At 40.8% G+C, this 57,671-nt stretch carries 53 protein-coding genes (1 of these 53 running past the window's edge); 8 read left to right on the forward strand and 45 right to left on the reverse strand.

Annotation, left to right across the window (positions count from 1 at the left end; genetic code table 11):
• Window positions 1-200 precede the first annotated feature (200 nt).
• The 5 genes from ptsP to acnA all read right to left on the reverse strand — a co-directional run bounded on the left by ptsP (window position 201) and on the right by acnA (window position 7,326).
• Complete coding sequence (ptsP, locus tag ODU37_RS00940; RefSeq protein ID WP_014637790.1) at window positions 201-1,934, reverse strand: phosphoenolpyruvate--protein phosphotransferase; 1,734 nt, start codon at window positions 1,932-1,934, stop codon at window positions 201-203.
• 4 nt (window positions 1,935-1,938) lie between these two features.
• Window positions 1,939-2,202 carry a phosphocarrier protein HPr gene (locus tag ODU37_RS00945; RefSeq protein WP_002936050.1) on the reverse strand — a complete coding sequence of 88 codons (264 nt, stop codon included), beginning with the start codon at window positions 2,200-2,202 and terminating at the stop codon, window positions 1,939-1,941.
• A gap of 155 nt (window positions 2,203-2,357) precedes the next feature.
• Window positions 2,358-3,539, reverse strand: a complete 1,182-nt coding sequence (gene icd / locus ODU37_RS00950) for an NADP-dependent isocitrate dehydrogenase (protein ID WP_105156217.1) — start codon at window positions 3,537-3,539, stop codon at window positions 2,358-2,360.
• 2 nt (window positions 3,540-3,541) lie between these two features.
• Window positions 3,542-4,660 (reverse strand): citrate synthase, encoded by a 1,119-nt coding sequence (locus ODU37_RS00955; protein WP_044669855.1) that lies wholly within the window; start codon window positions 4,658-4,660, stop codon window positions 3,542-3,544.
• On the reverse strand, window positions 4,657-7,326 hold the full coding sequence (gene acnA, locus ODU37_RS00960; protein WP_249562220.1) for an aconitate hydratase AcnA: 2,670 nt from the start codon (window positions 7,324-7,326) through the stop codon (window positions 4,657-4,659). The genes ODU37_RS00955 and acnA overlap by 4 nt, the downstream gene beginning before the upstream one ends.
• A 386-nt stretch (window positions 7,327-7,712) precedes the next feature.
• On the opposite strand from acnA, the gene nrdH reads away from it, so the two are divergent.
• From nrdH to nrdF, 3 genes are all read left to right on the forward strand, one after another.
• Window positions 7,713-7,931, forward strand: a complete 219-nt coding sequence (gene nrdH, locus ODU37_RS00965) for a glutaredoxin-like protein NrdH (protein WP_004299071.1) — start codon at window positions 7,713-7,715, stop codon at window positions 7,929-7,931.
• Between the two features lie 32 nt (window positions 7,932-7,963).
• Window positions 7,964-10,123, forward strand: coding sequence for a class 1b ribonucleoside-diphosphate reductase subunit alpha (nrdE, locus tag ODU37_RS00970; RefSeq protein WP_105159098.1), 2,160 nt, complete (start codon window positions 7,964-7,966; stop codon window positions 10,121-10,123).
• A gap of 824 nt (window positions 10,124-10,947) precedes the next feature.
• Window positions 10,948-11,907 (forward strand): class 1b ribonucleoside-diphosphate reductase subunit beta, encoded by a 960-nt coding sequence (gene nrdF, locus ODU37_RS00975; RefSeq protein ID WP_002936057.1) that lies wholly within the window; start codon window positions 10,948-10,950, stop codon window positions 11,905-11,907.
• Window positions 11,908-12,344: 437 nt separating this feature from the next.
• On the opposite strand, the gene ODU37_RS00980 is transcribed toward nrdF, so the two are convergent.
• The 32 genes from ODU37_RS00980 to metG form a co-directional block, all read right to left on the reverse strand.
• On the reverse strand, window positions 12,345-13,346 hold the full coding sequence (locus ODU37_RS00980) for a LacI family DNA-binding transcriptional regulator (RefSeq protein ID WP_029188556.1): 1,002 nt from the start codon (window positions 13,344-13,346) through the stop codon (window positions 12,345-12,347).
• A 94-nt stretch (window positions 13,347-13,440) separates the two neighbouring features.
• Window positions 13,441-15,417, reverse strand: a complete 1,977-nt coding sequence (locus ODU37_RS00985; RefSeq protein ID WP_347269328.1) for a heparinase II/III family protein — start codon at window positions 15,415-15,417, stop codon at window positions 13,441-13,443.
• A 256-nt stretch (window positions 15,418-15,673) separates the two neighbouring features.
• The gene (gene hylA, locus ODU37_RS00990) at window positions 15,674-19,189 is read right to left on the reverse strand and encodes a hyaluronate lyase (RefSeq protein WP_249562222.1); all 3,516 of its coding nucleotides are present in this window, start codon (window positions 19,187-19,189) and stop codon (window positions 15,674-15,676) included.
• 92 nt (window positions 19,190-19,281) lie between these two features.
• A complete protein-coding gene (gene yajC / locus ODU37_RS00995; RefSeq protein ID WP_024399466.1) occupies window positions 19,282-19,590 on the reverse strand; it encodes a preprotein translocase subunit YajC in 309 nt (102 codons plus the stop codon).
• 6 nt (window positions 19,591-19,596) lie between these two features.
• Window positions 19,597-20,412 (reverse strand): PTS system mannose/fructose/sorbose family transporter subunit IID, encoded by an 816-nt coding sequence (locus ODU37_RS01000; protein WP_002936073.1) that lies wholly within the window; start codon window positions 20,410-20,412, stop codon window positions 19,597-19,599.
• Window positions 20,399-21,175 carry a PTS mannose/fructose/sorbose/N-acetylgalactosamine transporter subunit IIC gene (locus tag ODU37_RS01005; RefSeq protein WP_002936077.1) on the reverse strand — a complete coding sequence of 259 codons (777 nt, stop codon included), beginning with the start codon at window positions 21,173-21,175 and terminating at the stop codon, window positions 20,399-20,401. Before ODU37_RS01005 ends, ODU37_RS01000 begins: the two co-directional genes overlap by 14 nt.
• A gap of 18 nt (window positions 21,176-21,193) precedes the next feature.
• Complete coding sequence (locus ODU37_RS01010; RefSeq protein WP_172060105.1) at window positions 21,194-21,685, reverse strand: PTS system mannose/fructose/N-acetylgalactosamine-transporter subunit IIB; 492 nt, start codon at window positions 21,683-21,685, stop codon at window positions 21,194-21,196.
• Window positions 21,686-21,694: 9 nt separating this feature from the next.
• Window positions 21,695-22,885, reverse strand: a complete 1,191-nt coding sequence (locus tag ODU37_RS01015) for a glycoside hydrolase family 88 protein (protein ID WP_172060103.1) — start codon at window positions 22,883-22,885, stop codon at window positions 21,695-21,697.
• An 11-nt stretch (window positions 22,886-22,896) separates the two neighbouring features.
• Window positions 22,897-23,331 carry a PTS sugar transporter subunit IIA gene (locus ODU37_RS01020; protein WP_014735720.1) on the reverse strand — a complete coding sequence of 145 codons (435 nt, stop codon included), beginning with the start codon at window positions 23,329-23,331 and terminating at the stop codon, window positions 22,897-22,899.
• Between the two features lie 286 nt (window positions 23,332-23,617).
• Window positions 23,618-24,259 carry a bifunctional 4-hydroxy-2-oxoglutarate aldolase/2-dehydro-3-deoxy-phosphogluconate aldolase gene (locus ODU37_RS01025; RefSeq protein WP_105242749.1) on the reverse strand — a complete coding sequence of 214 codons (642 nt, stop codon included), beginning with the start codon at window positions 24,257-24,259 and terminating at the stop codon, window positions 23,618-23,620.
• 10 nt (window positions 24,260-24,269) lie between these two features.
• Window positions 24,270-25,271, reverse strand: coding sequence for a sugar kinase (locus ODU37_RS01030; RefSeq protein ID WP_024403201.1), 1,002 nt, complete (start codon window positions 25,269-25,271; stop codon window positions 24,270-24,272).
• Between the two features lie 15 nt (window positions 25,272-25,286).
• Window positions 25,287-25,928 (reverse strand): RpiB/LacA/LacB family sugar-phosphate isomerase, encoded by a 642-nt coding sequence (locus ODU37_RS01035; protein WP_002936092.1) that lies wholly within the window; start codon window positions 25,926-25,928, stop codon window positions 25,287-25,289.
• A 51-nt stretch (window positions 25,929-25,979) separates the two neighbouring features.
• Window positions 25,980-26,795: a gluconate 5-dehydrogenase gene (locus tag ODU37_RS01040; RefSeq protein WP_024413064.1), complete on the reverse strand. Its 816-nt coding sequence runs from the start codon at window positions 26,793-26,795 to the stop codon at window positions 25,980-25,982.
• 878 nt (window positions 26,796-27,673) lie between these two features.
• Window positions 27,674-28,795: an IS110 family transposase gene (locus ODU37_RS01045; protein WP_174853682.1), complete on the reverse strand. Its 1,122-nt coding sequence runs from the start codon at window positions 28,793-28,795 to the stop codon at window positions 27,674-27,676.
• A gap of 108 nt (window positions 28,796-28,903) precedes the next feature.
• Entirely contained in the window at window positions 28,904-29,578 is a 675-nt protein-coding gene (locus tag ODU37_RS01050) for a lysostaphin resistance A-like protein (protein WP_398580400.1), read from the reverse strand.
• A 9-nt stretch (window positions 29,579-29,587) separates the two neighbouring features.
• Window positions 29,588-29,905, reverse strand: a complete 318-nt coding sequence (locus tag ODU37_RS01055) for a hypothetical protein (protein ID WP_024395885.1) — start codon at window positions 29,903-29,905, stop codon at window positions 29,588-29,590.
• 23 nt (window positions 29,906-29,928) lie between these two features.
• A complete protein-coding gene (locus tag ODU37_RS01060; RefSeq protein ID WP_398580401.1) occupies window positions 29,929-30,618 on the reverse strand; it encodes a lysostaphin resistance A-like protein in 690 nt (229 codons plus the stop codon).
• 25 nt (window positions 30,619-30,643) lie between these two features.
• Entirely contained in the window at window positions 30,644-30,850 is a 207-nt protein-coding gene (locus tag ODU37_RS01065) for a hypothetical protein (protein ID WP_161944946.1), read from the reverse strand.
• A gap of 21 nt (window positions 30,851-30,871) precedes the next feature.
• A complete protein-coding gene (locus ODU37_RS01070) occupies window positions 30,872-31,630 on the reverse strand; it encodes a DUF3169 family protein (protein WP_105141368.1) in 759 nt (252 codons plus the stop codon).
• Window positions 31,627-31,842 (reverse strand): helix-turn-helix transcriptional regulator, encoded by a 216-nt coding sequence (locus ODU37_RS01075; protein WP_004299042.1) that lies wholly within the window; start codon window positions 31,840-31,842, stop codon window positions 31,627-31,629. Before ODU37_RS01075 ends, ODU37_RS01070 begins: the two co-directional genes overlap by 4 nt.
• A gap of 12 nt (window positions 31,843-31,854) precedes the next feature.
• Window positions 31,855-32,421, reverse strand: coding sequence for a DUF3267 domain-containing protein (locus ODU37_RS01080; RefSeq protein ID WP_105141367.1), 567 nt, complete (start codon window positions 32,419-32,421; stop codon window positions 31,855-31,857).
• A 185-nt stretch (window positions 32,422-32,606) separates the two neighbouring features.
• The gene (locus ODU37_RS01085) at window positions 32,607-32,831 is read right to left on the reverse strand and encodes a hypothetical protein (RefSeq protein WP_012775188.1); all 225 of its coding nucleotides are present in this window, start codon (window positions 32,829-32,831) and stop codon (window positions 32,607-32,609) included.
• 33 nt (window positions 32,832-32,864) lie between these two features.
• Window positions 32,865-33,065 carry a hypothetical protein gene (locus tag ODU37_RS01090; protein ID WP_024403196.1) on the reverse strand — a complete coding sequence of 67 codons (201 nt, stop codon included), beginning with the start codon at window positions 33,063-33,065 and terminating at the stop codon, window positions 32,865-32,867.
• Between the two features lie 208 nt (window positions 33,066-33,273).
• Window positions 33,274-35,892, reverse strand: coding sequence for an alanine--tRNA ligase (alaS, locus tag ODU37_RS01095; RefSeq protein ID WP_024403195.1), 2,619 nt, complete (start codon window positions 35,890-35,892; stop codon window positions 33,274-33,276).
• Between the two features lie 279 nt (window positions 35,893-36,171).
• Window positions 36,172-36,657 carry an LURP-one-related/scramblase family protein gene (locus tag ODU37_RS01100; protein WP_024403194.1) on the reverse strand — a complete coding sequence of 162 codons (486 nt, stop codon included), beginning with the start codon at window positions 36,655-36,657 and terminating at the stop codon, window positions 36,172-36,174.
• Window positions 36,658-36,924: 267 nt separating this feature from the next.
• Entirely contained in the window at window positions 36,925-37,926 is a 1,002-nt protein-coding gene (prsA, locus tag ODU37_RS01105; RefSeq protein WP_002938100.1) for a peptidylprolyl isomerase PrsA, read from the reverse strand.
• A 60-nt stretch (window positions 37,927-37,986) separates the two neighbouring features.
• Window positions 37,987-38,706 carry an O-methyltransferase gene (locus ODU37_RS01110; RefSeq protein WP_050571607.1) on the reverse strand — a complete coding sequence of 240 codons (720 nt, stop codon included), beginning with the start codon at window positions 38,704-38,706 and terminating at the stop codon, window positions 37,987-37,989.
• A gap of 74 nt (window positions 38,707-38,780) precedes the next feature.
• A complete protein-coding gene (locus tag ODU37_RS01115) occupies window positions 38,781-39,329 on the reverse strand; it encodes a DUF6630 family protein (protein ID WP_002938103.1) in 549 nt (182 codons plus the stop codon).
• A 15-nt stretch (window positions 39,330-39,344) separates the two neighbouring features.
• Window positions 39,345-39,785 (reverse strand): hypothetical protein, encoded by a 441-nt coding sequence (locus tag ODU37_RS01120; protein WP_044758942.1) that lies wholly within the window; start codon window positions 39,783-39,785, stop codon window positions 39,345-39,347.
• Window position 39,786: 1 nt separating this feature from the next.
• The gene (gene pepF / locus ODU37_RS01125) at window positions 39,787-41,589 is read right to left on the reverse strand and encodes an oligoendopeptidase F (RefSeq protein WP_249562224.1); all 1,803 of its coding nucleotides are present in this window, start codon (window positions 41,587-41,589) and stop codon (window positions 39,787-39,789) included.
• A gap of 230 nt (window positions 41,590-41,819) precedes the next feature.
• A complete protein-coding gene (locus tag ODU37_RS01130; protein ID WP_249562225.1) occupies window positions 41,820-42,761 on the reverse strand; it encodes a competence protein CoiA in 942 nt (313 codons plus the stop codon).
• 63 nt (window positions 42,762-42,824) lie between these two features.
• The gene (gene metG, locus ODU37_RS01135; RefSeq protein WP_249562226.1) at window positions 42,825-44,828 is read right to left on the reverse strand and encodes a methionine--tRNA ligase; all 2,004 of its coding nucleotides are present in this window, start codon (window positions 44,826-44,828) and stop codon (window positions 42,825-42,827) included.
• A 155-nt stretch (window positions 44,829-44,983) separates the two neighbouring features.
• Here metG and ODU37_RS01140 point away from each other — a divergent pair, with 155 nt between their 5' ends.
• From ODU37_RS01140 to aroB, 5 genes are all read left to right on the forward strand, one after another.
• The gene (locus ODU37_RS01140; protein ID WP_105153183.1) at window positions 44,984-45,577 is read left to right on the forward strand and encodes a DUF1361 domain-containing protein; all 594 of its coding nucleotides are present in this window, start codon (window positions 44,984-44,986) and stop codon (window positions 45,575-45,577) included.
• Window positions 45,578-45,876: 299 nt separating this feature from the next.
• Entirely contained in the window at window positions 45,877-46,914 is a 1,038-nt protein-coding gene (locus ODU37_RS01145) for a 3-deoxy-7-phosphoheptulonate synthase (protein WP_105153184.1), read from the forward strand.
• A 9-nt stretch (window positions 46,915-46,923) separates the two neighbouring features.
• Window positions 46,924-47,949 (forward strand): 3-deoxy-7-phosphoheptulonate synthase, encoded by a 1,026-nt coding sequence (locus ODU37_RS01150; protein ID WP_249562227.1) that lies wholly within the window; start codon window positions 46,924-46,926, stop codon window positions 47,947-47,949.
• A gap of 45 nt (window positions 47,950-47,994) precedes the next feature.
• Complete coding sequence (locus ODU37_RS01155) at window positions 47,995-48,864, forward strand: shikimate dehydrogenase (protein WP_249562228.1); 870 nt, start codon at window positions 47,995-47,997, stop codon at window positions 48,862-48,864.
• Window positions 48,865-48,876: 12 nt separating this feature from the next.
• Window positions 48,877-49,944 carry a 3-dehydroquinate synthase gene (gene aroB, locus ODU37_RS01160; RefSeq protein WP_053867111.1) on the forward strand — a complete coding sequence of 356 codons (1,068 nt, stop codon included), beginning with the start codon at window positions 48,877-48,879 and terminating at the stop codon, window positions 49,942-49,944.
• Window positions 49,945-50,471: 527 nt separating this feature from the next.
• Here aroB and ODU37_RS01165 read toward each other — a convergent pair.
• From ODU37_RS01165 to ODU37_RS01200, 8 genes are all read right to left on the reverse strand, one after another.
• Window positions 50,472-51,272 carry an ABC transporter ATP-binding protein gene (locus ODU37_RS01165; RefSeq protein ID WP_044763604.1) on the reverse strand — a complete coding sequence of 267 codons (801 nt, stop codon included), beginning with the start codon at window positions 51,270-51,272 and terminating at the stop codon, window positions 50,472-50,474.
• A gap of 9 nt (window positions 51,273-51,281) precedes the next feature.
• Window positions 51,282-52,175: an ABC transporter permease gene (locus ODU37_RS01170; RefSeq protein WP_002940642.1), complete on the reverse strand. Its 894-nt coding sequence runs from the start codon at window positions 52,173-52,175 to the stop codon at window positions 51,282-51,284.
• A gap of 54 nt (window positions 52,176-52,229) precedes the next feature.
• A complete protein-coding gene (locus ODU37_RS01175) occupies window positions 52,230-53,204 on the reverse strand; it encodes an ABC transporter substrate-binding protein (RefSeq protein WP_249562229.1) in 975 nt (324 codons plus the stop codon).
• A 23-nt stretch (window positions 53,205-53,227) separates the two neighbouring features.
• Window positions 53,228-54,187, reverse strand: coding sequence for an ABC transporter substrate-binding protein (locus tag ODU37_RS01180; RefSeq protein ID WP_172041509.1), 960 nt, complete (start codon window positions 54,185-54,187; stop codon window positions 53,228-53,230).
• A 700-nt stretch (window positions 54,188-54,887) separates the two neighbouring features.
• A complete protein-coding gene (lacD, locus tag ODU37_RS01185) occupies window positions 54,888-55,889 on the reverse strand; it encodes a tagatose-bisphosphate aldolase (protein ID WP_172041508.1) in 1,002 nt (333 codons plus the stop codon).
• A gap of 23 nt (window positions 55,890-55,912) precedes the next feature.
• Window positions 55,913-57,058 carry an N-acetylglucosamine-6-phosphate deacetylase gene (nagA, locus tag ODU37_RS01190; RefSeq protein ID WP_249562230.1) on the reverse strand — a complete coding sequence of 382 codons (1,146 nt, stop codon included), beginning with the start codon at window positions 57,056-57,058 and terminating at the stop codon, window positions 55,913-55,915.
• Between the two features lie 261 nt (window positions 57,059-57,319).
• Window positions 57,320-57,658: a YlbF/YmcA family competence regulator gene (locus tag ODU37_RS01195; protein ID WP_002938966.1), complete on the reverse strand. Its 339-nt coding sequence runs from the start codon at window positions 57,656-57,658 to the stop codon at window positions 57,320-57,322.
• A gap of 9 nt (window positions 57,659-57,667) precedes the next feature.
• Window positions 57,668-57,671 carry the 3' portion of a prephenate dehydrogenase gene (locus ODU37_RS01200; protein ID WP_249562231.1) on the reverse strand. Its footprint extends 1,100 nt past the window's final position, so the window shows 4 of its 1,104 coding nt (coding positions 1,101-1,104); its start codon lies beyond the right edge, outside the window — the gene reads right to left on this strand; it ends in the stop codon at window positions 57,668-57,670.

Genomic DNA, 57,671 nt, shown 5'->3' on the forward strand with positions numbered 1-57,671 from the left:
AATCTTTTTCAGGATGAAGCACAAACTGGTTTGCGGTGGAAACGATGTCGTTAATACTATCAAGTAAATGAGCTTTAATCTGATCTAGCATGACTTTTCCCCTTTTATTTTTAGTGTAACATAAAAAATAACCCACCACAAAATGTGATAGGTTAGTTAACTTAATGACATTGGATTCAATTCCCTGCTTTTTTCAATGATTAATCGAAATCAACATACTCTTTTTGAAGTTCAAGAACTTCTTCTGCCGTTGCACATTCTGTCAAGGCACGGTGAGCATATTCTTCCATCTTAGCTGTATCAAGTTTCTTCATAAGGCTACGTGTACGAAGTACAGATGTTGCACTCATAGAGAACTCATCCAAGCCCATACCTACAAGAAGTGGAACAGCTTGTTGGTCACCAGCCATCTCACCACACATACCAGCCCATTTACCTTCTGCATGCGCAGCCTTGATAACGTTGTTGATCAAGCGAAGGATTGATGGGTTGTATGGTTGGTAGAGGTATGAAACTTGCTCGTTCATACGGTCTGCAGCCATTGTATATTGGATCAAGTCGTTCGTACCGATTGAGAAGAAGTCAACTTCTTTGGCAAATTGGTCTGCAAGCATTGCTGCTGCAGGGATTTCAATCATGATACCTACTTGGATATCATCTGCAACTGCTACACCTTCAGCCAACAAGTTTGCTTTTTCTTCATCAAGGATTGCTTTTGCTGCACGGAATTCAGTCAACAAGGCAACCATCGGGAACATGATACGAAGTTTACCATGTACAGATGAACGAAGAAGGGCACGCAACTGAGTACGGAACATTTGGTTACCAGTCTCAGAAATAGAGATACGAAGGGCACGGAAACCAAGGAATGGGTTCATTTCGTGTGGAAGGTCGAAGTAAGGAAGCTCCTTATCACCACCAATATCCATTGTACGAACCACAACAGGCTTGCCGTTCATACCTTCAAGAACAGCCTTGTAAGCTTCGTATTGCTCGTCTTCTGTTGGGAAGTCTTGTGAGTCCATGTACAAGAATTCTGTACGGTAAAGACCAACAGCTTCTGCACCGTTATCATTTACACCTTCAACGTCTTTTGGTGTACCGATGTTTGCTGCCAATTCAAAGTGTTTGCCGTCAGCTGTAACTGTTTGAGCATCTTTCAAAAGAGCCCATTCAGCTTTTTGTTTAGCATAGGCTTCACCAGCTGCTTTAAATTCTGCAATCACTTCTTCAGAAGGGTTAATCACTACATCACCTGTGATACCGTTAACAGCCAATACATCGCCGTCTTTAACGATTTCAGTAATGTTATTTGTCCCCAAAACAGCAGCAATTTCAAGTGTACGAGCCATGATAGCTGAGTGACTTGTACGACCACCAATGTTCGTTACGAAAGCTTTTACAAACTGTTTGTTTAATTGCGCTGTATCTGAAGGTGTCAAGTCATGTGCGATAACGATTGACTCTTCGTCGATAGTTGCTGGGTTTGGCAAGCGAACACCAAGCAAGTGTGCCAATACACGTTTGGCTACGTCACGAATATCTGCGGCACGCTCTTGCATGTATGGGTTATCTTCCATACCTTCAAAGATAGCGATAAACATATCCGTAACTTCTTTCAAACCAGTCTCAGCATTTGTTTTCTTCGCACGAATTGTTTCCTTAATCTGACCAATCATTTCTGGGTCAGCAAGAACCATCAAGTGTGCATCAAATACGGCTGCGGCCTCTTCACCTAGGCTAGCTACTGCGTTCTCACGAATAACAGAAAGCTCGTTTTGAGATGCTTCTAGAGCAGCATCCAAACGAGCTTCCTCTGCATTTGTATCTTCAACTGTAACAGTTTCGAAGGACAAATCTGGCTGAACGAGTAGATATGCCTTAGCAACAGCAACACCATCTGATGCTGCGATTCCTTTAAGCATTTCTGTCATATTCTTATGCCAATCCTTCTTTTTCCATTGTTTCAGTGATAGCTGCGATTGCGTCGTCAGCATCAGCACCTTCAGCAGAGATTGTTACGTCAGCGCCTTGACCAACACCAAGACTCATAACACCCATGATAGATTTAAGGTTAACAGACTTTTCTTTGTAGTTCAAAGTGATGTCTGAAGCAAATTTACTAGCTGTTTGCACAAGCAAAGTTGCTGGACGTGCGTGGATACCTGTTTCTGCCACAATGTGGAAGTCTTTTGAAGCCATATTTGGATTCTCCTTTATTTTTACAAAATTGCGAGTTATTTGTGATAACCCTTACAAAGGACATTATACCACTTTTTGAAATCATTTTCAAGATTTTTTTACCTTTCTTTCATGTTTCCGTCATAAAAAGATAGGTTCATTTTACTTTTTCTTCATTAAATAGAATCTATTAGAACTTCTGAAAATTGACTAGTAGATTGATGAGCAACGTCCAAAATTTTAGCAAAATCAAGCGTAACATTTTTATTTATAAAAGCGTCCTCCAAGGCCTGAATAATTAAAACAGTCGCTTCTTTCCAGCCAATATATTCCAACATCATACAAGCCGAAAGCAAGAGGGAACATGGATTAGCCAAATCCTTTCCTGCAATATCAGGAGCAGTTCCATGTGTCGCTTCAAAGATGGCATGACCTGTCTGATAATTAATGTTAGCACCCGGTGAGATGCCTATTCCTCCGACCTGAGCCGCAAGAGCATCTGATGCATAATCTCCATTGAGATTTGTAAGAGCAACCACCTGGAAGTTTTCCGGCGCCAATAAAATCTGCTGCAGAAAGTTATCCGCAATAATGTCATTTACTACCAAAGTCCCCTCTGCAAGTTCTGTAGCAAATTCTTCTTTCGCCAATTCATAACCCCACTTGCGGAAGCCGCCTTCTGTAAACTTTTGAATATTTCCCTTATGAACTAAGGTCACCATCTTCAATTGATGTTCTAGGGCATATTCTATTGCAGAGCGAATGAGGCGTTTACTCCCTTCTTCCGAAATCGGTTTGATACCAATACTTGAAGATTCTGAAAAACGGATATTTACCACTCCCATTTCGTCTTGCAAAAAGGAAATGACTTTGGCAACTTCATCTGAACCAGCCTCCCATTCAATACCTGCATAAATATCTTCTGTATTTTCACGAAAAATAGTAATATCCGTCTTTTCAGGCTCTTTCAGCGGACTTGGCACTCCCTTAAAATAGCGAATCGGACGCACACAGGCATACAAATCTAATTCTTGACGAAGTGCAACATTAAGAGAACGATGACCTTTCCCAATCGGCGTCCCCAAGGGACCTTTGATTGCAACTAAATACTCACGGATTATTGACAATGTCTCATTCGGCAAAGAAGTTCCTGTTAATTCATAAGCCTTTTCTCCTGCAAAAACCTCCCTCCACTGAATAGAACGTTGACCTGTATAGGCTTTTTTCACTGCAGCATCAATAACTTTTTGACTGACTGACCAAATATCCCTGCCAATACCATCTCCTTCAATATAAGGAATAACGGGACAATCTGGGACAATTAACCGTCCCTCTCTCATCAGGATTTTTTCTGCCATATTTACCTCTTTCCAATCGGGATGTAAACCAAATTCCTACCACCTAAGTAGGAAGAGCGCGGACGAATCAATTTATTATTTTTCCGTTGTTCCTGGACATGTGCAATCCACCCTGCCATACGGCTCATTGCAAAAATCAATGTAAAAATATCACTATCAATACCTAGCACATGGTAAACTGTTGCCGAATAAAAATCTACGTTTGGAATTAAACCTTTTTTGTTTTTAATAAAGCTCTCTACTTCCTCTGACAATCTATAAAACGCTTCATCTTCTGTTCCGAATGTCAAATCACGCGCCATCTCCTTCAAATACTCTTGACGAGGATCAACCGTTTTATAGACTCGATGGCCAAATCCCATAATTTTTTCCTTCGAATCCAGCTTCTTCTGCAAATATCTCTCGGTATCACCACTCTCACGAATAGCCAGCAACATGTCAAACACTCGTTCATTTGCACCACCATGCAATGAGCCTTTCAGAGTCCCAATTGCCGTGGTGACACAAGAATATAAATCCGTTAACGTTGATGCCGTGACACGCGCAGCAAAAGTAGACGCATTCAACTCATGATCAGCATGAAGCACCAAAGCTTTATTAAACGCTTTGATTTGCAAATCACTCGGCTCCTCACCATTCAGCATATAAAGAAAATTCGCCGCAAAACCCAGATCAGACCGCGGTTCGATTGGAACCAATCCACGTCTCAAACGAGCAAATGTTGCAATAATCGTCGGAACCTTGGCCATAATCTGAATAGATTGTTCATACAAAGCTTCCAACGAATTCTCTTCAGCGTGTACATTATATACTCCAAGGAGAGATACTGTCGAACGCAACACGCTCATAGGATGCAAATGTCGCCGTGATTGAATCAGAATACATTGCTCTACCGCATCTGAAATCGCATATTCTTTTCGCAGACTTTTCTCAAAATAATTTAATTCAATCTGAGTTGGCAAATGCAGGTTCCACAGAAGATAGATGACTTCCTCAAAAGAAGCGTTATTCTCCATCAATTCAGCAATGTCATATCCTGCATAGGACAAGCGGTCATTTTCAATTGCACTGATTCGCGTATCACAGGCAATCGCATCTTTTAACCCATTCGTTTCTGTCATACCTTTCCTCCTAGTTTCTTTCTTACTACCATAGGTAAAATACCTCCGTGGCGATAATAACGAATATCCGCCTCCGCATCAAACCGCACCAGAGCTTGAAACTCCTTTGTAACATCGTCTGTTTGCGCATGGACTGTTACAATTTGACCAACACCGACATCTTCTGGCAAGTCGATTGTATAGCTTTCGTGTCCAGTCAAGCCAAGACTTTCTGCCGACTGACCTTCTAAAAATTGTAAAGGAAGAACACCCATCATCACTAAGTTTGAACGGTGAATCCGCTCAAATGACTCAGCAAGAACAGCCTTCACACCAAGTAAACTTGAACCTTTGGCTGCCCAATCACGGCTTGACCCCATCCCATAGTCTTTACCAGCAATAACAATACTACCGACACCAGCTTCCTTATAACTCATAGCCGCATCATAGATAGGAAGAATCTCATCACCAACTCTTGTCCAACCACCAATTTTTCCATCTGCCAGCTCATTCTTTATACGAATATTTGCAAAAGTCCCACGCATCATGACTTCGTGATTTCCACGACGACTTCCATAAGAATTAAAATCCTTATAAGCAATGCCATTCTCTTCGAGATAACGAGCGGCTGGACTCAATCGTGCAATATTCCCTGCCGGGGAAATATGATCTGTCGTTACAGAATCGCCAAATTTAGCCAAGACAGATAAATTTTCCAGTGGTTTTATGGATAAATCTGCCTGCATATTGTCAAAATAGGGCGGATTTTGAATATAGGTAGAAGAGGAATTCCAATTGTAATTCTTATCTGTCTTTGTTTCAATCGCATTCCAAGCCTGACTATCTGTAAATACCTGTTGGTATTCTTCCTTATAAAGGTCACGAGTCACATAACGCTCAATGTAGTCATCTACCTCCTCATGACTTGGCATAATGTCTGCGAGGTAGACAGCTTGTTGCTTCTCATCATACCCCAGCGGTTCCCTTGTTAAATCTACATTTATATTTCCCGCAATAGCATAGGCAACAACAAGCGGTGGGCTCGCTAAGAAATTAGCTTTTACCAATGGATTAATCCGTCCTTCAAAGTTACGATTTCCAGATAATACCGCAGAGACCAATAAATCTTCTTCCTTAATCGCCTCCGCTACTTCAGGACGCAGATCACCTGAGTTACCGATACAAGTTGTACAACCATAACCAACCAAATTGAACCCTAAGGCATCTAGATAGGTCTGCAAACCTGATTTTTTCAAATAGCCAGTCACTACTTTTGAGCCTGGTGCCAATGACGTCTTGACCGTCTTAGAAACTGCCAAACCTTTTTCTACCGCATTTTTTGCCAGTAATCCTGCCGCCAAAAGGACATACGGATTGGAGGTATTTGTACACGAGGTAATCGCCGCAATAGCAACATGACCCGTTTGAATTTGCTCATCTCCTTCAACATACTTAACCGTGGCTATTTTATCTAACTCTGCTTCCTCCAAACCAAATCCACGCACACCTACTTCACGTATTAAACTAGCCTGAAACTCTGCTTTTGCATCTGTTAATTCTATCAAATCCTGTGGTCTTTTAGGACCAGAAATAGATGGAACTACTGTCGATAAATCCAATTCTAAAACCTTGCTATAAGACGGAAAACGTTCAGCATCATAGAATAAATAATTAGCCTTAGCATAGGCTTCTGTCAACTCCACATGCTCCTCCGAACGGTTGGTCAATCTCATGTAATGTAAAGTTTCTCCATCGATCGGGAAATAGCCACAAGTCGCACCGTATTCTGGAGCCATATTGGAAACAGTTGCTCGATCCGCTAATGTGAGAGAAGATAAACCTGGTCCAAAGAATTCGACAAGCTTCCCAACTACATTTTCCTGACGTAGAAGTTGAGTGACCTTAAGAGCCAAATCCGTTGCAGTAGCAACCTTAGGCAATTGCCCTGCTAGGCGAACACCAATCACCTCAGGGATAGGAAAATAAGATGCTTCACCCAACATTGCAGCTTCCGCCTCAATACCACCCACACCCCAACCAAGTACACCAATACCATTAATCATGGTCGTATGACTGTCTGTACCAAACATAGAATCTGGATAAAGCAAACCATCCTTGTTGATAATAACATCGCTTAGAAATTCAATGTTTACCTGATGGATAATTCCTGTCGCTGGAGGCACTGCACGATAATTTTCAAAGGAATTCTCTGCCCACTTTAGAAATTCATAGCGTTCATTATTTCTTTCGAACTCTAAGGCAATATTTTTCTCCAGAGCATCTTCAGTCCCAAAAAAATCAACTTGAACAGAGTGGTCGATGACTAAATCCACTGGAATTTCTGGGTTAATCAATTCAGGGTTTCCACCTGCTTTCACCACCGCATCACGCATGGAGGCTAAATCTACCACAACAGGAACACCTGTAAAATCTTGCAAAATAACACGACTAGGTTTAAAGGGGATTTCTCCTTTAGGAGATGCAGCCTGATAATGAAGCAACTCCATTATGTGATTTTTTGTAACATCCACATCATCTTCTTTTCTTAAAAGACTTTCTAATAAAATACGAATAGTATAGGGAAGCGAATGAATATCCACTTTTTCTTTCGTTGAAATCGAATCCAATGCATAATATGAATATTCTTTCCCTTTATGAAATAAGCTTTTTCTATGTAATTTTTCCATATTTTATAACCTCTTTCAGCATTATTGAATAGTATAGTACAAAAGGTAATATATATTCAATACATGTATAACTATAAATGTCATATTTTGTAACACTACATGTTTCCTTCAAAATATTATGACATTTGCAGAAAAGCTAATCTATATTTTACCGAGAGATTGTTAGGGTTCTCAAACTAAATAGAAACAGCTATGTAAACGCTATTTTTCGACTTAGCGGCAATGAGCGGAGGTACAATATATGGTGTTTTATAAAAATATTGTGCACTATATTTTGTGATTTTAAATAAACTTCCTTCTTGACTTTAACCTTAAAATCTTGTATCCTAGATTGGTAACAAAATTGGGATTTTTTATTAATCCCTCATGGACAAAGGAGAAATTGAATGGTAACGATCTATTCAAAAAATGATTGTGTACAGTGTAAAATGACCAAGAAATTCTTGGACCAACATAGTGTAGATTATAAAGAAATCAATCTAGATGAACAGCCTGAATTTATCGATCACGTAAAAGGTCTCGGTTTCTCAGCTGCACCTGTTATCGAAACTGAAAATGATGTTTTCTCAGGTTTTCAACCAGGAAAACTAAAAGCCTTGGTTTAACTCCCTACTGTTTATAGAAAGAGATTGCGACTATGAGTTTAAAAGAGCTAGGCGATGTGTCCTACTTCCGTTTAAATAACGAAATCAACCGTCCTGTTAATGGGCAAATCCCACTCCACAAGGACCAAGAAGCGGTTAAGGCCTTCTTTAAAGAAAACGTCCTCCCAAATACCAAGCAATTTGATAGTATTTTAGACAAAATTGCTTATCTATTAGAAGAAAATTACCTTGAAAAAAAGTTTTTGGACCAATACAGTCCAGAATTTATCATCAAAATCGATCAATTCTTGAAAGACCAAAATTTCCGCTTCAAGTCTTTCATGGCAGCTTACAAGTTCTACAATCAGTATGCCCTCAAAACAAATGATGGCGCCTATTACTTGGAAAGTATGGAAGATCGTGTTCTCTTCAACGCCTTGTATTTTGCAGAAGGAAATGAAGAGTTGGCCTTGAACTTGGCTAACGAAATGATTCACCTTCGTTACCAGCCAGCAACACCTTCTTTCCTCAACGCAGGTCGTGCCCGCCGTGGTGAGTTGGTATCGTGTTTCCTCATTCAAGTCACTGACGATATGAACTCGATCGGGCGTTCTATCAACTCTGCTCTGCAATTGTCCCGTATCGGTGGTGGTGTTGGTATTTCCCTCAGCAACTTGCGTGAGGCAGGCGCTCCAATCAAGGGCTATGAGGGGGCGGCTTCTGGGGTTGTTCCTGTTATGAAACTCTTCGAAGACAGCTTCTCCTATTCTAACCAGCTTGGGCAACGCCAAGGGGCTGGGGTAGTGTATCTGGATGTTTTCCACCCAGATATTATTTCCTTCCTTTCGACTAAGAAAGAAAATGCCGATGAGAAAGTTCGTGTGAAGACCTTATCACTCGGTATCACCGTTCCTGATAAATTCTACGAATTGGCACGTAAAAACGAAGATATGTACCTCTTCAGCCCATACTCAGTTGAGTTGGAATACGGTGTCCCTTATAGCTACCTTAACATCACAGAAAAATACGATGAATTGGTGGCAAACCCTCGCATTCGTAAGACAAAAATCAAGGCACGTGACTTAGAAACAGAAATTTCCAAACTACAACAAGAGTCTGGCTATCCATACGTTATCAACATCGATACTGCCAACCGTAGCAACCCTGTTGACGGCAAGATTATCATGTCAAACCTCTGTTCGGAAATCCTTCAAGTTCAAACACCAAGCATTCTTAACGATTCGCAAGAATACTTGACCATGGGTACTGACGTTTCATGTAACCTCGGTTCAACTAATATCGTCAACCTGATGAAGTCACCTAATTTTGGACGTTCTGTTCGTACAATGACACGCGCTTTGACTTATGTCACAGATCATTCACACATTTCAGCTGTACCATCTATTGAAGCAGGAAACAGTCAGGCGCATTCAATTGGCCTTGGTGCTATGGGACTTCATTCTTACTTGGCTCAGAACTTGATTGATTACGGTTCAAAAACTGCCGTAGAATTTACCAACATCTACTTCATGCTCCTCAACTATTGGACCTTGGTAGAATCAAATAATATCGCCCGGGAACGCAAGGCAACCTTCCATAATTTTGACAAATCAAAATACGCAGACGGCACTTATTTCGACAAGTATGTGACTGGGGATTACCAACCACAATCTGAGCGTGTCAAAGAACTCTTTGAAGGGATTTTCATTCCAAGCGGACAAGATTGGGCTGACCTACGTGAGAAAGTCACGACAGATGGTCTTTACCACCAAAACCGACTAGCTGTTGCTCCAAACGGTTCTATCAGCTACATCAACGACGTTTCTGCTTCTATCCACCCAATCACACAACGGATTGAAGAACGCCAAGAGAAGAAAATCGGTAAAATCTACTATCCAGCAGCTGGCTTGGCAACAGAAACTATTCCATTCTACAAGTCTGCCTACGATATGGATATGCGCAAAGTCATCGATGTCTACGCTGCTGCAACAGAACACGTCGACCAAGGTTTGTCACTCACTCTTTTCCTTCGCAGCGAACTTCCAAAAGAACTCTATGAATGGAAAAAAGAGAACAAACAAACTACACGTGACCTCTCTATCCTTCGTAACTACGCCTTCAACAAAGGTATCAAGTCTATCTACTACATCCGTACCTTTACCGATGACGGCGAAGAAGTCGGCGCAAATCAATGTGAAAGTTGTGTGATCTAAGATGTGAGGGCGTCAAAAGGGCACAGCAAAAATAGGAAATACCATAGAGATGTCTTACATCTCGTAGGGATTTATCTTTTTTGCCAAGTCCTTAGCCCGAACTCGATTTTGACGTAGCAAGATTAGCTGTTGATAAATCAACTAGCTAATCTACGCTAACCGCTATCGGCGGATTAGCTAGCTACCTTACTAACTCCGAAACTGAAGAAATATCGTCTTCAGTTTCTACGTGTCGTAATATGTGAGGGCGTTTCAACAGTCTGATAGACTGTTGAAAGTGGGAAATGAGAAAATAGGAAATAGCATAGGGAGTGGGAAAGAACTCGACCAGTCTAAAAAGAGTTCGTCTTCCCACCCCCGCACAGTTGATTAGGTCAGATTTGGAGTGTGAAACACGAACAAATCTGCCAATCAACCACTGCGCTGAGATGTTGACACGAACTCTGAGAAGCGAGGCTGGACTTTCTGCCCAGCCTCGTAGGGATTTATCTTTTTTGCCAAGTCCTTAGCCCAAACTCGATTTCAAGCCACTTAGGTACTGACCATATAGTCAGTACCTAAGTGGCTTACTACCTCGAAAAGTCGTTAAGTTCGAACGACTTTTCTCAGGTCGTAACTTGCAAGGGATTAGCTGTTGGCAAGCCAACTACCGTATCTACGCTAACTGCTATTGGTAGCTTAGCTTACTACCTTACGACACTGTCGTTCATGATGTAAAGCAACTAATGAGCGCTCGATTAAAAATCCCTTTTAGGGGATTTTTTACAGGCTACTATCTATTTGTGATATAATATTTGAAGTATAAGAAAAAGAAAGAGAATATGATGGAAACCTACTACAAAGCCATAAACTGGAACGCCATTGAGGATGTTATTGACAAGTCAACTTGGGAAAAGTTGACCGAGCAATTCTGGCTCGATACACGTATCCCATTATCAAACGACTTGGATGACTGGCGTAAACTTACTGCTGAAGAAAAAGACCTGGTTGGCAAGGTCTTTGGTGGATTAACCCTCTTGGATACCCTTCAATCTGAAACAGGTGTCCAAGCTCTTCGCAACGATATTCGTACACCGCACGAAGAAGCTGTTTACAACAATATCCAATTCATGGAATCTGTTCACGCCAAATCCTATTCTTCTATCTTCTCAACCTTGAACACCAAGTCTGAGATTGAAGACATCTTTGAATGGACCAACAGCAACGAATACTTGCAACGCAAGGCAAAGATTATCAACGAAATCTACGAAACAGGTACACCGCTTGAAAAGAAAGTAGCCAGCGTTTTCCTAGAAACCTTCCTCTTCTACTCTGGTTTCTTCACGCCACTCTACTACCTTGGTAACAACAAGCTGGCCAATGTTGCGGAAATTATCAAGCTAATCATCCGTGACGAGTCTGTGCACGGTACCTACATCGGTTACAAGTTCCAACTTGGTTTCAATGAATTGTCCGAGGAAGAACAGGACAAACTCCGTGACTGGATGTACGACCTGCTCTACCAACTTTATGAAAATGAAGAAGGCTACACACGCTCCCTCTATGATGCAGTTGGATGGACTGAGGAAGTCTTGACCTTCCTTCGTTACAATGCCAACAAGGCCCTCATGAACTTGGGTCAGGATCCACTCTTCCCAGATTCAGCAGATGATGTCAACCCAATCATCATGAACGGTATCTCAACCGGTACATCTAACCACGACTTCTTCTCCCAAGTTGGTAACGGCTATCTTCTTGGTGAAGTGGAAGCTATGACAGATGATGATTATTTATATGGGTTGTAGATCTGGAAAAATATCATTTCTATTTTTCCGTTTTATAGTCATTTTGTTTCTCTTTAATTACTTCGACGAGCGTGGATTTCCAACTTCAAACACTCCACCGGAGGGTTTGAACTCGCTTTGCCGTACTCTGCAGGGGTGACTTGCTCCGCAAGTGCTATCTCCAACCTTGCACAGTCACTCGACTGTACAAGCTGTCTGCAGCTCGTTGCCTAGTACTAAAAGACTATAGAAATCTGTTGAGTTTAAAATCATATATATAATATTAATATGCAATCTTGATAAGATTGGCATAAAAATAGGAATTCTCCCACCAGTTAAGGGAAAATTCCTATTTTTTTGTATATATTAGGCGAGTCAAGGAGGATTTCAGTGAGCTCTCAATCCGAATATCCTACTTCGTTCTGCTCCTCTTCCTAAGAAGTAAAATTTAACTTAACTTAGAATGTAGATTCTTTCCAATGAACTGTGCAATCTAAAACCTGTTGTCGTTCCACTTGGTTTCCACCCTCAATCTGATTGATCAGCATCCTTGTTGCTTGACACCCTTCTTCAAAGGCGGGTTGAACAATGGTAGAGATAGTAGGGGATGAAAAATTTGTCCATTCAGTATTGTCAAACCCCAAAAGACCAACCTGAGGAAAGTCATATTTAAGTTCTTTCATAGCATTAAAAACTAAAGGTAACGCCCAGCAATTCGGAACGAACACTAGGGTCTTTTCCTGAGGATTTACCACCCCTTGAAGAAAACGTTTAATTTCCTCTATGTCCGTATTTTCATCTGCAATTGTTAAATCTTGATAACTTTGTTTACAATCTAACAAAGCATCCATAAACCCTGTAGCTCGTTCAATCCGTGTACTTAAGCGACTAATGTCAGCTGTAATAAGAATAAATTTTTGATAGCCATTTTCTACACATAGTTGAGTTGCATCATAGACAGCATCGTAATTATTTGTCTTAATCCAACTGGTACGATGTTCGTAAAGTTGACTGTCAAAGAAAACCATATGCTTTTTCTTATCCTCAATAATGCGCGAATATTTTCTAAAATGCGATGTCGGCTGAATAATAAAACCATCTACACCCAACATCAGCATGCTCTCAATATACTTATCTTCGCTTTCTTGATTGTAATTGCTGTTTCCGATGATAACTTGATAGCCACTCTTATGCGCTTCTTCTTCTATACCTTTGACAATTTGATTGGAAAATGTATTTGTAATATCTCCAATCAATACTCCAATCAACTTAGTATTTTTTGAATTTAGGCTCCGCGCAACAACGCTGGGTTTATAGTCTGTTTCGCGAATGACTCTCTCAATTCTTTCGCGTGTCTCTTTGGACATCTTTTCATATTTACCATTTAAGTAAAAGGAAACTGTTGTTTTTGAAGTCTGAGCCAGTTCTGCAATATCTTTGATGGTAAACTTCTCTGACACCTTACCGATACCTCCTTTTATTACTTTATTCTATCATACTATCCGTACTTTATCAGTTATTTTGCACAGAAATGACTGTATTTTTCTGTCCCTTCTAATTTTTGAGTCGGACAACTTGTCTCTTATCCCTATCCACTACTAAGCACTTACCTCTCAACTTATAACCAGCCACTTGAAGTAATTTCTCTCCCTTATATATATCATTATCAGAAACCACTAACAGAATATTCATTCCCTTTCCTTGACAGCTAAAAGCCAAACCACTTTCTATCAAATGATAGTCTGTTTGGTAAACTGGCAATTGCTTGACACGAATCGCTTCATCTGCTAACAAAGTAAATGTAACTAATCGATCTCGAAAACTCTCTTTTTTGACCAGTTTATTGGTCTCTACTAGTTGGTTGTATCGGGGAGAACGCACGGTTTTCTGGATTTCAAAATCCTTTTGGCTATATAGCCGAAGATCATTTAACCGCTCTTCTCCAATCTTGACCCTTTCATCTAAAATCAATTGACTGGTCAACTCATGCTGACCTGAGCAATCAACGCTATCCACTATCAGCAATAAATCGCCTCCAACCATAAGGAGCTGTCGTTTATGCCAGTAAGGCAAGCCTTGGCTGGTCTGAGCCTGATAAATGCCCTGCATCCAATGACAGCGTTCAAAACCCTTATAACTGTGACTAATAAACTGAGGATATGTGTCATATTCCCATGAACCCTTTATCTGCTCTGGAGCATTGTCATCAAGGATACAAGTGCTGTGAGCACAAGCACTTTTAAGCAAATAGCGCTCCTCACATTCACGGTAGCTGAAACGACCGCTGTCTATTACGATTGGTTGTCCTTTATGGTAAAAGCACAAGCTATTTTGGTCAGAGTGGCTGTGGGCACTTCCCATGGGACCGGCCTTGAAACATAAATAGCTGTCCACTTCTTTGACAATACTGTGACCTGATTCAGAAAAATGTTGTCCCCCTGACGAGCTGGGTTGAGCGGTCAAGTGTTCAAATATGCGCAAGCCATTTTCTCCGACCAAGAAGAGAACGCCTAAATCTAGCTTGGAATTATCTACTAGGTAGGTGCCATCTTCAAAGAAAATCGCAGTCATCTGTAAGATGTCAGAAGTACAATGAACATCGCTATCGCCAAGAGCCACACTTTTACCATCTGGTCCCGTCATCTGTAAGACATAGTCTGCCATATTTTTCAAAATAGGTGTCCACTGTTTTCGATAATCTGGCAAGCTGAAAGCTAGTCTTAGCAAGAGTTTATAAACTTCCACATGGTAGAGAAAAGACTGCTCAAACTGAGTTCCATCTTCCAATATCTGAGTTTGAATTTGCTCTTCGATTTCCTGACGAGCAAAATGGTGAAGCTCTACTAAATCCACCTGATCGCCGATATAAGCATGGGCCAAGAGCATTGCGCCAGTCTGGAAAATTCCCCAATTACTCAACGTATCTTTGGCACGGTAATGACTGTGAAGATAAAATAATTGTTTTTGAATGGATACTAACAGTTGGCTACGCTCAGCTTCACTTAGTCCGCCCCAATCAATTAAAAATGGGAGAATATTGAGCCAGCTTAGACAGCGGATAGCCGTATCTAAGGTGCGACTGCTCGTTCTTTTAGGATGCCAATCTGTCACTTGTTCTATCCAACTAAAGATAAACCGTTTAACCTGCTCCATGTAGTGCGAATCTTTTTCAACCAGATAGGCCAAAACTAATTTCCACAAGTATTCCTGCCGATTGAGCATAAAGGTCCATTCCTCATCCCCATGGCAGTCGGCTGTCCAGTCAAGAGGAGCAAGATGATACCCGACTGAACAAGGTTCCATATCCCAATTGTCTTCAAAGATAAAAATATCATTTAATAAATTTTGACAGGAAAGGAGAAGCTCTTTATAAGCTGCATCTTGTTGATTGAGAATATAGGTTTTGACCGACTCTGCTGACTGATTAGCTACTATTTTTTCGAATATTGTTTGCATAACAAGTCCTTTCTCTATCGCTTCTCCAAAAGAAGAGAGGCTGGGCAAAGCCCAGATCCACTCCTCAAAGTTCATATCAATATCTCAGCGCAGTGATTGATCGGCTTTAACAGTTCAGTAGACTGTTAAAGGTTGGAGATAGGAGTTCCAAAACAAATCTCAGCAATTCGTATTTCACACTCCAAATCTGATCTAATCAACTATGCGGGGGTAGGAGTGAAACAGTCTGGGGATAGACTGTTTCAGCTCAACAACTAGAAATAAAGACTTGTTGACGAACTTTTTTATCCGTCGAGTTCTTTCACGCTCCCCCTCCACCCACGAATTTCATTTAGGAGTGCGATCTGCGACACTTGAAATCCACCACTGCCCCCAAGGTTAGCAAACCTAAGAAACCAAGACCTAGACTTGCTTCTTCTCCTGTCTGGGGCAGACGGGGCTTACTCAGCTTTGTTTTTTCAGCGGCATGATGAACCACTTGTTTCACCTCTGGACTTGGTTGGTTTTCCTTGAGTTGTTTTTCTTCTTTTTCTGTTTTTTCGACACTTCCAGTTTGTTTATCAGAACCTTCTGGCATAGTAATCTTCCAGACAGTGGATGGATAAGCCGCCGTTGGCTCCATCTCAACAGTCAGACTGGAACCTGCCTTTGTCAACTCAATGCCATTCTTTACGGTTCGGGTAGACGGATTGTAAAAGGCGATGCGATAGCCACCTTCGACTTTCTGAATGGTATACAAACCGGCATCTGTTAAGGTAATATCATCTGTCAGCTTGTAGGCTGTATCCGTGTATTTCACAACGCCCCAGACATTCTGTTCTTGGTCGTATACCACTTGCAAATCCTTGTCTTGATGAAGCAATTTCACACTAGCAGCTGCCTGATTTACTTTTTCCATAGATTGGTTTGGAACAAGGACATAAGCATAGTTACTTGATGTTTGTGCATGTTCATGCCATAGGCTAACAAAGGAATTGCTCACTTCTTCTTTGGACTGGTTGTGGTTGATGTCGCTCCATTTGCCGGTTCGCTGATCTAATTTGGCATGAGTCGGCAGTTGGTTCAAGAAGACATAGCCGATGGACTGATTGTCCTTGCCATTGGTCATGTAAAAGGATTGAGTCTTATCTGTCACTACTTCTTTGGACAAATCAACTGGCTGGCCATTTATGTAATAGCTATATTTTTCTCCGGTCAAGAGTTTACGATTTTCAATCGTTGTCACGGCGCCTTGAGCAGATTGATGCTGTATATCAGTACCTAGGAAAACAATCTTATTTCCCAGAACAATCCAAGCCTTACGAGCAGTCAGACTATTATTCCAGTTATTGAAATCCATTGCAATCGTCGCCAAGCGGTTGCCTAACTGGCTTGCTCCAACAAAGTCACTTGCAAGAGTTACCTCGCCACTGCCGTCTTCTCGTTTGTCCTTGGTCGTTGTCGTTCCCGGTAAGCGATACGGGTCAACTGTTGCCCAGTAGTGGTTACTGTAATGACTCAAATCATCATTGTAGAGGTAAACCATACCATCTGCTGTATACCAACCCTTGCGGTTTTCATTGTTCATGTCTTCATAGTTTTGAGTTCTAGAAGAGTACATAGACAAGGCAAAGGTAAAGCCTTCTTGAGCACTTCGATAAACAAACTTATCCATATTGTTGAAGGCTGCAATATAATCTTTATCCACTTCAGCAGGGATTTGATTATCAGCTAAAAGCTTGTTGACCAAATCAATATCCTTATAGGATTTGAGGCTGCGGTAGCTGTCATAGAAGGTATCAGAGGTCAGCTGCGCCTTAACAAAGGAGAGAAGTTTGGTTTTTTGCTCAGGCTGAGCCGATTCTGCAATGCGGACCAAAGACCTTAAAATCTCCATGGCCTGAACATGTGATTCACCAGTTGCCCGACTGATGGAACGACCGCGGGTCATATCCATCAATTCACCGCGAACCAATATTGGCATAAAGGCTTTTTCAATCCATTCATAAAGAATGTTGGTCTGTTCTTCCTTGAGGGCAAACTCCGTTGGCTGAATAACCGGTAGTAACTGTGAAAAACCTTCAATAAGGACATTCCCGTACGCCCCTGTGTAGGCAACATTGGTGTGGTCGATAAAGGAGCCATCCTTGTAGAAGCCCTCTCCCTTATCTACAAATTTCATAATCGTTGTCAAACCTTGCGCACCAGCCCTCACACGGTCAGCATCTTCGCGAAGAGCTCCTTCCAAGATGGCCACCTTGCTCAAATCCGTCTGATTACCGCCCACTGCTGGAACAGGATTGGACAAGGTTTTACGAATAGTGGTTGGATCTGGTACAAATTTCGAAATCGGTTTGGTATAGGTTAGAATCTCCTCTTGACTAAAGTAGGGATACATGTAGATTAGTGTATTGACAACTGCACGCGGAGTCCCAATTTCATAATCCCACCAATTCCCATCAATTGACTTATTTTCATTATAAACATTGGTGTAAAGCCAGTTCATTCCTTTTCTGACCAAATCGATAAGTGAGCGGTCGTGGTAATAGGCTGAGTCTGGATTCTCAACTACTTGAGCCATCTGCTCCAAGCGGCGATAGACCGTTGTCAGGTGGCTGGATTTACTAAAGTCAATATCGTTGAAAATCGTTTTGCCCTGCTCTGTTGGTTCAACCCATTTTTTAAGAGAAGAAGCTACGCCGGCATCTAAACGCCCTAGAAAGGCTTTCATCTGAGTATCATTAGATTGGTAGCGTTTATTGGCTAAAGAAATATCTTCCCAGTTGTTCCTTAAGGTATCAAAGACTGTTGCTTGATGCTCCGTAACTGTTAGCTCGAAACTAGATAGTTTAGTGTCTTTATCATAAACATCTACCTGAGTCTTTCCAGCCACAAGCGGACGAATCATATTTTTCTCCACAGTGGCCACAGTCGCATCCGCAATACGATAGGTCAGGTCTGGGCGAACAGGCAGGTAAACCTTATTGCTAGCAAGGGTAATTTTCCCTGTTTCAGGTTGGACAAGTTCTGGGCTTGACTCTGGTGTTTCTGGTGTTTTTTCAGCATATTCTACCAGCGAGATGTTATCCAGCCAGGCTTGGCCTATACCATTCTCAAAAAACAGCTCTACCTTCAATTTACGAGTTTCGGGAGAAACTGTTAACTCCTTCTCCACCTTTCTTTGTTGTGTACCAGCCACAAAATTTGTGAAAGTAAATTCTTGCGGACTCAAATCCTTGCCTTCTGCAGTCAAACTCCGCAAGCGAACACGAACACCGCTCCCCTTCAGGTCCTTGGTTTCTACATCATAGCTAAAGAGATAGCGCTTGCTAGGATCTACATCCACTGTTTGGTGCACTGCCACTCGGTAAGTATTTGTTGAAGAAATATGAAGTTTCCCATCATCAATAGAAACAGCTCCATTTTCTTTTTTAATATCATTCGGAATCCACGTTTCCCAGTCTGTAGCAGCCGATTCTTTCCAGTTTCCTGATGGTGCCGTTGTACTGATGAACTCCCCATTGGCTACTAGGTTCTTCTCTTCTTTTGTCGCCTGAACAGCTTGCGGACTGGCAAGAGTTTCTGCAGCGGTGCTTGAAGGCTGGCTTTCTGTTGACATAACAGGACTAGCTTCAGAGCTGACCTCACTTGTCGTTACTGGTTCTGTCGTATGATTAGCTACTTCTGTCGCTTCTGAAGTGGTTTCCACTAACTGACTAGTTTGTGGACTAGCTGTTTCTGTACTTGGCAACTGATTGGCTGCAACCCTTGTTCCCAATATAGACAGCGCAATAAGAGCTGAACAAACTCCAATTTTGTATTTACGAATGCTATAATATCGCTTCGTTTGACTGGTAAAAATCCCCATTGGTATTTCCTTTCCTTTTTATACAGTGTAAAACAATGTTACTACAACATTTTTTATTTCGCAATCGCTTTTCTCTCTTAAAGAAAGAAGAACTACTTCGTAAAAAGTAGTTCTTTGGCTTTTCCCATAATCGACTCTTTTTCAACGTAAACAATAATGCCTTTTGCAATCTGTAGTTCTACCAAGCTATCTGTTAGTTTGATAATTTTACCATGCAGTCCAGAGAAGAGGATAACCTCATCTCCAGCCTGTAAGGTTGATAAGTAGCGTTGGCGTTTTTCCAGTTGCTCCTCAAGAGCTTTTTGTTGTCGTTTACGATTGACATAAGACGTAAGTACAGGAAGTATGGTCGATAGAGCTACTAAAATAATTAGTGCATAGTAGAGTGTTTGTTGATCCATAATTGCTTATGCAAGGATGCCTAGCCAGCTACCCAAAATACCGATGATAACTGTCAAGATAACCAATTTATAGGTAGTCCATTTCTTGTTCTTGATGAGATAATAAACCAAAATTGTAAACAAGGCAGGAAGCAATGCAGGGGCAATCTTGTCTAACATTCCCTGGATGGTTACAATTTTCTGATCTGCTCCTTCTGTTAATTCACCCGCCGCAAAGGTAATTGGCACCGAAATTTTTACAAAGGTTACTGCTAAACCAGAGATAACTGTCACACCGATGATATTGGCTACCTTAGAAATTGTTGCCATTTGGTCACTCAACTTATCAATCACGCTGGTACCAAATTTATAGCCATACAAACCAGTCAACAACTTGATAGAGGTCAAGATAATGTTCATTCCAAGGAAGAAAAGAATCGGTCCCATAACCAGTCCTTGACCTGCTAGAGAGGCAGCAATCGTAGATAAAAGTGGGGCTAATACAAATTGTGAAAGTGAGTCACCAATTCCTGCCAACGGCCCCATCAGAGCCATCTTAATCCCACGAGTCTCTTCTTCTGGGAGATCATTTTCTAACATGACCAAATGAAGACTAGTAATGAATGGAAGAAAATGTGGATTGGTATTGTAAAACTCACAGTTTTCTTCTAAAGCTTTAGTTAATCCTTCTTTGTCGTCACCAAAATGCTTCTTAAAAGCTGGATACATGACATTTGCATAGCCAATCCCTTGATAATTACTGTAATTGAAACCATTCTGCAAGAAGAAGGCCCGTAAAGAAGTGTTGAGATAATCTTTTTTAGTTAGTTTAGATCCAGTCATCGTGTGCTTCCTCCTGTTTCACTGCCACTTGTTCTGGTTTATTAAAGAATTCTTTAAGTGCAAAGATACTACCGACAATTGCGATACCAATTACAGGCAGTTGTAGATAAGCTGCACAAACATAGCCAAGCAATACAAACGGAATCAATTCTTTCTTAGCCATTACAGACAAAATCATTGCAAAACCGATAGCTGGAAGCATCTTACCTGCTACACTCAATCCGGTTAATAATACTGGTGGAATCATTTCAACCAATTTCAAAAGAGTATCCATTGAATAGGCACCCAAGAAACCAAGAGCAAATCCTAAAAAGGCGAAAGTAATCACTGTACCATTTGCAACACGTTTAAATTTAGAAAGGTTTCCTGCACGAAGATGTTTGATAGCTGATTCTGGAGCACCCGCATGTAAAGTATATGCTGAAGTTTGTAAGAATTGAATACCTACCGCAATAGGTGTTGAAAGTGCTAAAGCTGCTTCTGGTGTTACTTTTCCAGCACTTGTAATAGCCATCAAAGTACCAAAAATACCAGGTCCGATTGGATTTGGAGGAACGGTCCCCCCAGCACCAACACCAAATCCCATGTATGCCAGCTCACTGATAGCACCCATAGCTAAAGCCGTTGGTAGATCTCCTAAAATGATTCCGACCCCAAAAGAAAGCACGATACATCGGTTTGTGTAAAGCCCCAATAATAGACCGCTAAAACAGAAAGCTGTCCACAGACCAATAAGAGCTGCTTGAATTAGACTGATCGTCATGATAATTCTCCTTATTTTTTAAATATAATCCAATATATTAACTTCAACTGCCCCATCATTACCAGAAGGCGTTGTCTTTGTGTTGAAGCGAATCTTATAAACATCGTTCAACTCTCTCACTATAGCCTTATCTTCTGAATCCAAAAAGATAGACCGTGTTACTTGCGTTTTTCCAGGCGCATTATGAATATTTCCAATATTTAATTCTGTGATTGGTACTCCCCCTTTAACCAAAGTTAGTGCATCTTGCAAATCTTTAATAACTAAGAAAATAGTTTGAGCAGGATTAGCCTTATGAATCACATCAATCACTTTCTGCAAAGAGAAGAAACGCATAGCTACTGAATCTGGAATAACCGTTTTCATTAATGTCTGCTGAATCTTATCTTCACTAACCTTATCATTTGCCACGATGACAGTATTACAACCTAAGGATTTAACCCATAGTTGTCCCTGTCCATGAATTAGTCGCTCATCAATACGAGCCATTACAATATTTGGTGTTGCCATTTTAACCTCCTACCAATATAATTCCCAATCTTTATAAAAACGAAGCAAAGCTTCTAAGTAATAATAATCGCCCCAAGTATTTCCTTCATTGACACCTTTTCCTGAATGCCAAGAGTAGACCCCATGTAAAAGCAATGGGCGACCGGGAGCTAACTCACGATTAGCATAGTTATCAATCAAGGACCGTAGCATCGTGTGCATAGCATATTTATAAGTTTCCTTGTCCTCATCAACTTCTGGCAAATATTTAAGCATCTCGTGAATACCACAAACCGCTATTGCTGTCGCAGAAGAATCACGAGCGTGCCCACTACCATCATTAAAAATTAAATCCCAATAGGAAACGTTATCCTCTGGCAAACGATTAAGAAAGTAGTTGGTTACTCCTTTAAATAAATTTAAACATGCGGGATCTTTAATTTTACGGTAAGCTAACGGAATGCCGTAAATACCCCAAGATTGACCACGCGCCCAGGAAGAGTCATCACTAAATCCTTGTCGGGTAACCCCTTTGAGCGGTTTTCCTGTTTCAGGGTCAAAGTAATAGGTATGAAATGTTGAAGCATCATCTCGAATAACTGTATTAACAGAAGCGTAGAAATGACTAAGAGCTACATCATAATATTTCTGCTCACCTGTCTCCTCATAAGCAAAGAAAAGTAATTGTAAATTCAGCAAACAATCAATAATCAACCGATAATCTTCTGCTTTACCAAGTTGCCCCCAGGCCTGAATAAAACCTCCCTTTTCTTGATAGCGCTCCATTAATTTATCAGCAGCCAAGAGCGAAGCCTCTAAAGCCTCTTTACTACCTGTCAATTTATAATCAGCTACCGTTGATGGTGAATACAGAAATCCCAAATCATGATGATCTAATTCAATTCTTTGTTTGACACGTTCCAAGAAAGACGTCGTATTCTTTTTTGCTAACGCTTTCATTTCATTGTTCAAAGAATACTCATGTCCTAACCAAAGCTCGCCCGTCCAAAAACCATTTGTCCACTCTGTATTATCCATCTTTGGATAATGGTTATCAAATGTGGCCGGAGTCGGGAACGATTCACCAAAATATTCACAATTGATAACAAGTTGTTGAATCGCCAATTCTATTGCAGCCTCAACTTCTTTCTTACTCAATAGAGTGGAATTTCTAAACTTTCTTTTTTTAGCAATTGACTCAATCAAAACATCCTTAATCATGCATTTCTCCCTCATATACCATCTTCAAATAACTCTTCATCATAGTTATCCTCTGCTAACAGACTGACCGAATCAACGATTCCATCTTTAGAGGTGGTAATCAATTTACCAACCAATTGTTCTAAATCATCTGTTAACCGTGAAAAATTCGCTTCCAAAATCATTGCAAGATTTAAACCTGAAAGAACGACAACATTCTGCTCTTTCTGTTCTGTTGCTAATTCTACACTAACTTTAAAAGGCGTACCTCCTAGTAAATCAGTTAAAATCAAAACTTCTCTTTCGCCTAATATAGCTGATTTGATGCGTGCTTTTAGTTCTTGCGCCGACATTCCTTCACTAAAATCAATTGCCTCAATATTCTCCACCTCTCCTGCAATTAACTTTAGTGAAGTAAGAATCCCACTAGCAAACTGTCCATGAGCAACGACAATCACTTTAATCATAATTCTCTCCTTTTAACTTTACCGGTTTACCTACACTTTGTATTGTAGACTATTGACAACCACTTGTCAATAGATTTTATAAAAAAATGTAAGCGTTTTATATTTTGTTGGACTTTTATTTAAAAAATATTCTCCAGCTCCCTCTTTTCATAAACAGGAGTACCAAATATCTCCATGTTTCCGTTCAAAATTTCCCCTGTAACATCTCACTTTCTCCCACATTCAACCCCGTTGGAGGCAGGAGAAAGTGAAAACGTTAAAAATACAGTCCTTATTTTGAAATAAACTACCTCATCTTATCTCTAACACTTGTATAAGAGGACGCTAATTCTTGAATTGTACCGAACTCTCCTTCAGTAGCTAATTGATTAAATTCCCCACCGATACCAAGAACAGTTGCACCAGCGTTAAACCATTCTGAAACATTATTAAGATTTACTCCACCGGTTACCATGATTGAAACATACGGTAATGGTCCTTTGATTGCAGTAATATAGTTTGTCCCCAAAACACTACCAGGAAACAGTTTAACCATTTCACAGCCTGCTTCCAAAGCATTTGTAATCTCCGTTAAAGTCATACAGCCCGGAAGATATGGCACTGCATAAAGATGACAGATTTTTGCAACTTCTATATTAAAAGATGGTGAAACAATATAACTTGCTCCTGCCATAATGGCTTGCCGTGCCGTTACAGAATCTAGAACCGTTCCAGCCCCAATTAAAACAGAAACATCATCTTTATGGCATCGACTAAGTTCTGTAATAATCATATTCGCGTCAGGATTTGTATAAGCAACCTCTATAGCTGTAATTCCTCCTGCAATACAGGCCTGTGCCGTCTTAAATCCGACTTCTTTGTCATCTCCTCTAACGACTACAACAAGCCCTTGCTCCTTCAATTTTGAAATAATTTGTGATGGACTCATTTTTTCTCCTTTATCGTATAATGTCATTTTTCCCCTCTAATAAAGACTCAACTTTTCTAAGAGATTGCCGCATGTGATCCCCTTCTATGCTGCATTTATAAGTTCCACTAGCAACTGCAAAATCTAAAATAGCCTTTAACGATGTCCCCTCTAACAATTTATATAATGCCCCAGCAACAAACGCATCACCACTGCCAACACGTTGTAACACCTGAGTTTTCAATTCTTGAGAGCAACAAAATTCATCAGCCAATCCGTAAGCCTTATACAAATTTCTGCCTAGTTCATCTGTCTGCCTAATCGTATGGAAAATTGCTTGGAACTTATAGGCTTCCTTTAAAGTTTGCATCCGTTCTCTTATTGTATGGACAGTAGCCGTATCTCTTTCAAATAATTCCCAATCTTTTTCATTAGCCATAATAGGTTCCAGACCAAAACAATAGTCTACATAGGTCGCAAATTGCGAGAACACTTTTTTTGCATCTCTTAATCCAATCATCTTAGAACGCCAATTAAGATCCATCGAAATCGGAATTTTACGACGCTTTGCTTCTTTTAATACTTGAACAAGCCATGCCCTAACAGCTGAACCAATAGCCACGGTGATACCACTAAAGTGAACCAACCCAACCTCTAAAAATAATTGTTCCATATCAAAATGATCGACTTGAATAGCTTCCAAACTAGACTGGCCACGATCATAGTAGACTTGACTAGAACGGCAACCAAATCCTGCTTCCATGTAGTATACCCCCACACGTTCCCCCTTACGTTGAACACTGGAAGTATCAATCCCTTTCCCATCTAAGAAATCTAAAAATCTATCACCTAGAGAGCCTTGTGGTAGTGCGGTCAAAAGCTTGGTTTCACATCCAAATCCTTGAAGATTACAAGCGACATTGATTTCTGAACCTCCAAAAAACACACGACTTTCTACACCATCTGTCAATTCTTGATAATTTGTTGGTGTAATGCGAATTAAAGGTTCACCAATCAGTAATACCTTCTTCATAACCGCCCCCACTCTTTAACTTTCTAATACTGTTTTTAAATATGCTGCAATTGACTCGTCCTGACAGTTGGCAAAGAAATATTCTTGGAAATGTTCACCTGAAATAGTTTCTTTCAAAAAATCTTGATCAATTTCCTGAAGTACTGTCAGTAAGTCTTTATAGGTGACTGCTTTCATTTCATTCAAAATACGAGCATTTCGTTGTTCCGGAATAACGCGTTCACGGGGATATCCGCCCCCCATTTCCTCTGCAAACAGTCGCTCAAAAAGTAATTTGAGATTTAATTCAGCTCCCCAACCGAATCCCTTTGCAAATGGCAGAGACAAAGCATTTCCTCCATTTATCTGTGAAAAGAGGTATGCATCCGTAGGATCTACCGCGAAGCCACAAACTACCCCTGGAAAACTATTAGCCGCCAACATGGCACCTACCCCCGTGCCACAACCTGTAATAACAAAATCCGCTGCCTTACTAACTAGAAGGATTGAAGCCAACAGACCATTTTGTACATAAGTCAACTGACTTTCTCCCTCTTTACCATACATTCCATAGTTAAAAACATGATACCCTTTAGCATCTGTTACTGACTTCAATGTTTCAAAAATAAGACTATTTTTAGCAGCCTGACTATTTTCATTAATAAGTGCAATTTTCATCGTTTTTTCCCCTTCTTATATCAAAATTTGTTAAATTTGTTAATTCGTTTATTACGCTTCCGGCTGTTTACCAATGTAAGCTAGAATTCCTCCATCAACATAAAGAATGTGCCCATTCACAAAATTACTAGCATCACTTGCTAAAAAGACTGCTGGACCCATCAAATCCTCAGCTTCACCCCAACGAGCTGCAGGGGTCTTCGCGATAATAAATTGATCAAATGGATGACGAGAACCATCCTTCTGGAGTTCACGTAACGGAGCTGTTTGTGGAGTTGCAATATACCCAGGACCAATGCCGTTACATTGTATATTGGCTTCACCGTATTCCGAAGCAATATTCTTCGTCAACATCTTAAGCCCACCTTTAGCCGCTGCATAAGCAGACACTGTTTCTCGTCCTAACTCACTCATCATGGAACAAATATTGATAATCTTCCCATGCCCCTTTTTAATCATAGATGGAATAACCGCTTTAGAAACAATAAACGGAGCATTTAGGTCAATATCAATAACTTGACGAAATTGAGCTGCTGTCATTTCAATCATTGGAACCCTACGAATAATACCAGCATTATTCACTAGAATATCAATAACTCCAACTTCTGATTCAATTTGAGCAACCATAGCCTGTATTCCATCCTCATCAGTTACATCGCAAACATAGCCATGCGCATTAATACCTGCTGCCCTATAGGCTGCCATTCCCCTATCAACCAACTCTTGATTAATATCATTAAAAACAATTGTCGCCCCTGCTTTTGCATAGGCCGATGCAATCGCAAAGCCAATCCCATACGACGCCCCTGTTACCAAAGCAATTTTTCCCTTTAGAGAAAATTGATCCAATGAAAATTGCTGATTCATATTCGTAACTCCCTTGTATTTTAATTTGTAAAGCGTTTACAAATTGTATTGTAATATAGTAAACCGGTTTTGTCAACGGTTTTTATCATTTATTTTAAATACTTTCAAAACGAATCTTGATATAATCTTATAAAATTCGAGTATCTTCATTCCCCAAGCAATAAAATATACTTAACACAAATATGATTTTCTTCTTCGATTTTATCAATCATTAGTAAACATTTTACATGTCATTATTCATATATTATCCAAAATTGGCTATACTACATTCACGAAAGTAAACCATACAAAATGGGAGCGGGAAGTGATACGACTGACTCCCTCACTACCAATTTCCCACCTCAAACAATCTCCAGAATATTCGAAAACTCAACTACTCCGCCGAGATGTTAATAGGAACTCAAACATTAACATTTTTACCCTGTGTTTACTACTCTAAATAAAAAATACCCTATTGCAACGTGCAACAAGGTACCATCTATCTCAATCATATATTCTGTAATTCATTTTATATAGTCATATCAGTTTATCTTTGATTACTTCGACGAGCGAGGAAACGTCGTTTCCTTATTTCCAACCTAGAACAGCTTTTAGGCTGTTCTAGCAACCTGTAGCTTTGGTTACCTACAGGTCAATGGTTCTGCCGCGAGTCCTACTCTCTATAAGCGTGGATTACAATTGTACCACTTAGTCATTTCGTAGATGACTCAAACCTTGAAGTCCTAAACTCCTTCAAGATACTTTCCATTCAAACATTATTTCAATCCTTATTTCTGTCCAAATTCACCCAGTGATTTGGGATAGAAATAGGGATTCCTCATCGCTCTGCGATGATAAAACTTAATTGTCAAAAGTGTACATGAAAACAAGTACTAACTTTAAGCTATTCTTCCTGTCATCATCCCCCAAATAAAACCAGATAATTCCCGTGCAATAGCTGCTTTAGCAACATTTTGTTTCTTATTTTTTCCTAGAACAAGTGTGCGATAACGTCGTCTCAAGCGTTCATTAGCCTTATCCGCATAAGCAATCACCTCCACTCGGTTTCCACTTTGTCTCCTTTTCAATTCTTTGGATTTATACCCAATCGTCCCCTTAGCCAATGATTGTGCAGCTTCTATCAGAAGTCGTCTCACATGGCTATTCCCATCTTTGGTGATAGCACCTCTTCTCTCCTTGTCGCCGCTAGAGTTTTCGCTAGGAGTCAGCCCAAGATAAGAAGCAAAATGTTGAGCTGTCGCAAAGCGGTTAAAATCACCGATTTCCGTCACAATGGAAAGAGCGGTTAGTGTTTTAATGCCAATAAAGCAAAAAAGCTGAGAGACCTTCTCTTGATAACTGTCGCTTTGACCCAGTTGCTCAATTCGCGCATCATACCGTTCTATTTGATCTACTAATTTCTCATAGGTCAGTAGATATTCTGTCAAAATCTCTGCGTAAAGTCCATCAAGATTTAGGGAATGGAGCCAGCGGACATGTTTCTGTGTCCAATTACTGCTTCCCTCGGTATAGCGAAAATCATGTCGGAGACAGAAGGCAAGAACTTGTTGTTTGATTTTCTTCAGAGCCACTTTGTGGTCTGTTCTCATGCGGATATATTCTTTGACTTGTTCATCCTCAGCAGTAGGAATATGAACAGGCCGATAGCTACGAAAGGCCAGAGCTTTTGCGAGCTGAGCTGCATCTTTTTTATCAGTCTTAACACGCTTAGATCCTTCCTTCATCACCGTTGTAGGCGCCATCACGATACAGGGAAGCCCGTGAGCTTGTAGCTGGTGATATAGGGTAAATCCAAGACATCCGGCTTCGTAGCCACATAACACTTCTGCATCTTGACCATATAAACGACGAAGCTCATTCACATAGTTCACAATATAGCTAACATTTGGACCAACTTTAGTGCTATGTTTGAATTGATTGGTCATCATATCATAATAGCAGAGTGAAAAACTTTCTTTGTGAACATCCATTCCGATGAAAAGTGTGGTAAAATGAAACATATAAGACCTCCAATTGAGTGTGGTAATTCCTGTTAGAAGTTGATTGTTTTTTTATTCTAGTGTACAGGTAAATCCACGAATTCTCAACTGGGGGTCTTTACATATTGTCTATACCAAAAATAGAATCATCAAATAGGAAATTCCATTATTTAACATATGTAGCGCAATCGGATAGCGAATATCTCGTCTAATTAAATAGAGCCAACCAAGATTGAGACCCATAGTGAAATAAATTAAAAACTGCGGAATGGTTGTTGGCATATGGACCAAACTAAACAAAGAACCCGTTACAGCAAGATAGATTCCAACAGCCTTCATATCTGCCATTTTAGGGAAGAAATAGGTCGCCAACAAACCTCTAAAAATCAACTCCTCTAAAATCGGGGCAAAGATTACGACTGATAAAAATGAAACCAAGGGGTAGGCAGACACAAATTGGATGACCAAGGTTTGATTTTGACTTTCAGATATAGGTATCAAAAGTTGGAAGATAAAAAATGCAATATAGAGTAATAACGGCCATTGAATCTTATGGAACCATGAAGCTGTCACACGATAGTCAACAGAATGACGTGGATAGATATACTTCCATAACAGAATAATGAGCGCAATGGAAAGAACGATACCAACTATCGCACAAATCCAAATTGTACTGTCAATCAACTGGGCAGGTATATCTGGTATGCTTTGTAAAGTTGGTCCTACCATCAGAAAACCTGAAGCAATTTGATAGGCAACAAAGTATAGAAATAGTAATGCGACGTGTTTGATAAATTTTAACATATTCCCTCCCTAAAAGCTCAAGTCAATAATATTATCGACTCGTACTAACTTGGTTTCAATCTCCCCATTCGCTAATTCACGAGAAATTTTAACCCATTCCTCATCAACTGCCAAAATGGTGTATTCATAAGCAATAGAAAATTCCTCATCAAAGCGGATTTTAGCCTTACTTCCGACCAATTCTTTCAATAAAACTGACATCTGATTTTCTCCTTTTGTAGTTTTCTGCAACTTTTTTACCCTAGTTTGCAACTGCTTCACTTTTTTCCTATCTGATAGAGAATTGAAAAATAGAAATCCCACAAGAATCCATAAAAATAGTTCCATTGTATCCTCCTATATCAACCCTCCTATATCAAGCCCAGACTTTGCATCAGTAGCATCAACAAAAATCCGATAAGATTATTGAGACTGTGTAGAATAAGTGCATTGGTATATTTGCCAGAAATACGATAGGCGAGTCCCAGGACCAGACCCATACCTCCGTAGACAACCCAAGATCCGATATTGGTCGGATTGTGAATAAGTCCAAACAGAAAACTTGATAGCAACAATCCAACATTCGAATCCTTACCAAAGACTTTCCCCATGAGAATGCCACGGAAAATTAATTCTTCAAGAACTGGAGCAAAAAGTACAGCAAAGAGAAACAAAACTAAGGTTGGCAAGCCTGAATTATTGATGATTTCCTGATTGGCAGTCGTTTGACCGTATCCCTCTTCCAGCATAATCAATTGCCCACCAATTATTTTCAGACCAAACATAACGATAAAAGCGAGGGCTACAAAACCAACATTCGCACCCATCCCCCACTTCTGCTCACTTTTCCATAGACCTAATTTACCAGTCAAGATAAGACCAAGCACCACGGCTAACAATAAAAGGGTTGCAGCAATCAGTAGGTTATTCCCATCAAAATTTGGTAGGGCAAACATGGCCAACTGGGTCAATACATTCAGTGCAACGACAACCAATCCCACTAAGAGAAACTTCCAATTTTTAACCACATTCCAATCTTTGATACTTCCAAGTCTATTCATAGCAATCTCCTTCACATACACTAAGTCAGTTTTCATTACTTTCTTTTTCGATCAATAGCAGAGCAGGCAAGCCCAATACCATCGGCAGAAGGATATTCAGAGTTGACAAATCAATCTGCCTAGTAGCCAGCCACTCTCCGAAAATATAGCCAACTGCGTACAGACCGAGACCGATTAACCCCACGAAGTAAACAATTTTTAGAACCGATATAAACTTTTTATTCTCTTTCATAATCACTACCAAAACCTTTCCTTATTTAAAATACCGACGGATCATGCGAACCTGCATGACATTGATGTAAATGTGAAGAAAGGCAACAACTAGAAAGGCTGTAATTTGTCGCTCCTGCAATAGCATGCTAAGTACAAATAGGAATAGATACAAACCTGGTAACACGATTTGATTCAAAGTGAAGACGATTTGGAAACTCATTTCGTAGTTTGCTTGTTTCTCACCTTCGTCCATCGCCTCAGCAAAGTCCTTCATTTCTTTTACCGTAGCAAAAGCAGAAAGCTTATATTCACGAATTTTCTGAGTTAATTTAATAATAAATACTTGAGAAACAAGAAGTATGATATAGAAAACTAAGTCAAAAATCGATCCATACATGACCGCACTGTCTTCTAAGAAGGTAACACCAAATCCTAGAACCAAATTTAACAGAGTCAATGATACGGCAACATTAAATGAAATGGTCGCGTACTCTAGGTTACGATACATTTTCTTATATAGTTCATCAACATGTTCCTCATCCTCATCTGAAATGGAATGATAAAGTTTATAATTTTGATTAGCTTTAAGACCAAAGAATACAGTTCCAGCGAAAATTACAAATGTAACGATACGCAAACAAATTAGAAAGTTATCTAAATTGAGATAAGAAGGTAGGCCAAATTTTTCATTAAGCACTCCAAAGAAGCCCACAAAACCACCACAAATGGCTGAAATAAGCAAATAAGAAATATTCCTTATCCATCTTTGTTTCGTTGAAATTTGTTTCCCCTGTTTCATTCTTCTACCTCCACTAATTGAAAGACATTCTCCACATTTTCATTAAAAATCTGTGCTATCCGCATGGCAATGACCACCGAGGGCGTGTACTCCCCACGCTCTATCAGACTAATGGTCTGCCGTGATACTTCTGCTAATTTTGCCAGCTCAGTCTGGTTGAGGCTATCTCGTGCCCGCAACTCCTTGAGCCGATTTTTTAAGACATATTCCATGATGTTTCCTTTCTAGGCTTGGTAGATAATCAAGCCTGTTTCTGTGTCTTCGACAGCTATATTTTCCTTGGCAAACTTGACCAATAAGAGATAGGCATAGTAGAAATCGCCTGCACAAGAGGCCGCATGCATGGTTGCCAGCATGAAGTAAAGAGTGGTATTCATCATCCCAAATCCTGCTAACATGGTCAAGCCCAAACTAATCACAACAAAGGGAGCCAAGCTGATTACTAGCATTTGCATCCGAGTGTAGAGCGAACCTGGACTGGTCGCATAGGCCATGCCCGATTTCCATTTAAACCCGTATTTGACAGGATTTTCAAGACAAAAAACTTTGAAGAAGATGCCGTGGATTGCCTCGTGCACAACTATTAAAAGAATATAGAGAGGGAAAAGCAACCATACCTCCGACACGGTCAGTTCCAAGTATTGCGAACCGTTAGCTATCAACCAACTGACTATCATTCCAAATACGAAGGCAAAAGGAAAGATGAGTGCCACAGCAAGAATATTCAATCCCCAGACAAACTTCTTATTTTCCATGATATTGACTTCAAATAATTTCTTTTTAGCTTCCAATTTTCTTCTCCTTAGATTTCATTTTGTAAAATAGCAGAGCTGTCACCAATGTCGCCAGCAATGGAGGAAATAGATAACTTCTCTCAGTCAAACTCATCTCAAAGCCTAACAAAGATAAAACTTTAAACACCAAAATATTTATCAAGAAGAGTACGAAAAATAGTAGGACTACTTTCACTCCGTTTTTAACTGTCTTGTTCATTCTTCTTTTCCTTTTCTCTGCCGAGAGTGGTTTTCAAAATGAATAGGGAACTCACCATCATCAAGAGTGGTACCATATCTATAGGCTGACCAAATCCAAGAATTTGAACGAAAGCATATATCAAAAATAGAGCAATTATAACTTCCAAACCTCGCACAACACTTGTTCCTGTAATCAAAATTCCTTTTTTATTGCTACTGGTTTTCATAATTTTCCACCACCTACTACTCGACTAATTTTACTACTTTACCTTTGACTCTTTTCTGCCACCTAGTTTCTTCAAGCTTCCAGTTGTCACTACGATGGCACAAATGGCAAGAGTCACATGAGTCTGATCCAACTGCTGCCACTTCATAATGTCAGCTAGTAGGACAAAAACTAGATAGATGATCGCGATAAGTTGTACAAAACCTACCATGTCACTATTGTTTATCTTTTTCATATATAGTTCCTACTTTCTGTTTATTTACCAGATGAATTCGTTTTCATCTTTATCTCAATATCATTGTAACACTTACTTTTCTTTTTGACAACTATCGTTGTCAAAAAAATAATAATTTTTGTCAAAAAGTTTATGAAGTTCGTCAAAATGACTAGAATAACATGCAAAAAACTCTTCTACCCAATGGATAAAAGAGTTTATTGAGCGATTATAGATTATCAGCTACGCTGTTCAAGAGGGTTTGGATTGCAGAGGCATCGCTGCCACCGGCCATGGCCATGTCTGGCTTACCACCACCACGACCTGCTACGATTGGCGCAAGGACTTTGATGAGGTTACCTGCATGAACATCGCTTGACTTGCTTGCTACAAGGACATTGACCTTGTCACTGATTGCGGCAACCAACACCAAGACATCAGAGTAGTCTTTCTGCTTCCAGTTGTCAGCGAAGGTACGGAGGGCACCTGCGTCTGAAACTTGGACTTGGCTAGCAATGTAGCGAATGCCATTAGCATCTTTGACATCTTTGAAGACATCACCAGCAGCGGCTGCCGCTGCTTTTTCTTTCAGAGCTGCATTTTCTTTTTGCAGGTCACGAACTTGCTGAGCAAGACTTTCAACCTTGTTTGGCACTTCCTTGATCTGCGGCGACTTGATGGTTGCCGCTACTTCTTTGAGGGCATCTTCTTGGTCACGATAGGCAAGGAAGGCTTCACGGCCTGTTACCGCAATGATACGGCGAGTACCTGAACCGATACCCTCTTCTTTCAAAATCTTGAAGATACCGATTTCAGCGGTGTTGCTAACATGGGTACCACCACAGAGCTCCACAGAGTAGTCACCGATAGTAACAACGCGGACTTCTTTACCGTATTTTTCACCGAAGAGGGCCATGGCACCCATTTCCTTGGCTGTGTCAATATCTGTCTCAACTGTCACAACTGGAATGGCATTCCAAATTTGCTCATTGACTTCTTCTTCAATACGACGAAGTTCTTCCGCAGTAACTGCCTCAAAATGAGTAAAGTCAAAGCGGAGGAAGTCTTGCTCGTTCAAGGAACCAGCCTGTGTTGCATGCTCGCCGATAATATTGTGAAGAGCTGCATGGAGCAAGTGAGTTGCTGTGTGGTTCTTCTCAACACCCTTACGGCGTTTTGTTTCGATTTCAAGTGTGTAGGTTTGACCAACTGAAATGCTTGCGGACAGCTCAACTGTGTGTAATGGTTGACCATTTGGTGCTTTCTGCACATCGATGACAGTCGCAACAATGTCTCCAGTAGCATTTTTCACAAAACCATGGTCTGCAACCTGACCACCCATTTCTGCATAGAATGGTGTTTGGTCAAAGACAAGGAGGGCTTGACCTTCTGAGACTGCTTCTGTACGCGCATTATCAGCCACAATGACAGATAAGCTTGCTTCAAGAGCTGTTTGGCCATAAACAAAGGTCGACTCTTCTGTGATAGCAGCCAGGGTTTCATTTTGCATCCCCATTGAACCACCTTTGACAACTGAAGCACGGGCACGGTCTTGTTGCTCTTTCATAGCCGCTTCAAAACCAGCAATGTCAAGGGTCATACCACGGTGCTCAGCCAATTCTTCTGTCAATTCTACTTGGAAACCATAGGTATCATAGAGTTTGAAAATGTCACGACCATCAATCTCAGACTTACCTTCTGCTGCCAATTTATCCATCAATTGCTCAGCAAATTGTGAACCTGTATGGATAGTACGAGCAAATGACTCTTCTTCACTCTTAACAATCTTCTCAATGAAGGCACGTTTTTCAAGTACTTCTGGATAGTAACTTTCCATGATATTACCAACTGTCTCCACCAATTTGTACAAGAATGGCTCTGTAATGCCCAAACGTTGACCATGCATAGAAGCACGACGAAGGAGACGACGAAGGACATAACCACGACCTTCATTTCCAGGAAGGGCACCGTCACCAATGGCAAAAGAAAGGGCACGGATATGGTCTGCAATAACCTTGAAGCTCATGTTGTCGCCATCTTGGTCATAGGTCTTACCAGAAATCTTTTCTACTTCACGAATGATTGGCAAGAAGAGATCCGTTTCAAAGTTGGTCTTAGCCCCTTGGAAAATAGCTGCTAAACGCTCCAAACCTGCGCCCGTATCGATGTTTTTATTTGGCAATTCCTTGTATTCAGAACGCGGAACAGCTGGGTCTGCGTTAAACTGGGACAATACGATATTCCAAATCTCAATGTAACGGTCATTTTCAATATCTTCTTCCAAAAGACGGATACCAATGTTTTCAGGATCAAAGTCAGTACCACGGTCGAAGAAAATCTCCGTATCTGGACCAGAAGGACCTGCACCAATTTCCCAGAAGTTATCTTCAAGCGGAATCAAGTGGCTTGGCTCAACACCAAGGGCAATCCAACGATTGTACGAATCCACATCATCAGGATAGTAAGTCATGTAGAGCTTGTCTTTTGGAAAAGCAAACCATTCTGAGCTTGTCAAGAGCTCAAAGCCCCATTCAATCGCTTCATCACGGAAATAATCACCAATAGAGAAGTTACCAAGCATTTCAAACATGGTGTGGTGACGTGCTGTCTTACCAACGTTTTCAATATCGTTGGTACGGATAGATTTTTGAGCATTTGTAATCCGTGGGTTATCTGGAATGACAGAGCCATCGAAGTATTTCTTGAGGGTTGCCACACCAGAGTTGATCCATAAAAGAGTTGGATCGTTAACAGGGACTAGATTTGCTGAAGGCTCAACAGAGTGACCCTTTGATTTCCAGAAATCCAACCACATTTGACGAATTTGAGCAGAAGATAAATTTTTCATAAACTAAGATACCAAGCCCGATTAGAAGGCGACTGAAAAATAGGAAACTGACAGGAACTCTTGATTTCCTAGGCAGTTTATCTTTTTTCCGAGCCTTCCGGGCGGGTTCAATTTAACGAAACAGTTAAATTAAACATTTCCTTTCATATAGTAATAATTGAGGGGAAAGTCCGTAGCCCGAGTTCATTTCAGAATAAACTCGATACCCTTTCCTTTCATAAGTGATAGTTAGGCAGGTTCAATTTAACGGACCAGTTAAACTGAAGGATTATTTCACGATTAATTCGATGCATCTTCCATCATTTCGATGTAGTCAATTGCGACCACTAAGGAAATGACCAAATCTGCATAGGAGTCCTCCAATACAGTAACGGAGTAATGAGAAGTTAAATGAAAGAGTTCTTTGGAGATTTCAGCTACGAGCATACCATCTGGCCTTTTCAAGCGAAAATCCAAATCCCAGATATTTCCGTCTAGGATTAAACCTAGATTTTCCACAGTATAGCGATCCTTGAAAAAAGTAAATTCCTTTTGCAAGTAGAAAGAATGTCCCTCTGCCATATCAATGGTAAACTGGGGCAGGAAGGTCAAAAACTTCTTAGTAATCTGACAAACTTCCCCACCTCTGGAATTGGTTACGATAAATCGTTTTGGAATTTCGAGAAAAGATCCCTCCACTTGATAAGCAAGATTCCCAAAACTATCACGAATATCAAATTTTTCACCACCAAAGGTAAAGCGCTGTTTCACTTGAAATTGCTTCATGATAACCTCCCCAAAAAAAATAACAAGAAATCAAACGAAGGGCGAAAAACCGCGGTACCACCTTCATTCAATGACTTGTCATTCTCATTTAAGAAACTGTATCCACAAGCAAAAAACTTTTATATATAAGCCACAAACTGTGAATACAGGCTCTACTATTCAATTGTAATATTAAGTAGCAAAATACTTGGCTTAGATGGCTCGCAACAACCGCCAATTTTCTGAACTAAGGTGTCAAGTACCAATTCTTAATAAGTAAATCGTCAATTACTGACCTGATGAACTAGAAGATTCTGTTGTAGAAGAAGAACTTTCAGTCGACGAAGAGCTGCTCTTCGTTGAGGAAGAACTGCTTTCTTCTGTTGTCACATACTGTGAAAGAAGATTTTGGAAAGCACTGTCTTTAACCTTAACGTTTGCTTTTTGGAGTGCTTCTTTCAGCACAGTAGCAACAAATGATGAATCTCTTTGCTTTTGTGCCAAAATAATTTCTTTCAGCTTATCTTTATAATCTTCCCATTTAGCAGATTTTTCTGATTTAGCATCCAATTTTACAACGTAATAACTCGTTGTATACGTCTTCATATCTACCGAAGAAATCACCGACGCTCCGACTTGACCTGCATCCAAGGCAAATACCGCTTTCTGTACCTCTGCTGGAACAGTTGTTGAAGTTGAATCGAATTTAACTTCGCCTCCATTGTCTTTTGTAGTAGTATCCGTGGAATTGTCTTTCGCCAATTGAGCAAAATCTGCACCTTCAGCTTGTGCAGCAGCTAAAACTTCTTTTGCTTTAGCTTCGTCTGCCAACTTGATGACACGTGCTGTTACTTCAGGTGTATAGGCGTCATAAGCTGCCTTGTAGTTTTCATCTGTCAATTCTTTCTCAGCAGCTTGTTTTACAGCATACTCAACCAATTTATTGGTACGAATTTGTTCCTTATAGGATTCTTCTGTCAATCCTGCCGAAGAAAGTGCCGCGTTAAAAGAAGCACCAAGTTGTTCTGCCTTCTTATCATATTCCTTATTTACTTCTTCTGCAGAGACTTTGTCACCATACTGATTTTCAAATACATTACTGATAACCATTGACAGCAAAACTTGTTGAGCTTGTGAGTTTGTTTTTACTTTCTCATAAAACTCAGACACAGTAATCGTGTTACCTTTCATCGTAATGATATCTTTATCAGCTGCATTGGAACAAGCAGCGAGTGTTACTGCAGCAAAGAGTGTTACTGCACCTGCGAGAATTTTTTTAGTTTGTTTCATTAAAGACTCTCTCCTTTTTTCATTAACCCCTTTATTATAACACAAAAGCTTAAAAACTTCTTAAATTTCTATATGTTTTAAGTCAACATTCTCTACATTTTTCCTCAACATAAGGAGACCGTCACTCATGGAAACAAGACTAGCAGTCACATCTGGATTATCCAAAGTCGCATCGAATAAACGTTGCAATCCCTTATAAATCGTTCGCTGCCCTCTTCTGACATCCTTGATGTCCTTGGCAACATCTCCTCCTTGGAAGATGTCATCCAAAATGATTAAACCACCTACTTTGACCTTTTTCAAGACTTCTGGTAAAAATACAATATATTTTGATTTAGCAGAATCCATGAAAACAAAATCATATGTGTTATCTGGTAAAGTAGGAAGAATATCCATAGCTTCTCCTTCCAGCAATTCAATCTGCTGGCGATAATCATACTTGGCAAAGTTTTCCTTAGCAAATCCAATCATTTCTTCATTTCGATCAATCGTCGTAATCTTCGAGTGCGGGCTATTGTCAGCCATCAGTAACGCAGAGAAGCCAATAGCAGTTCCAACTTCTAAAATACGTTTAGGTTGGAGTGTCTGCATCAGCAAGCGGAAATAAGCTACCGTTTCATGAGGGATAACTGGAATGTTTTCTTGATGAGCAAACTCTTCCAGTTCTTTCAAAAACCCTGTATTTTGCGCCTGACGTGTTCGCATAAAATCCACAATTTCTTCCTTGACAACCGGACGGCGCATATTGTGATTTGCGTTTTTACTATATGATTCAACCATAGAATCCATTATATCATAAGCCGACAAGATTTTCTTCCTCAATACACTAAAAGGTAGGTTTCCCCACCTTTTCTCTACATATTTTTGGCGTAATCAATTCGATACCCTAAATTTCCAGCTAGTTCTTGAAGTCGAATAAAAGTCGCCTGCTTACTGAAAAAGAGATAGTAACTATCCGTGTCCATATCTACTGCCCCTAGACAAAAGTTTTCATCAAGATATTTGTTATCAATGACTCTTGCCCATTCTGAAATAGATGCAATTGGACTTAATCCACCTGAATCCAATTTAAGAGAAATTCCCGCATTGCGGACCTGCTGAAGGCAATCAAAAAAGTAGATAAAATCTTCAAGATTGTCCTTATAATCACGCACACAAATATAGTTCAAATGCTCTAGTAATTTTATCAAGATTAACCAAAGATTTTCCTTTTCAGACTCTCCAACACGATCCAAGAAATCATCGAATGACTCTGAATCTAAAATACGTTCCATAAAATTGAGAATCTCGTGTGGATCACTGGCGAAGACTACTTCTCTAAGTTGGAGAAATAGTTCCCTATCACCATTTGACATTAAATCTGCTAATTCAAAAATATCTTGTAGTTGTTCTTCTGTTAACATAGTCCCCTCTCTTTATTAATTTGAAAAATCCCATCTTATATGCGGTGCTACTTGCTCTACAAAATGGTAAATATCATTAAAATCTGCACCATCAAGCCTATTCAAGCTGACGACTGCAAGTAGTACCCCCTTATTTCCTACAATTCGCAAACGTTTCGACTGATAGCCACGATAGACAGGAGAAACAAGGTAGCGAATCTCCGCAATCTCTTCTAACGAATGGCGTTGACGTTCACTCCAAAAGTGTTCTTGAAATTCTATGTACTGTGTTGTCAAGATAAAAACAGCCTTTTGCTTTCTCAATATATATAAATAAACCAGCAAAGGTTGTAAAAATATCAAATAGACAACACTTCCCACAGATGGTTCAGGTCTGGTCAAACCACCAAGACCGAGCAAGATGAAAACAAGACTAATCACACTGGGAATGACAATCGAACGTTTATAGGAAATCATTTTAGAGATGTACCCCTTTTTCAACAAGCTCCTCTAAATCAGTTAGGCGTGCTTCAAAAACTTTGAAAGCATCATTAAGATAGTCTTCTTTGGTCATGTCTACACCTGCTTTGGCAATGACATTGAGAGAATAATCTGAGCTACCAGCCTTCAAGTAGTTGAGATAGTTTTCTTTGTCTTCTGGGCTACCATTGACAATCTTATTTGCCAAAGCAGATGCTGCCGCAAAACCTGTCGCATATTGATAGACATAGAAATTGTAATAGAAGTGTGGAATACGAGCCCACTCAAACTGGATTTCTGGATTTTCTTCGGCAGAAAGTCCGTAGTATTTCTCGTTAGTCTGACCGTACAATTCATTGAGGAAATCAGCCGTCAAGACCTGACCTTCCTGGTCTGCCTTATAGATAGCTTGTTCAAACTCGGCAAATTGTGTCTGGCGGAAGACTGTACCACGGAAACCATCTAGGTAATGGTTAAGAATCGCAAAGCGTTCCTTATCATCTTCTACTTCTGCCAAGAGTTTTTCTGTCAAAAGATTTTCATTGGTTGTTGAAGCAATTTCTGCCAAGAAGAGGGAATAATGGCCATAGACATAGGGTTGAGTCTTACGAGTCAACATAGAGTGAAGAGAATGTCCTGTTTCATGGATAAGGGTGTACATGTTGTCCAAATTGTCCTGCCAGTTGAGAAGCATGAAGGCGTTGGTATCGTAGGCACCTCCTGAATATGCTCCTGAACGTTTTCCTTCATTAACATGGACATCAATCCAGCGGTTTTCGAAGGCTTCTTTTACGATAGCAGAGTAATCTTCGCCGAAGATTTCCAAGGTTTCTTGACATTTTTTAAGAGCATCTTCGTAAGAAATCTTGGTACTGAAATCTGACAATGGTGTGTACATATCGTACATTTTCAAATCATCAATACCCAGGAGTTTCTTACGCAAATTGATATAACGGTGCAAGAGCGGAAGGTGCTTGTTCACAGCTTCCACTAATGTATCGTAAACAGATTCTGGAATAAAATTAGCTGCAAGTGAGGCGTGGCGAGCTGAGTCGTACTTTCGTAAACGAGCTTTCAGGTTATTGACTTTGACATTAGATTGCAGAGTCTTAGCGTATGTATGCTGGAACTGCTCATAGGTACCGTACATAGCTTCGTATGCTTCTTGGCGGACATCACGGTTTTTAGACTCCATAAAGTGGATGTAGTTTCCGTGTGAAAGTGGCACCAAGTGACCGTCTTCATCTGTGATTTCTGGGAAACGCAGGCTGGCATTGTCCAAGACTGAGAAGGTTTCAGCTGGTGATTCGAAAATTTCGCTGGTCGCCGCCAATACTTCTTCCACCTCTTGTGACAAGACATGGTCCTTAGCTGCTAAAAGTTTTTCAAATTGATGGCTGTACTGAACAAGAGCCGGCTCTTCTACTTTAAAGGCTTCCAATTTCTCTTCAGTAATGCCCATAAATTCAGGCTCATAGAAGGCAAAAGCCTGTGAAAAGACAGCATACAAGCCCATGGCCTTAGCTTGAAATTCCTGATATTTTCCTTCGCGAGTATCTTGGTCGTTCTTCATAGACGCATAGACATAGAGTTTTTCAATGCGACGCATAAGACTAAGTTGCGTTTCGCTAATTTCTAAGAGACTTTTAGCTGAGTCCAGTAAATGACCTGCAAATTCTTTTGTTTTTTCAGTTTCAGCTTGTAAATCTGCAAGTTCTGCTTCCCAGGCTTCATCGGTTGGGAAAATAGTGGTTAAATCCCACTGGTATTTTTCTTCAATTTCGTAACGTTGTTTAGACATAATTAATCCTCCGTATTCTTTATTCTAACATAAAAAATCCCCTCTTTCCAACGGAAAGTGAGGGCTTATAGGTTACTTATTTCAACTGGAAAACAGTTTTTGCCATTCGCTATCGCAAGTCGTCACTAGGCTAACAAAGTCTACAACCTTCACCGACAGTAGTATGACTAACATAAAATATTGAGCATATTTTCAAAAGTAATATATACACCTCCATCAGCTATCTCTATTTACATTGGTTTTCTATAAATTATAGGTGGATATAGAACCTGTTTCTGCTTGTCTTCAATATTGCCGTAATACTGGTCAAAATCCTGATAAACTAGGGTTAAATCTTTTTGTATTTGGGCAAAGCCAATGGCAGAGCGGGGCAGACGGATGTGGGGGTACCATTCTTCTGCCGTCTTTGTCAGCAAATTCTCCCCTCGGCTATAAGACTCTGCCTGCAGGGCCAACCAATTGGGGGATTTGTAATAAAGCTGTTGAGCAATGTAGCGAGGCAAATCCCTATCTAACGGGCAAGTAAGATGCGATAAAGCTTGCTTGGCAAATGGCAGACGCAAGATGTCCAATAAATTTCCCTCGCCAAATGGAAAAACCTTTGTCAGACAGTGGACCTTACCTCGTAAGTCTTCGTGAATAAGGTAACGAAGACGCAATTCCTTCTTCTCATCATCCAATTCCCAGAGGTGAAACCCCATATTCATACTAAAAGAGAGAAATTGCTTGTGCAAATTGGTCAGTCGTTCCTTGAGCCACAAATCCTTGCCAAGCAACCAAAGAACCTGATAACCAGCCTCACTATAGGCTTGCGTCCTCAGCTGCAAACGAGAAATGGGCAGACTGGAACATTGGACTTCCAAAGCTAGACTATTATTAACAAATAAATCAGCGACCTGCCCTATACTAGGCAGGCATTTTTCAAGTTCAACTTGTTCGGCATTGATTAACCAACTGTACAGACAAGACTTAAGGGACAGGTGCTGGGCTGACTCATTCTCGGAAAAGTATGTGCAGTCCCGCAGGGTTACGTGGGCAAAGTGCGAACGCAGAACTTTTCCGGATTTGTATCGGACCTGTCCTCCACAACCTGGACAGCAAAAGCGACCTTGCGGCGCAGGATTTTCCAAGACATTAAAAACTTGCCCATCTTCATCAAGTGCAACTAACATAAAACCTCCTTTCTATATTAGTTCGCAAAAAAACACCCAGCTGTGCTGAGTGTTTGAACTTTCTTACCCAATCTGACTGCCGTTTGGCACTGATGGGTCTACTGTTAAGAGTGTTAAATTGCCGTCGTGTTCGGCTGAGAGGATCATGCCCTGGCTGAGCAAGCCCATCATCTTACGTGGCTTGAGGTTGGCAACGATTTGGACTTTCTTGCCGACCAACTCCTGCTCATTTGGATAGTACTTAGCAATACCAGACAGGATTTGGCGGTCTTGGCCATCACCTGCGTCCAGACGGAACTTGAGCAGCTTGTCAGAGCCCTCCACCTTGGCCACTTCCTTGACTTCGGCCACGCGGATTTCTACCTTGTCGAAGTCCTCGAACTTGATCGCGGCTTTCTCGTTTTTCAGCTCCACGTCAGCTGGGTCCCATTCTTTTTCTTCCTCTTGGGAAATAGCAGAGCTGCCACCCATTTGAGCTTGGATATAGGCGATTTCCTCTTCCATATCCAGACGTGGGAAGATAGGTGTACCTTTTGCGACCACTGTCAAACCAGCTGGAAGACCTGCAAAGTCAAGGTTTTCAAGGTCAAATGCTGTTCCCAAACCAAGCTGTTCCATAATGGCATTAGACGTCGTCATCATAAATGGTTGAATGAGGTGCGCCACCACACGAAGACCTGCTGTCAAGTGGGCCATAACTGCTGCCAGCTTGTCACGGTCTGCTTCTTCTTTGGCCAAGACCCACGGTGCTGTTTCATCGATGTACTTGTTGGTACGGGAGATGATGTTCCAGACCGCTTCCAAGGCGCGTGGGTAGTCAACAGCTTCCATATACTTGTGGTAGCTTGCCAAGTTGTCAGCTACTACTACCGCCAAGTCCGCATCAAAATCAGTCACGTTAGCAACAAAGTTTGGTACCTGACCGCCGAAATACTTGTTAATCATCGCAACTGTACGGTTGAGCAAGTTTCCAAGGTCGTTGGCCAGTTCGTAGTTGATACGACCAACGTAATCTTCTGGTGTAAAGGTTCCGTCAGAGCCAACTGGCAGACTACGCATGAGGTAGTAACGGAGCGGATCCAAGCCGAAACGCTCGACCAACATTTCTGGATAGACCACATTGCCCTTAGACTTGGACATCTTGCCATCTTTCATGACAAACCAGCCATGAGCAACCAAGCGGTCTGGCAACTTCATATCCAACATCATAAGCATGATTGGCCAGTAAATGGAGTGGAAACGAAGAATGTCCTTCCCAACCATGTGGTAAACTGTTCCATTCCAGAACTTGTCATAGTTGGCTGTTTCTTCCTGACCATAACCCAAGGCAGTTGCGTAGTTGAGTAGGGCATCAATCCAGACATAGACAACGTGTTTAGGATTTGACGGAACAGGCACGCCCCAAGTAAATGATGTACGAGATACCGCCAAATCTTCCAAGCCTGGCTCAATGAAGTTTTTCATGATTTCATTGAGGCGGCCGTCTGGCTGGATAAAGTCTGGATGAGCATTGAAAAACTCGACCAATTTATCCTGATACTTGCTGAGGCGGAGGAAATAGGATTCTTCTGATACCCAGGCAACCTCGTGACCGCTCGGAGCGATACCACCTGTTACCTTGCCGTTTTCATCTCGGAAGACCTCTTCTAATTGGCTTTCAGTGAAGAATTCTTCGTCTGATACAGAGTACCAACCAGAATATTCACCCAAGTAAATATCATCTTGAGCCAGCAATTTTTCAAAAACAGCCGCCACCACTTCCTCGTGGTAATCATCAGTCGTGCGGATGAACTTGTCGTAAGAGATGTCTAGCAAGCTCCAGAGCTCCTTGACGCCAACCGCCATACCGTCAACGTAGGCTTGCGGTGTCAAACCAGCCTCTTTTGCCTTCTCCTCAATCTTCTGCCCGTGCTCATCAAGCCCTGTTAGATAGTAGACTTCATGCCCCATAAGGCGTTTGTAACGAGCCAAGACATCGCAGGCAATGGTCGTATAAGCTGAACCGATATGAAGTTTTCCAGACGGATAATAAATCGGTGTGGTGATATAAAACGGTGTTTTTGTCATGCTTTTTTCCTTTCAAATTCAGAGCAAATGAAACCCTGTTATTGACAACATCCTATTTTATCATATTTTCAGCTAAATCACAAAATGGTTCTAACTACAATTCTTCCTCTATCTATGCTATACTATGATACAACTCAAACAGAAAGAGGTCATCTATGTTTACAAAGAAAAATATTCTTACTCATCTCTTTTTCCTCATTATAGCAGTCGGACTAAAACGGTACGGTGTCACAGCACCTGACTTGACATGGAATATGTTCTTGGCATTGGTAGCACTTGATTTTGCAATCCTTACCAATCATACAAAGTACCATATCCTCAAAGTGATAGCAGGTCTCCTCTGGCTCTTTTTCTACCCCAATACTTTTTACATGGTGACAGACATCGTCCATATGCACTTTGCCAACACAGTACTATGGCAACGAGAAAGCATGATTCTATTTATGCTTTATGTCCCAAGTATTTTCTTTGGGGTCATGGCTGGCGTTGAAAGTGTACGACTTATTTTCTCTGCTTTTTCTATCAAATCCTACTGGCTAAAACTGTTTATGATTAGTGGTCTTTCCCTACTATCCAGCTTTGCCATTCATATCGGACGATATGCAAGACTGAATTCATGGGACATCTTTACCAGACCAACTGTCGTTATTGATGAAATGCTTGCTGTTATTTCGTGGGATGCCCTCCCCTTTATCCTCGGCTTCACCTTTATCCAAATTATGGTTCTTGTCTTTTCAATAAATGAATAAGATTTTTATCTCATAGCCATTATCTTCAAGCATCTTCCCACACTCAAGGACTATCGTTCCTTTTGGGAAGATTTTTCAAGGACATAAACAAACTTTTTTGATAAATTTATATCTTCTCCGTTTCTCTCCATTACATTTTTATCCAAAGTGTATGAGGCAAAAATCGTTAACCTATTGTAAGCAAAATTTCTTAAATTTCCTTTATATAAAATATTCAGAATTTACTGTAAATTTTACATAAAATCATAGATATTGATTTTAAATTCTTAAAAATAATGGTATAATTGAGGAATCTATAAATGAAAGAGGGAGATCTATTGTTTACACCAATCAGCGAAAAAATTGACATCAATCAAGTCCGAGAGCACTCTAAACTTTCTCCTGAAACACTTGCTAAAAAACAAGCTCGTGACCGTGAACTTGAAGCCATCTTAAAAGGAGAAGATGATCGTCTTCTCCTAGTGATTGGACCATGTTCATCTGACAATGAAGAGGCTGTCTTAGATTATGCTCACCGCTTGGCCAAGCTCCAAGAAGAAGTCAAAGATAAAATTTTCATGGTCATGCGCGTCTATACTGCCAAGCCACGTACCAATGGTGATGGTTATAAAGGACTCATACACCAACCAGATACAGATGCTGCACCAAGCCTCATCAACGGAATCAAAGCAGTTCGTAACCTCCACTATCGTGTCATTACGGAAACAGGTTTAACTACTGCTGACGAGATGCTCTATCCTGAAAATCTGCCTTTGGTTGATGACTTGGTTTCCTACATCGCTATCGGAGCTCGTTCGGTTGAAAATCAGCAGCACCGCTTTGTAGCGTCAGGCATCGATGTTCCAACAGGCTTGAAAAATCCAACATCTGGTAACCTCAAAGTCATGTTCAACGGTCTTTTTGCTGCTCAGAAGAAGCAATCCTTCCTCTTCAACAATACTGAAGTTGAAACATCTGGCAATCCACTTGCTCACGTTATTCTTCGTGGCGCAGTCAATGAAAATGGTAAATACCTACCAAACTATTACTATGACAATCTTCTAGAAACCATTGAGCTCTATGACCAATTTGGCTTGAAAAATCCATTTATTATTATCGATACCAACCATGACAATTCTGGGAAAAATTATTTGGAACAAATCCGTATCGTCCGTCAAACCTTAATCAACCGTGACTGGAACGAATCCATTCGTAACTACGTTCGCGGATTTATGATTGAATCCTACATTGAAGACGGTCGCCAAGACAATCCAGATGTCTATGGAAAATCCATCACAGACCCTTGCTTAGGCTGGAAAAAAACACAAGAACTCATCCGAGAAATTTACAACAGATAGGAAGATATTATGGGAATTCACAAACGTAGCACCAGTTTAGACATCGATAAAGTAAAGGAACTTTCCAAGTTAGAAGGAGAATTTCTAGCTGCAAAAAATCAGCGCGATGAAGAACTGAAAAGAATTATCCAAGGCGAAGATGACCGTTTGCTCTTGGTTATCGGCCCTTGCTCTTCAGATAATGAAGAGGCCGTTTTGGAATACGCACGTCGTCTCTCCAAACTTCAAGAGGAAGTCAAAGATAAAATCTTCATGGTCATGCGGGTTTACACAGCTAAGCCACGTACCAATGGGGAAGGCTATAAAGGACTGGTTCATCAGCCAGATACTTCTAAATTACCAGACCTCATTAACGGAATTGCAGCCGTTCGTAATTTGCATTACCGTGTCATTACTGAGACCGGACTCACAACTGCTGATGAAATGCTCTACTCTGCCAACTACCCTCTTGTGGAAGACTTGGTGTCCTACCATGCTATCGGAGCACGTTCGGTTGAAGACCAAGAACACAGATTTGTTGCATCAGGTGTCGATATGCCAACTGGTATGAAAAACCCAACTTCTGGTAATTTGACCGTTATGTTCAATGCTATCTACGCCGCACAAAACAAACAGAACTTTATTTACCGCGATGCAGAAGTTGATACAGATGGCAACCCTCTAGCTCATGCTATCCTTCGTGGTGCCAATACTGAAAAGGGCGGTTATGAGCCAAACTACTACTATGATATTCTCTTGAAAACCATCAAACAGTATGAACAATTTGGTCTTAAAAATCCATTTATCGTAATTGATACCAACCACGACAATTCTGGTAAAAATTACCTGGAACAAATCCGTATCGTCCGTCAAACCCTCATCAACCGTGATTGGAATGAAGCCATTCGCAAATATGTTCGTGGTTTCATGATTGAATCCTACTTAGAAGACGGCCGTCAAGATAGCCCTGAGGTATTCGGCAAATCCATTACCGATCCTTGCTTAGGTTGGGAAAAAACGGAAGCTCTAATTCGTGAAATCCATCAAACTGTCTAATTCTTTCCTTAATTTTTTGTACGATAAATAATTTGGAGGTAAGCTATGAACATTGATGGTTACACTCGTCTTGCTGCCGTTGTTGCAAAGCCAATCAAACACTCCATTTCCCCCTTCATTCATAATCTGGCTTTTAAGGAAACAGGTGTAAACGGTGTCTATGTCGCTTTGGAAATTCCAGAAGAGGATTTGGCTGCTACTCTTGAAAATATCAAACGCTACGATATGTTTGGCATCAATCTTTCCATGCCCTATAAACAAGCTGTCATTCCTTATCTAGATGATTTAACAGCCTCTGCACGCCTGATTGGCGCTGTCAATACTGTCATTCATCAGAACGGCTTACTAATCGGTCATAATACCGATGGCATTGGATTCTTCAAAAGTTTAGAAAAACTAAGAGGATTCCAAGTACGCAACAAGCGACTGACCATTCTAGGTGGTGGTGGTGCTTCTACTGCTATCATAGCTCAGGCTGCATTGGATGGTGCAAAGGAAATTACCGTTTTCTGCCGTCAACAAAGCTTGGAAAGAACACAGGTAAGTCTTACACCTATTGCTCAAGCAACTGGAGTTCCTATGCAGGTCCTAGCGCTCGAAGATAGCCAATTACTACAGGAACATATTACCAACTCCGACTTACTAGTCAACGGAACCAGTGTAGGCATGGATGGGGATTCTCAACCTGTTCCTTCTACCATTCGCTTTCCTGAAAATCTTTTGGTTGCGGATGTGATCTATCAACCATTCGAAACACCTTTATTAAAACTAGCCCAGTCTCAAGGCAATCCAACTATCAATGGTTTGGGCATGCTTCTCTTCCAAGCAGCTGAAGCCTTCCAAACCTGGACTGGAAAAGAAATGCCGACTGACTTGATTTGGGACCAATTAGTCCAGAAATACGACATCAAATAGAGAGGAAATCTGATGAAACTGACCGTCAATCTTCCCCACAATCCCTACGACATCCTTATCCAAAGAGGAAGTTTAGCACAGACAGGTGCATGGGTCAAAGAACTTTGGAAACCTCAGAAAATCGCCATTATTACAGATGACCACGTTGGCTCACTCTACCGTGAAACAGTCCAGTCAAGCTTAGAACAAGCTGGTTTTGAAACCATTGCTTTTGAATTTCCAGAAGGTGAAGCCTCAAAAAATCTTGATACCGTCAACCAGGCCTACGAATTTCTCGTAAAAAATGGTATGACACGAAGTGATGGAATCATTGCTCTCGGCGGAGGAGTCGTTGGCGATTTGGCAGGTTTTGTCGCTTCTACCTATATGCGTGGTATCCATTTCCTACAAATCCCAACCAGCCTAACTGCCCAAGTTGATTCTTCTATCGGGGGAAAAACTGGCGTGAATACCCCATTTGCCAAAAATATGGTGGGCACTTTCTGCCAGCCAGACGGCGTACTCATTGACCCTGATACCCTAAAAACACTCGGCAAACGTGAATTGATTGAAGGAATGGGCGAGGTTGTCAAATATGGCTTAATAGATGATGTGGAGCTCTGGGAAACCCTAGACCAATTAGACGGCTCTGTCGAGAGCATTCTGGAGCATGCTGACTATATCATCTACCACTCCTGTGAAGTCAAACGCAAGGTTGTTGTCGAAGATGAATTAGACAACGGTGTCAGACTCTTCCTCAACTTTGGCCACACCATTGGACATGCTATCGAAGCTACCGCTGGCTACGGCCAAGTCATGCACGGTGAAGCTGTTGCCATCGGTATGGTTCAGATTGCACGTGTAGCTGAGAAAAAAGGACTCATGCCAGCTGGTATCACTGAAAAAATAATCGCCATGTGCGAAAAATTCGGCTTGCCGACTACACACCAACCTTGGAATGTAGATGAATTATACGCCGCCCTAACTCACGATAAAAAAGCACGTGGCAAGACCATCAAACTCGTCATCGTCCCTCAATTGGGACAGGCAGCCATCCATCAAATTCCAATGGAAGAAATGCTAGAATTTCTACAAGTATAGTCTCTTAGTTTACTTTTAGTACTCGCTCCAACTATCTGGTAGATAGTTGGAGGTTGGAAATAGAGCGAACAAGGTTCGCATCAACCGTCGCAGGCATAACTCAATGCTTTCTTGTTTCTAGGTGACCAGCTGATGTACTTCGCTTTTTTGTTTTCAGGCTCAGGTACGAATAGTCCACTGGACTATTCGTATCCCCCAGATTGCTTGCACAGTTAATGGACTGTGCAAGGTGGGAGATAAAAGAGCGAAGCAAGTCGCTCTTGCAAAATCAGGCAAGGCAAGTTCAAACAATCCAGTAGAGTGTTTGAAGTTGGAAATAAGGAAACGGAGTTTCCTCTTACGTCGAAGTAATAAAAGTCAACTAATACTCAATGAAAATCAAAAACAGACTAGGCGACGCAGATGCAGATAGAACTAAAGTTCATCAAATCAAGTCAACAACGTCTGATTTTGATTTTCGAAGAGTATAAATGACGATATAAGAAAAAAGACTACTGACTTGCATGAAATCAGTAGTCTTATTTTTTTTATAAAATCATCTCATCGTCAGTTAGCTTTTCACCACTGTTTTTGTAGAAAAGGTCCATCAAGTTTTGAACGGTCAAGTTCTTCTTCTCTTCTCCTTCTACATCAACAACAATCTGACCACGGTGCAACATGACCAAACGATTACCATATTCAATGGCGTTTTCCATATTATGCGTAATCATCAGAGCTGTCAACTGGTGACTCTCGACAATCTTCTTAGTCAATTCCATGACCATATCGCTAGTTTTGGGATCAAGGGCTGCAGTGTGTTCGTCCAAGAGCAGAACTTTTGGTTTGACAAGCGAAGCCATCATCAATGTCAAGGCCTGACGTTGACCACCTGAAAGAAATTGCGTATCCACTTTCATACGCTCTTCCAAGCCCAAACCAAGTTCTTTTAAAGCTTCTTTGAAGATTGCACGTTCGCTGTCTTTCACACCCCAACCAAGACCACGTGACAATCCACGACGATAGGCAATAGCCATATTTTCTTCAATGGTCAAGCGGGAAGCTGTTCCCATCTTAGGATCTTGGAAGACACGGCTGATGTCCTTAGAACGTTTGGCAGCTGAGACATGCTTAATGGATTTACCTTCAAGCAAAATATCGCCCGAATCAACCGTCAAGGCACCTGCAAGTGAGTTCATGAAAGTTGATTTACCAGCACCATTACCACCGATAATGGAGATAAAATCACCCTCTTTTACATCTAAGTTCAACCCACGAAGGACATGGTTCTCATTAACTGTTCCAGCTTCGAAGGTTTTATGAATATTTTGAATTGATAAAATTGTAGACATGACTTCCTCCTAAGCATTTCCATTCAATTTTGGACGACGAATATTCAATTTCTTCTGCAATTCTGGCACATAGAGAACGGTTGCCAGAAGGATAGCTGAGAAGAGTTTAACAAGGTCTGCATCCATACCTGGAATTTCCAAAATCGCTAAGATAATCAAACGGTAAACAACTGCACCGAGAACAACCGATAGGAGTCTCCAACCCAGGCGTAAGTTACGCAAGATAACTTCTGCAATAATGACAGATGCTAGACCGATAACAATGGTACCAGTACCTGAATTGAGATCTGCATAGCCATTATTCTGAGTAAGAAGAGCACCACAAAGGGCAATTAGACCATTCGACAACATATAGCCGTAGATTTTCATATTGTCTACATTGATACCATTGGCCTCACTCATTGGAATGTTATCCCCTGTTGAACGAATAGCTAGACCAATTTGTGTATTGAGCAAGAGCGTCAATAGGCCTACAACTGCTAGTACAAAGACCAGACCAATGACCAAAACAGCATTTGTTTTTGTCAAACCGAAATCCTGCAATTGGGTCACCAGTGTTTCTTGTTTGAGCAGGGCTACGTTGGCTTTGCCTAAGATTTTCAAGTTGATAGAGTAGAGACCTGTCAAGGTTACAATACCGGTCAAAAGGGCTGGAATTTTTAGTTTTGTATGAAGTAAACCAGAAATCAAGCCTGCACCCATACCAGCTACCATAGCCATAAAGGTTGCCAGTAAGGGATTCACTCCGTTCACAATCCCTGTCGCACAAACAGCAGCTCCAAGCGGATAAGACCCCTCAGCTGTCATATCAGCAATATCTAAAATACGAAACGTCAAGTAAACACCAATCGCCATAACTGACCAAAGCAAGCCTTGCGAGATACTTGATAAAATAATATCCACGATTTTCTCCTTTTTCTAAATTCGTAGTCAATACTAGGTTCTATCTTACCGATCTTATTCAGATACAGCAAGCTTAGAAGTATCGATACCTAATTTCTTAGCCATTTCTTCATTAACGTGAAGACTGACAGTCTCCGGGTATTCTACCGCTGTTTCTGACACATTGGCTCCTTCGATAATCTTAATAGCCATTTTTGCAGTTTGACGACCTAAAGCTTCATAGTTGGTACCGTAAGTCAAAAGACCTCCTTCATCCACCATGTCCGTTGAACCACCAATTACTGGAACCTTATGCTCCACAGATAATTCACCGATCATGGTCATGGTTGAAGCGACAGTATTGTCTGTTGGAATAAAGAGAGCATCTACATCCTTCATCAAGCTAGTTGTCGCATCTTGGACTTCATTTGAAGATGTGATTCCTTTTACTACTACCTTATAACCTGCTTTTTCTAGCAATTCCTTAGCTTGCTCTACCTGGACTTCTGAATTCCGTTCGCTAGTAGTGTACAAAATACCGACTGTCTTAGCATCTGGAACAGCTTGACCTAGCAATTCAACTTGTTTGTCAATTGGAGCTTGGTCAGATGTACCTGTCAAAAGTCCACCTGGTTTTTCACTGGATTCTACCAAGTCAGCTGACAAGGGATCTGTAACCGCAGTAAAGACAATCGGCGTTTCAGTAGACACAGTCGCTAAACTCTGGGCAGACGGCGTAGCGATTGCCAAGACAATATCATTTCCATCGATTAATTGTTCTGAAATGGTTTGAAGGTTAGCTTGATCGCCTTGGGCATTTTGATAATCCAAAACCAATTTTTCACCCTCTTTATAACCATTTGCTTCTAATTCCGCCACAAAACCCTCACGGGCAGCTGTCAATGATTCATGCTCCATATATTGGAGAACTCCAACTTTGACCACATCTGAGGAAGCTTGTTCTGATGATGAGGAACAAGCTGCAAGTGTTAGCAAACCCATACTTGCTACTGAAATAGTTGCCAATTTTTTTACTAGCTTATAATACATAAACGTTTCTTCTCCTAAATATATTACTCTTCTAATGCTTTTATAGTCGCTGCATCAATACCAACAGCTTTAGCCATTTCTTCATTGACGGTAATAGCTGCTGTATTTGGTTTTTCAACTGCTAAGTCAGCAGGCTTTTCCCCCTTCAAAATCTTAACAGCCAATTCACCAGCTTGAACACCGATAGCATGGTAGTCGACACCGTAGGTAAATAGAGCTGCGTCAATAACTGCCGCGTCACTTCCCATAGCTGGAACTTTTGCTTCTTTTAAAATATCACCGATTGTTGAAGCTGTAGAGGCAACTGTATTATCAGTTGGAAGATAGATAGCATCGACTTTTCCTGCAAGTGAAGTAATAGCTTGCTGAACATCGTTTGTCGTCGTAACTGTTGTCACTTCTACTTTTACACCTTTTGCTTCGAGTGCTTTTTTAGCCTGCTCAGCTTGAACTTCTGAGTTTACCTCGCTAGAATTGTAGAAAATACCGACAGTCTTCGCAGTTGGTACTACTTTGAGCAACATCTCGATTTGACCTTCCACATCAGTTGCATCAGTCGATCCCGTCATGGTCCCACCTGGTTTTTCCAATGATTCAACCAAACCTGCTTCAACTGGATCTGTGACAGCTGTGAATACACTTGATGTTTCACTATCTGCATTAAGCATGGCTTGGGCTGCCGGTGTTGCGATGGCAAAGTTAAGATCATTTTTTCCTGCCAATTTCTCAACCATTGTCTGTAAGTTTGCTTGATCACCTTGGGCATTTTGCAAATCAATCGTCAGATTTTCACCTTCCTTGTAGCCTGCTTCTTCGAGCGCCTCTACAAAGCCTTCACGAGCTGAGCTCAACGCTTCATGTTCAGCATATTGAATAATACCAACATTGAATGAACTTGAATCTGACGAATTGGAACTGCATGCAGCAAGCGTTACTACTGACAAAAGTGCTACTGAACTAAGTATACTTTTTTTAAATCCCATGATTATTCTCCTTTTATAAATATAATAGCAAACAAGAAAGGACCGCTTAGACTACACTCTAAACGGTCCTTATATTTCATCTGTATAGGAAAACAGAATGAATTATCCGTGCCATTTAGATGTATCATCTATGGGCACATGTCAAAATAGCTACAGCCACATAGATACAAACTTTACGTTCCCGTGTTTGCATCCATGTTTACCATGTCTACAAACACTATCTAAAATAGCCGTAGAAATATGTATGATTAGCTGAATGATTTTGACACATTTGTAACATCTCTGTTTCCCTTTCTCATTTATTTGTAACTATCATAACTGTTTTCAAATTATTTGTCAATAGTAAATTGCGCAAATTTTCAGATTTTTCAAGTTTTTTCGAATTTTTCTAAAAATAGCCCCCTATATTATTAGCTATAAAACGACCTGTCATCATGTTTATATAGCCTTTTAGTTTACTTCTAGTACTTGCTCCAACTATTTCACAAATAGTCAGAGGTTGGAAATAAGGGGAACAAGGTTTGCGTCAACAGCCGCAACTATAACTCAAGGCTTTGCTTGCACATGTTCAAGGTGAGAGATATAAGAGCGGATTACAAAATCAGGTCAACAACGACTGATTTTGATTTACGAAGAGTATAAATATCTATATTTGATGTCACAAAAAGTCTGAACCTAAGCCCAGACCCTACTAAAACAATTATTTTACTTCAACTTTTTCAGTCCAAGGACGCGCTGCAGTTGCTAGAACCTCGTTTAGTTCTTCTACGTTGCGGCGGCCTTGATCCGCCAACCAAGCTTTGGCTGCTTCTTCACCCTCGCTTGCAAAGATGGCTACTGCATCCTTCCAAGTCGCCCGACCACAAAGGACACCATTAAAGCTTGAACCAGCTTCTTTGGCAAAGACAAGGGTTTCTTGGAAGAGTTTGGCAGATACACCCGCACTCAAATAGATGAATGGCAAGTGGGTACTATCTGTTTGTTCCTTAAAGAAGGCCTTAGCTTCCTCAACTGTATAGACTGGCTCTTCATCTGTGTAGCCTTCTACAAAGTTCATATTGACAGGTACTTCAACCTTGAGCACGTCGGCATTATAACGTGACTTGCTAAATTCACGCATGGCACCATTGACCTTGTGTGGTTTGAGGGCTGCGTATTCACGAGAAGTCACATCCATATCGCTGGCATCGTAAGTCAAGATTTCGACGAAGTAAGGAATATCTTCTGCGATACACTCACTACCAATGCGTTCTACCCAAGCATGCTTAATGTCGTTGATTTCTGGCTTGTCATCTACATCATAGTAAAGCAAGATTTTTACGGCATCCGCCCCCAATTCTTTGATACGTTTGGCTGACCAATTTGGCAAAAGGTCTGGCAAACGACCTGGTGTGGACGCATCGTAACCTGTTTTTTCATAAGCTGCAATGAAACCGCAATCTGCATGGCGCAATTCTGAAGCCGGAACACCGTATTCCGCATCCAAGAGAATGGAGCTTGCATAAGGAGTCAAATCGCTTGAGATGACTTTCTTGAAGTCAATCAAAATGTCATCACCAAATCCACCACCACCTGCTGCAGCAGCAAGCAGGCGTTTCAATGCACCTCGTTGGTCAATCGCCAAGGCCGCAATCACCTGATCGCTGTTTGACAAGCGAGTCATGTGATTGAATTTAGCCTGAGAAAGTTGTAATTTTGTCATTAGTTTCCTCCTAAGGAATTTTATTAACCAAATCGTTTCACGCCATCTAGATAGGTCGCTTGTAAGCGTCCTGCATCATCTACGACGATAAAGTCTGCAGCTCGGCCTTCTGCAATCTGACCACAAATATGGTCAATATTGACAGAGCGAGCTGGTGCCAGAGAAGCCATACGAAGGGCATCAGGTAGGGACACCAAGCCCCATTTCACAACATTCTGCACTGCTTCAATCAATTCTAAGATAGAACCTGCCAAACTACCACTTTCTTTTAAACGAGCAGTTCCATCTTTTACAACAACTTCAAATTCACCGAGGCGGGACTCCCCTTCACCCATACCGCCAGCTCGCATACAGTCCGTAATCAAAACAGTTTCCTCAGCTCCACGTGCTTTGACCACGATTTCTGCCGCAGCTGGATGAACATGGTGTCCATCACAAATCATTTCCGCATAGACATTTTTTAAATTCAAAGCAGCACCGACCATACCTGGTTCACGGTGATGAAGCCCACTCATCCCATTGTAAACATGGACGAAGATATTGGCACCAGCTTCTACTGCCGCTTCCGCTTGCGCATAGGTCGCATCGCTGTGAGCCAAGGCAGTATGAATTGCCTTGCTGTTAGCAAACTCGATGAATTCTTTGACACCTTCACGTTCTGGAGCAATAGCAATTTTATTGACTAAACCTTTAGATAAGCTGTGCCAGTTATCCAACTTTTCAATGGATGGATCGCTCATGTACTTAGGATTTTGTGCTCCCTTGTATTTTTCTGTAAAGAAGGGACCTTCTAAGAAAATACCTTGAATCTTGGCGCCTGTTTCCTGCCCTGCATAAGTCCCAATCGTTTCACAAACTGCATCTAAATTTTCAGTCGTATCTGTTAAGGTCGTTGGAAGCCAAGAGGTCACCCCACAAGACAAGAGACCTTCTGAAATTACCTTGATCCCTTCAAAATCATTGTCCATAACATCGTGAGAAGCGTAGCCGTGGATATGTGTATCAACTAACCCTGGTGCTAAATGAAAGTCAGAATAATCAACAATCTCCCCTTCAGGCTTTTCAGTCACAATCCGTCCAAACTGCCCCTTGTCAGTAATTTCCAAATAGGCTGATTCGACCTCACTCTCTGGTAAAATAATAGATTTTGCTTTTATAAATACTGTCATATTATCTCCTTTATTGATATATATACTTATCAAACTGGTTATAACCATATACTAAATATATTGTAGAACTTCTATTAGAAAATGTCAAGTAATTACCATAACTTTATAAGAAATGGATGCTGTGAGAAGGTAGAAAAAAGAGTTCTTACTCCCCAAGTACCGTTTCTGAATCTGTACTTGGAGAAAAGAACTCTACGTAAGCAGCGTATACTAGGCGTCAATTCATGGCCTAACACCCTGCTCCTATCAAATATAAATATATTACAACAATTCGTTGAGAGGCTTGAAGATGATACGTTCCAAATCAGCTACATACGTTCCCAACTGTTGTTGCTTGCTGAAATATTCCGTCAAAAGTGGATTTCCCTGAACTTTCTTGTTGAAATCCAACATTTTCTTTTGGTCAGCTTCAGTAGGAATTTCACCAGCCTGCAATTTAGATTGGATTTCTTTTTGGAAAGAAATATAACTTTCCAATATTTCTTTGGCTTCTGAATTCCCCTCAACTGAGACCTTAACGGCTTCCACCGCCTTATATTCAGGAAGGTTACGGATTGCACGTTCCAATTCATTTGCGATATCATAGATATTTGTTGACATATTTTTCTCCTAA

Source organism: Streptococcus sp. 2021WUSS109, assembly GCF_044427305.1.
Classification (GTDB): domain Bacteria; phylum Bacillota; class Bacilli; order Lactobacillales; family Streptococcaceae; genus Streptococcus; species Streptococcus suis.

Coding starts and splice junctions, on each gene's coding strand:
- ptsP (WP_014637790.1), bottom strand. CDS start 1,934: ATGACAGAAATGCTTAAAGGAATCGCAGCATCAGATGGTGTTGCTGTT.
- ODU37_RS00945 (WP_002936050.1), bottom strand. CDS start 2,202: ATGGCTTCAAAAGACTTCCACATTGTGGCAGAAACAGGTATCCACGCA.
- icd (WP_105156217.1), bottom strand. CDS start 3,539: ATGGCAGAAAAAATCCTGATGAGAGAGGGACGGTTAATTGTCCCAGAT.
- ODU37_RS00955 (WP_044669855.1), bottom strand. CDS start 4,660: ATGACAGAAACGAATGGGTTAAAAGATGCGATTGCCTGTGATACGCGA.
- acnA (WP_249562220.1), bottom strand. CDS start 7,326: ATGGAAAAATTACATAGAAAAAGCTTATTTCATAAAGGGAAAGAATAT.
- nrdH (WP_004299071.1), top strand. CDS start 7,713: ATGGTAACGATCTATTCAAAAAATGATTGTGTACAGTGTAAAATGACC.
- nrdE (WP_105159098.1), top strand. CDS start 7,964: ATGAGTTTAAAAGAGCTAGGCGATGTGTCCTACTTCCGTTTAAATAAC.
- nrdF (WP_002936057.1), top strand. CDS start 10,948: ATGGAAACCTACTACAAAGCCATAAACTGGAACGCCATTGAGGATGTT.
- ODU37_RS00985 (WP_347269328.1), bottom strand. CDS start 15,417: ATGAACTTTGAGGAGTGGATCTGGGCTTTGCCCAGCCTCTCTTCTTTT.
- hylA (WP_249562222.1), bottom strand. CDS start 19,189: ATGGGGATTTTTACCAGTCAAACGAAGCGATATTATAGCATTCGTAAA.
- yajC (WP_024399466.1), bottom strand. CDS start 19,590: ATGGATCAACAAACACTCTACTATGCACTAATTATTTTAGTAGCTCTA.
- ODU37_RS01000 (WP_002936073.1), bottom strand. CDS start 20,412: ATGACTGGATCTAAACTAACTAAAAAAGATTATCTCAACACTTCTTTA.
- ODU37_RS01005 (WP_002936077.1), bottom strand. CDS start 21,175: ATGACGATCAGTCTAATTCAAGCAGCTCTTATTGGTCTGTGGACAGCT.
- ODU37_RS01010 (WP_172060105.1), bottom strand. CDS start 21,685: ATGGCAACACCAAATATTGTAATGGCTCGTATTGATGAGCGACTAATT.
- ODU37_RS01015 (WP_172060103.1), bottom strand. CDS start 22,885: ATGATTAAGGATGTTTTGATTGAGTCAATTGCTAAAAAAAGAAAGTTT.
- ODU37_RS01020 (WP_014735720.1), bottom strand. CDS start 23,331: ATGATTAAAGTGATTGTCGTTGCTCATGGACAGTTTGCTAGTGGGATT.
- ODU37_RS01025 (WP_105242749.1), bottom strand. CDS start 24,259: ATGAGTCCATCACAAATTATTTCAAAATTGAAGGAGCAAGGGCTTGTT.
- ODU37_RS01030 (WP_024403201.1), bottom strand. CDS start 25,271: ATGAAGAAGGTATTACTGATTGGTGAACCTTTAATTCGCATTACACCA.
- ODU37_RS01035 (WP_002936092.1), bottom strand. CDS start 25,928: ATGAAAATTGCACTTATTAATGAAAATAGTCAGGCTGCTAAAAATAGT.
- ODU37_RS01040 (WP_024413064.1), bottom strand. CDS start 26,795: ATGAATCAGCAATTTTCATTGGATCAATTTTCTCTAAAGGGAAAAATT.
- ODU37_RS01045 (WP_174853682.1), bottom strand. CDS start 28,795: ATGTTTCATTTTACCACACTTTTCATCGGAATGGATGTTCACAAAGAA.
- ODU37_RS01050 (WP_398580400.1), bottom strand. CDS start 29,578: ATGTTAAAATTTATCAAACACGTCGCATTACTATTTCTATACTTTGTT.
- ODU37_RS01055 (WP_024395885.1), bottom strand. CDS start 29,905: ATGGAACTATTTTTATGGATTCTTGTGGGATTTCTATTTTTCAATTCT.
- ODU37_RS01060 (WP_398580401.1), bottom strand. CDS start 30,618: ATGAATAGACTTGGAAGTATCAAAGATTGGAATGTGGTTAAAAATTGG.
- ODU37_RS01065 (WP_161944946.1), bottom strand. CDS start 30,850: ATGAAAGAGAATAAAAAGTTTATATCGGTTCTAAAAATTGTTTACTTC.
- ODU37_RS01070 (WP_105141368.1), bottom strand. CDS start 31,630: ATGAAACAGGGGAAACAAATTTCAACGAAACAAAGATGGATAAGGAAT.
- ODU37_RS01075 (WP_004299042.1), bottom strand. CDS start 31,842: ATGGAATATGTCTTAAAAAATCGGCTCAAGGAGTTGCGGGCACGAGAT.
- ODU37_RS01085 (WP_012775188.1), bottom strand. CDS start 32,831: ATGAAAACCAGTAGCAATAAAAAAGGAATTTTGATTACAGGAACAAGT.
- ODU37_RS01090 (WP_024403196.1), bottom strand. CDS start 33,065: ATGAAAAAGATAAACAATAGTGACATGGTAGGTTTTGTACAACTTATC.
- alaS (WP_024403195.1), bottom strand. CDS start 35,892: ATGAAAAATTTATCTTCTGCTCAAATTCGTCAAATGTGGTTGGATTTC.
- ODU37_RS01100 (WP_024403194.1), bottom strand. CDS start 36,657: ATGAAGCAATTTCAAGTGAAACAGCGCTTTACCTTTGGTGGTGAAAAA.
- prsA (WP_002938100.1), bottom strand. CDS start 37,926: ATGAAACAAACTAAAAAAATTCTCGCAGGTGCAGTAACACTCTTTGCT.
- ODU37_RS01110 (WP_050571607.1), bottom strand. CDS start 38,706: ATGGTTGAATCATATAGTAAAAACGCAAATCACAATATGCGCCGTCCG.
- ODU37_RS01115 (WP_002938103.1), bottom strand. CDS start 39,329: ATGTTAACAGAAGAACAACTACAAGATATTTTTGAATTAGCAGATTTA.
- ODU37_RS01120 (WP_044758942.1), bottom strand. CDS start 39,785: ATGATTTCCTATAAACGTTCGATTGTCATTCCCAGTGTGATTAGTCTT.
- pepF (WP_249562224.1), bottom strand. CDS start 41,589: ATGTCTAAACAACGTTACGAAATTGAAGAAAAATACCAGTGGGATTTA.
- ODU37_RS01130 (WP_249562225.1), bottom strand. CDS start 42,761: ATGTTAGTTGCACTTGATGAAGATGGGCAAGTTTTTAATGTCTTGGAA.
- metG (WP_249562226.1), bottom strand. CDS start 44,828: ATGACAAAAACACCGTTTTATATCACCACACCGATTTATTATCCGTCT.
- ODU37_RS01140 (WP_105153183.1), top strand. CDS start 44,984: ATGTTTACAAAGAAAAATATTCTTACTCATCTCTTTTTCCTCATTATA.
- ODU37_RS01145 (WP_105153184.1), top strand. CDS start 45,877: ATGAAAGAGGGAGATCTATTGTTTACACCAATCAGCGAAAAAATTGAC.
- ODU37_RS01150 (WP_249562227.1), top strand. CDS start 46,924: ATGGGAATTCACAAACGTAGCACCAGTTTAGACATCGATAAAGTAAAG.
- ODU37_RS01155 (WP_249562228.1), top strand. CDS start 47,995: ATGAACATTGATGGTTACACTCGTCTTGCTGCCGTTGTTGCAAAGCCA.
- aroB (WP_053867111.1), top strand. CDS start 48,877: ATGAAACTGACCGTCAATCTTCCCCACAATCCCTACGACATCCTTATC.
- ODU37_RS01165 (WP_044763604.1), bottom strand. CDS start 51,272: ATGTCTACAATTTTATCAATTCAAAATATTCATAAAACCTTCGAAGCT.
- ODU37_RS01175 (WP_249562229.1), bottom strand. CDS start 53,204: ATGTATTATAAGCTAGTAAAAAAATTGGCAACTATTTCAGTAGCAAGT.
- ODU37_RS01180 (WP_172041509.1), bottom strand. CDS start 54,187: ATGGGATTTAAAAAAAGTATACTTAGTTCAGTAGCACTTTTGTCAGTA.
- lacD (WP_172041508.1), bottom strand. CDS start 55,889: ATGACAAAATTACAACTTTCTCAGGCTAAATTCAATCACATGACTCGC.
- nagA (WP_249562230.1), bottom strand. CDS start 57,058: ATGACAGTATTTATAAAAGCAAAATCTATTATTTTACCAGAGAGTGAG.
- ODU37_RS01195 (WP_002938966.1), bottom strand. CDS start 57,658: ATGTCAACAAATATCTATGATATCGCAAATGAATTGGAACGTGCAATC.